44 protein-coding genes and 1 tRNA gene (1 of these 45 running past the window's edge) are annotated in these 57,671 nt (G+C 57.0%); 34 read left to right on the top strand and 11 right to left on the bottom strand.

Going from position 1 to position 57,671, the window contains the following annotated elements:
• Together VMJ32_13470 and VMJ32_13465 are read right to left on the bottom strand one after the other, a co-directional pair.
• Positions 1–252, bottom strand: the 5' end (the start) of a protein-coding gene (locus VMJ32_13470; protein HTQ40031.1) for a M56 family metallopeptidase. 2,043 nt of this gene lie to the left of the window's left edge; only the first 252 of its 2,295 coding nucleotides appear in the window; it begins with the start codon at positions 250–252; its stop codon lies off the left edge, out of view.
• Complete coding sequence (locus tag VMJ32_13465; protein HTQ40030.1) at positions 249–635, bottom strand: BlaI/MecI/CopY family transcriptional regulator; 387 nt, start codon at positions 633–635, stop codon at positions 249–251. Before VMJ32_13465 ends, VMJ32_13470 begins: the two co-directional genes overlap by 4 nt.
• Positions 636–1,103: 468 nt before the next feature.
• Between VMJ32_13465 and VMJ32_13460 the strand changes: the two genes are divergently transcribed.
• From VMJ32_13460 to VMJ32_13435, 6 genes are all read left to right on the top strand, one after another.
• Entirely contained in the window at positions 1,104–1,730 is a 627-nt protein-coding gene (locus VMJ32_13460; protein ID HTQ40029.1) for a type IV toxin-antitoxin system AbiEi family antitoxin domain-containing protein, read from the top strand.
• 736 nt (positions 1,731–2,466) lie between these two features.
• Entirely contained in the window at positions 2,467–2,811 is a 345-nt protein-coding gene (locus VMJ32_13455; protein HTQ40028.1) for a helix-turn-helix transcriptional regulator, read from the top strand.
• Positions 2,808–4,517 carry an alpha/beta hydrolase-fold protein gene (locus VMJ32_13450; GenBank protein ID HTQ40027.1) on the top strand — a complete coding sequence of 570 codons (1,710 nt, stop codon included), beginning with the start codon at positions 2,808–2,810 and terminating at the stop codon, positions 4,515–4,517. The genes VMJ32_13455 and VMJ32_13450 overlap by 4 nt, the downstream gene beginning before the upstream one ends.
• 72 nt (positions 4,518–4,589) lie before the next feature.
• Entirely contained in the window at positions 4,590–5,753 is a 1,164-nt protein-coding gene (locus VMJ32_13445) for a Clp protease N-terminal domain-containing protein (GenBank protein HTQ40026.1), read from the top strand.
• A gap of 300 nt (positions 5,754–6,053) precedes the next feature.
• Positions 6,054–6,440, top strand: coding sequence for a VOC family protein (locus VMJ32_13440; protein ID HTQ40025.1), 387 nt, complete (start codon positions 6,054–6,056; stop codon positions 6,438–6,440).
• 103 nt (positions 6,441–6,543) lie between these two features.
• Positions 6,544–6,888, top strand: a complete 345-nt coding sequence (locus VMJ32_13435) for a hypothetical protein (protein ID HTQ40024.1) — start codon at positions 6,544–6,546, stop codon at positions 6,886–6,888.
• A 249-nt stretch (positions 6,889–7,137) separates the two neighbouring features.
• Here VMJ32_13435 and VMJ32_13430 read toward each other — a convergent pair.
• Positions 7,138–7,208: transfer RNA gene (locus VMJ32_13430), tRNA-Gln, on the bottom strand.
• A 217-nt stretch (positions 7,209–7,425) separates the two neighbouring features.
• On the opposite strand from VMJ32_13430, the gene VMJ32_13425 reads away from it, so the two are divergent.
• Positions 7,426–9,126: a SpoIIE family protein phosphatase gene (locus VMJ32_13425; GenBank protein HTQ40023.1), complete on the top strand. Its 1,701-nt coding sequence runs from the start codon at positions 7,426–7,428 to the stop codon at positions 9,124–9,126.
• Positions 9,127–9,229: 103 nt separating this feature from the next.
• Here VMJ32_13425 and VMJ32_13420 read toward each other — a convergent pair whose 3' ends face one another.
• Complete coding sequence (locus tag VMJ32_13420; protein HTQ40022.1) at positions 9,230–10,243, bottom strand: alcohol dehydrogenase; 1,014 nt, start codon at positions 10,241–10,243, stop codon at positions 9,230–9,232.
• Between the two features lie 297 nt (positions 10,244–10,540).
• Here VMJ32_13420 and VMJ32_13415 point away from each other — a divergent pair, with 297 nt between their 5' ends.
• The 3 genes from VMJ32_13415 to VMJ32_13405 all read left to right on the top strand — a co-directional run bounded on the left by VMJ32_13415 (position 10,541) and on the right by VMJ32_13405 (position 15,322).
• Complete coding sequence (locus tag VMJ32_13415) at positions 10,541–13,552, top strand: VWA domain-containing protein (GenBank protein ID HTQ40021.1); 3,012 nt, start codon at positions 10,541–10,543, stop codon at positions 13,550–13,552.
• A gap of 71 nt (positions 13,553–13,623) precedes the next feature.
• On the top strand, positions 13,624–14,232 hold the full coding sequence (locus VMJ32_13410) for a hypothetical protein (GenBank protein ID HTQ40020.1): 609 nt from the start codon (positions 13,624–13,626) through the stop codon (positions 14,230–14,232).
• A 10-nt stretch (positions 14,233–14,242) separates the two neighbouring features.
• A complete protein-coding gene (locus tag VMJ32_13405) occupies positions 14,243–15,322 on the top strand; it encodes an arabinan endo-1,5-alpha-L-arabinosidase (GenBank protein HTQ40019.1) in 1,080 nt (359 codons plus the stop codon).
• Positions 15,323–15,384: 62 nt separating this feature from the next.
• Here VMJ32_13405 and VMJ32_13400 read toward each other — a convergent pair whose 3' ends face one another.
• The 3 genes from VMJ32_13400 to VMJ32_13390 all read right to left on the bottom strand — a co-directional run bounded on the left by VMJ32_13400 (position 15,385) and on the right by VMJ32_13390 (position 19,580).
• The gene (locus tag VMJ32_13400) at positions 15,385–17,703 is read right to left on the bottom strand and encodes a fused MFS/spermidine synthase (protein ID HTQ40018.1); all 2,319 of its coding nucleotides are present in this window, start codon (positions 17,701–17,703) and stop codon (positions 15,385–15,387) included.
• Positions 17,704–17,952: 249 nt separating this feature from the next.
• Complete coding sequence (locus VMJ32_13395) at positions 17,953–19,089, bottom strand: hypothetical protein (GenBank protein HTQ40017.1); 1,137 nt, start codon at positions 19,087–19,089, stop codon at positions 17,953–17,955.
• Positions 19,090–19,118: 29 nt separating this feature from the next.
• A complete protein-coding gene (locus VMJ32_13390) occupies positions 19,119–19,580 on the bottom strand; it encodes an NUDIX domain-containing protein (protein ID HTQ40016.1) in 462 nt (153 codons plus the stop codon).
• A gap of 372 nt (positions 19,581–19,952) precedes the next feature.
• Between VMJ32_13390 and VMJ32_13385 the strand changes: the two genes are divergently transcribed.
• The 10 genes from VMJ32_13385 to VMJ32_13340 all read left to right on the top strand — a co-directional run bounded on the left by VMJ32_13385 (position 19,953) and on the right by VMJ32_13340 (position 32,066).
• The gene (locus tag VMJ32_13385; protein HTQ40015.1) at positions 19,953–21,350 is read left to right on the top strand and encodes a dockerin type I domain-containing protein; all 1,398 of its coding nucleotides are present in this window, start codon (positions 19,953–19,955) and stop codon (positions 21,348–21,350) included.
• Positions 21,347–22,417 (top strand): DUF1559 domain-containing protein, encoded by a 1,071-nt coding sequence (locus VMJ32_13380; GenBank protein ID HTQ40014.1) that lies wholly within the window; start codon positions 21,347–21,349, stop codon positions 22,415–22,417. Before VMJ32_13385 ends, VMJ32_13380 begins: the two co-directional genes overlap by 4 nt.
• A gap of 150 nt (positions 22,418–22,567) precedes the next feature.
• Positions 22,568–24,244, top strand: a complete 1,677-nt coding sequence (locus VMJ32_13375; protein HTQ40013.1) for a serine/threonine-protein kinase — start codon at positions 22,568–22,570, stop codon at positions 24,242–24,244.
• Between the two features lie 11 nt (positions 24,245–24,255).
• Complete coding sequence (locus VMJ32_13370) at positions 24,256–24,429, top strand: hypothetical protein (GenBank protein HTQ40012.1); 174 nt, start codon at positions 24,256–24,258, stop codon at positions 24,427–24,429.
• 125 nt (positions 24,430–24,554) lie between these two features.
• Positions 24,555–25,880, top strand: coding sequence for a diphosphate--fructose-6-phosphate 1-phosphotransferase (locus VMJ32_13365; protein HTQ40011.1), 1,326 nt, complete (start codon positions 24,555–24,557; stop codon positions 25,878–25,880).
• 200 nt (positions 25,881–26,080) lie between these two features.
• Positions 26,081–26,989 carry an HAD hydrolase-like protein gene (locus VMJ32_13360; protein ID HTQ40010.1) on the top strand — a complete coding sequence of 303 codons (909 nt, stop codon included), beginning with the start codon at positions 26,081–26,083 and terminating at the stop codon, positions 26,987–26,989.
• 141 nt (positions 26,990–27,130) lie between these two features.
• Positions 27,131–28,564 carry an NADP-dependent phosphogluconate dehydrogenase gene (gndA, locus tag VMJ32_13355; protein HTQ40009.1) on the top strand — a complete coding sequence of 478 codons (1,434 nt, stop codon included), beginning with the start codon at positions 27,131–27,133 and terminating at the stop codon, positions 28,562–28,564.
• A 5-nt stretch (positions 28,565–28,569) separates the two neighbouring features.
• Positions 28,570–29,352 carry an SDR family oxidoreductase gene (locus VMJ32_13350; protein ID HTQ40008.1) on the top strand — a complete coding sequence of 261 codons (783 nt, stop codon included), beginning with the start codon at positions 28,570–28,572 and terminating at the stop codon, positions 29,350–29,352.
• A gap of 74 nt (positions 29,353–29,426) precedes the next feature.
• On the top strand, positions 29,427–30,881 hold the full coding sequence (gene zwf, locus VMJ32_13345; GenBank protein ID HTQ40007.1) for a glucose-6-phosphate dehydrogenase: 1,455 nt from the start codon (positions 29,427–29,429) through the stop codon (positions 30,879–30,881).
• Positions 30,882–30,935: 54 nt separating this feature from the next.
• Complete coding sequence (locus VMJ32_13340) at positions 30,936–32,066, top strand: tRNA-dihydrouridine synthase (GenBank protein ID HTQ40006.1); 1,131 nt, start codon at positions 30,936–30,938, stop codon at positions 32,064–32,066.
• A 2-nt stretch (positions 32,067–32,068) separates the two neighbouring features.
• Here the strand turns inward: VMJ32_13340 and queG are convergent, their stop codons facing one another.
• The gene (gene queG, locus VMJ32_13335; GenBank protein ID HTQ40005.1) at positions 32,069–33,187 is read right to left on the bottom strand and encodes a tRNA epoxyqueuosine(34) reductase QueG; all 1,119 of its coding nucleotides are present in this window, start codon (positions 33,185–33,187) and stop codon (positions 32,069–32,071) included.
• A gap of 186 nt (positions 33,188–33,373) precedes the next feature.
• Here queG and VMJ32_13330 point away from each other — a divergent pair, with 186 nt between their 5' ends.
• Together VMJ32_13330 and VMJ32_13325 are read left to right on the top strand one after the other, a co-directional pair.
• Positions 33,374–33,832, top strand: a complete 459-nt coding sequence (locus tag VMJ32_13330; GenBank protein ID HTQ40004.1) for a hypothetical protein — start codon at positions 33,374–33,376, stop codon at positions 33,830–33,832.
• Positions 33,833–34,067: 235 nt separating this feature from the next.
• Positions 34,068–35,177: a hypothetical protein gene (locus tag VMJ32_13325; protein HTQ40003.1), complete on the top strand. Its 1,110-nt coding sequence runs from the start codon at positions 34,068–34,070 to the stop codon at positions 35,175–35,177.
• On the opposite strand, the gene VMJ32_13320 is transcribed toward VMJ32_13325, so the two are convergent.
• Positions 35,174–36,781 (bottom strand): SBBP repeat-containing protein, encoded by a 1,608-nt coding sequence (locus tag VMJ32_13320; protein ID HTQ40002.1) that lies wholly within the window; start codon positions 36,779–36,781, stop codon positions 35,174–35,176. The genes VMJ32_13325 and VMJ32_13320 overlap by 4 nt on opposite strands.
• 277 nt (positions 36,782–37,058) lie before the next feature.
• Here VMJ32_13320 and VMJ32_13315 point away from each other — a divergent pair, with 277 nt between their 5' ends.
• From VMJ32_13315 to VMJ32_13305, 3 genes are all read left to right on the top strand, one after another.
• Positions 37,059–39,014 carry a preprotein translocase subunit SecA gene (locus VMJ32_13315; protein ID HTQ40001.1) on the top strand — a complete coding sequence of 652 codons (1,956 nt, stop codon included), beginning with the start codon at positions 37,059–37,061 and terminating at the stop codon, positions 39,012–39,014.
• A gap of 215 nt (positions 39,015–39,229) precedes the next feature.
• Positions 39,230–41,914, top strand: coding sequence for a hypothetical protein (locus VMJ32_13310; GenBank protein HTQ40000.1), 2,685 nt, complete (start codon positions 39,230–39,232; stop codon positions 41,912–41,914).
• 153 nt (positions 41,915–42,067) lie between these two features.
• Positions 42,068–44,113, top strand: a complete 2,046-nt coding sequence (locus tag VMJ32_13305) for a hypothetical protein (protein ID HTQ39999.1) — start codon at positions 42,068–42,070, stop codon at positions 44,111–44,113.
• A 78-nt stretch (positions 44,114–44,191) separates the two neighbouring features.
• Here VMJ32_13305 and VMJ32_13300 read toward each other — a convergent pair whose 3' ends face one another.
• Entirely contained in the window at positions 44,192–44,590 is a 399-nt protein-coding gene (locus tag VMJ32_13300) for a thioesterase family protein (GenBank protein ID HTQ39998.1), read from the bottom strand.
• A 128-nt stretch (positions 44,591–44,718) separates the two neighbouring features.
• Between VMJ32_13300 and VMJ32_13295 the strand changes: the two genes are divergently transcribed.
• From VMJ32_13295 to VMJ32_13255, 9 genes are all read left to right on the top strand, one after another.
• The gene (locus VMJ32_13295) at positions 44,719–45,774 is read left to right on the top strand and encodes a tRNA-dihydrouridine synthase (GenBank protein HTQ39997.1); all 1,056 of its coding nucleotides are present in this window, start codon (positions 44,719–44,721) and stop codon (positions 45,772–45,774) included.
• 289 nt (positions 45,775–46,063) lie between these two features.
• The gene (locus VMJ32_13290) at positions 46,064–48,730 is read left to right on the top strand and encodes a hypothetical protein (protein ID HTQ39996.1); all 2,667 of its coding nucleotides are present in this window, start codon (positions 46,064–46,066) and stop codon (positions 48,728–48,730) included.
• 362 nt (positions 48,731–49,092) lie between these two features.
• The gene (locus VMJ32_13285) at positions 49,093–49,722 is read left to right on the top strand and encodes a winged helix-turn-helix transcriptional regulator (GenBank protein ID HTQ39995.1); all 630 of its coding nucleotides are present in this window, start codon (positions 49,093–49,095) and stop codon (positions 49,720–49,722) included.
• Positions 49,723–49,805: 83 nt separating this feature from the next.
• On the top strand, positions 49,806–50,429 hold the full coding sequence (locus VMJ32_13280; protein HTQ39994.1) for an NADH-quinone oxidoreductase subunit B family protein: 624 nt from the start codon (positions 49,806–49,808) through the stop codon (positions 50,427–50,429).
• A gap of 142 nt (positions 50,430–50,571) precedes the next feature.
• On the top strand, positions 50,572–51,408 hold the full coding sequence (gene sufC / locus VMJ32_13275; protein HTQ39993.1) for a Fe-S cluster assembly ATPase SufC: 837 nt from the start codon (positions 50,572–50,574) through the stop codon (positions 51,406–51,408).
• A 195-nt stretch (positions 51,409–51,603) separates the two neighbouring features.
• On the top strand, positions 51,604–53,010 hold the full coding sequence (gene sufB / locus VMJ32_13270; protein ID HTQ39992.1) for a Fe-S cluster assembly protein SufB: 1,407 nt from the start codon (positions 51,604–51,606) through the stop codon (positions 53,008–53,010).
• Positions 53,011–53,012: 2 nt separating this feature from the next.
• Positions 53,013–53,576, top strand: a complete 564-nt coding sequence (locus VMJ32_13265) for a hypothetical protein (GenBank protein ID HTQ39991.1) — start codon at positions 53,013–53,015, stop codon at positions 53,574–53,576.
• A gap of 183 nt (positions 53,577–53,759) precedes the next feature.
• Positions 53,760–55,082, top strand: coding sequence for a Fe-S cluster assembly protein SufD (gene sufD, locus VMJ32_13260; protein ID HTQ39990.1), 1,323 nt, complete (start codon positions 53,760–53,762; stop codon positions 55,080–55,082).
• A gap of 87 nt (positions 55,083–55,169) precedes the next feature.
• Positions 55,170–56,384: a 2,3-bisphosphoglycerate-independent phosphoglycerate mutase gene (locus VMJ32_13255; GenBank protein HTQ39989.1), complete on the top strand. Its 1,215-nt coding sequence runs from the start codon at positions 55,170–55,172 to the stop codon at positions 56,382–56,384.
• Positions 56,385–56,647: 263 nt separating this feature from the next.
• Here the strand turns inward: VMJ32_13255 and VMJ32_13250 are convergent.
• On the bottom strand, positions 56,648–57,671 hold a 1,024-nt coding region (locus VMJ32_13250), incomplete at its 5' end, for a hypothetical protein (GenBank protein ID HTQ39988.1).

The raw sequence follows: 57,671 nt of genomic DNA, 5'->3' as shown, positions 1-57,671 counted from the left end.
AGGAGGTTTTGCGAATTTGGAGAATGTTTGGTCTGCTTGCGGCAGAGCACTGCTTGAAATTGGCCCAATGTACGGCAGGGGCAGAAATGTCAGCACGGTCACCAACAGAACGCAGCCCAAACCAACCCCGCCGACGCCTGCTCGGCTGGCGATGAAACGACTTGGAACACAGGATCGCACCAGCAGCACTCCAACGACCACTACCGAAGCGTGCAGCAGTGAAAAAACCAGGTCAATGCTCAGTGAATTCATGTTTCTGACTCCTCGTCGAGTATTTCTCGCAACAGAACACGCTCTTTGGCCGTCAGTCGCCGTCGCTTCAACACATTCAGCAATAATTGCTCGCGCGAACCTTTGAACACGCGGCGGACAAGATCATGTACCAAACTGTCCGAAACATCATCGAACGACCTTGCCGCACGATAAGTAAACGGCCGTTCCTGATTCGTCTTGATTAAGAATCCCTTGTCTTCCACGATTCGCACCAGGTTGGCGACCGTCACATAGGCTAGGTCTAGGCCTCGCTTTGCCAGTTGGTCACGAGCTTCGGATGCAGTCAACTCACCGTTTTGCCAAAACGCCTGCAAGACTTCCAATTCGCGATGAGTGAGTTCCTTTGCAGCGGGTCGGGCCATGAGGCGGTTCTCCTAAAACATTGATTTCATCGCTGAATTGACACGCTAATTTGGTTTAGCAAATTCGGATAACCAAATACCATGCAACGTTCCTCTTCGTCAAGGCGAGTTTCTCGCCATGATTTACGACAGGTCCGATTGGGCAAGCGATTTATTCTCAAAACTATTAAGCGCCGGGTGGCATTGCTGTCCCCACGGTGTGTCGTGGTAACGCGGTCGTTTTCATGGGCTTTTTCCGTTTGGTTTTCACCTGCCTTCGTCGGCATTCATCGTCGGGGCTCGCCCCGCTGAGGCCGAAGGCCCTTGGCCCCGACGAGGAAGGCCAGAGAAGGCCTGCAATGAGTCCCTCCCCTGCTCCCTCCAGTCCGAGCTGCCTTTGTTGGCCGATTTTGAGGGGTTTTGGCCCCTAATCGTTTCTCGTTCCCTCCTGCCAAATTGCGTGGTAAGATTATGTAGGTAGATATTAATATGGTACGACATAATCTAACTAACGATGCCGGGCAAAAACGGGAGCAAATTCTCACGCTCGCCCGTAAAAATGGGCTTCTGCGCCCCCGGGACCTGGAACCTCTGGGGATTGCCCCCGAGTACCTGAACAAGCTCTATGTGGAAGGCATCCTGGAACGACCCGGACGCGGACTGTATCGCCTGGCGAAGGCCAAATCAGGCCGCTTCGCGCAGCTCGCCGAAGTTGCCAAACGCACGCCGCAGGCTGTGGTCTGCCTGCTGTCAGCGCTGGCCTTTCACGGCCTGACCACAGAAAACCCGCATGAAATCTGGCTGGCGATTCCCAAAAAATCTCGTCCGCCGAAAATTGAGTATCCGCCCCTGCGCATTGTGCGATATGCTGATGCAGCGCAGCGGTTCGGCATCCAGGTCCATCCGCTTGACGGCGTGCAGGTGAAGATTTACTCTCCCGCCAAGACGGTGGCCGACTGCTTCAAATTCCGCAACCAAGTGGGACTGGATGTGGCGCTGGAAGCGCTGCGCGATTGCTGGCGTAAAAAGCTGGCCACCGGCGACGAGCTGTGGAAGGCTGCTAAAGTTTGCCGCATGACGCATGTCATCCGCCCCTACATGGAAGCTGTCATTTGAAATCCGGTCAGCCGAAAAGCAAGTTACCAGATTGTGTCCAAGCCGGATTCACACAGTAGCGATTGATAACGAGTTCGATTTTGCCAGCGCTTTGCAGTTGTTATGAGACACGGCGAATTCGGAAGCAATCCACTTATCGGACCAAGTGAATTGGTGTCCTAATGCTATGCAAAATCAATCGTGATTGCGCTAACAACCTAGTTCCCTGTGTGGCATTTGCATCGCCAAAGCGTGGGTTTTGCATGGCAAAAAGCTGGGGAACTAGGATTTGAAGCGGCCAAAAAATGAACGACTGCGCGTTGTACTTGCAGGACATTTGGGTAGCAGTTCGCGTCCCCGGAATGGTTTATATCAGGTCCGGGACCGATTTTCTATTGCGGTTGCAGGGCGACTATGGGGAGCTTGTGTAGCCCATTCTGCGTCAACTTTGCGTCAACTGTTTCGGCACCGAATCTGAACTGATCAGACACTGAATTTGAGTTCTTCACCCGCCGCATTTGGGTTGCGTGGCAACCATCAATTGTTTGTATCGCCTGCGCATCCATAATTAAGCCTAAATCGTCGTCTGATTCGATGAATTAGCACCGTTCGGGCAATAGCGACTTTAATCGCCAAGTCGTATCTAACCTGGATCAACAACTAAATTTCAAACGCTTTTGGACAACGGAAAGCGGTCTCGGCCGAACGGTGCGGCTGGCCTCTTGACTCTTAATTATAGACTGTCTAGTATTACGGCGTGACTACGATCCATGGCGACAAATTGCGCGGTCATTTGGAAGCGATGATCCTGTCGGCGCTCGAACGTGGTGACGCCCACGGACTGGAAATCCTGCACCGATTAGAGGCCGCTGGCTGTGGATTGCTGCAGCTCAAAGAGGGCTCGCTCTATCCGGCTTTATACCGGCTTGAATCCGCTGGCGACGTGCAGGCAGTTTGGGAAAAAGAGCAACACGGACGTCGCGGCGCGCGGCGCAGAATCTATCGGCTGACTACTAAGGGCAAGCGGCAATTGAGCGCGGGTCGAGCGGAGTGGCGACAATTTGTGCAGGTTTTGGGAACGATATTGGGAGGATTGACATGATCAAGATCCGCTTGTTTCGTGAGTCGATCCGTTGGATCGTGATGTTGTTATTGTTTCCGATTCAACTGCCGATTGAGGTGATCCGTGCAGAAGAACCCGTAAAAACTGCCAAAGAATCATCAAATCAGGTAGCTTCAGATCCCCAACGGCAGCATGTGATATCCATCGATCCAAAGCTGCTGGACACTTATGTCGGGCAATATGAGTTAGGCCCGAATGCGATTCTTGTGCTCGACCGCGAACGACAGCACCTTTTCGCTCAGATTACAGGCCAGCCGCGGTTGGAAGTCTTTCCCGAAAGCGAAACGAAATTTTTTTGGAAGATCGTTGAGGCGCACTTCACCATCCAGCAGGATGAGAAAGGGCAAGTTATCGGCCTGGTCCTTGGGCAAGGCGCCGACAAGCTAACCGCCAAGAAAATTTCGAAGGCGATCCTGCCTGAGGAAGATTTCAGGGAACCCAGCGAGTCGTTGAAGAGTCCTCACCTGGCGGCCTTGGCAAAGGAGTTAAAGAACGGCGATCACGTCGTGGTCGAGCAGTTTTGGAAAAATCTGCAGGAGAAAGCGCCGCTGATTGAGCCTATTCCCGACGACCCGCATGATTCTTGGGTGACGTTTGTTTGGCGCGGCAATGATAAAACACATCGTGTCGGCCTCAGCGGCGGTCTACCCACAGGCGAGAAGGACAAGCCTCTTGCCCATTTAGACGGTTCCGACATTTGGTATCGAACCGAACGGATTCCGAATGATGCTCGGTTCGCATATTCATTTCAAATTAACTGGCCTACGAATCTGCCAGAAGACCAACTAAGTCAGTTCAAACTGATGCTGCGATTGGTACCCAAACTCGATCCCTTGAATCCGCATGAGGTGACGATCCAGTCGAGCTTGAAATCGCTACTGGAAATGCCCGCAGCCCCCCACCAACCGTGGCTCGAACGAATTCCCGAAGTGCCTGAGGGGCAATTGGCGGAACGGAAGTTTCAAAGCGAAATCCTAAAACAGCAGCGCGTGTTGACGGTCTACACTCCTGCGAAACCCGACAGCGACGCAAAGAAGCCTGGGCTGCTTATTTTGTTTGATGGGCCGTCTTATGAATCAAGCGATGAGATCCCGGGACCGACAATTCTCGATAACCTGATCGACAAGGGCAAAATTCCACCGCTGGTGGCGGTATTCGTGACACACGCTTCACAAAATCGCGCAACAGAGTTGGCTTGCTCGGAACCGTTTGCCGACTTTATCGCTAAGGAATTGGTCCCCTGGTTGCAAAGCACGTATCACGTTAGTGCCGATCCAAAAAACACGATCATAGGAGGTCTGAGCCAGGGAGGGCTGATGGGGGCATTCTGTGCACTTCGTTACCCGGAGGTATTCGGTAACGTGTTATCACAATCCGGGTCCTATCAATGGTTTCCCGGTGCCCTTGGGGAATCGATTCCACCTGGCGCGGAACCGGGTTGGCTGACGCGCCAATATGCGATGGCGCCGCAGCAGCCGATTCGGTTCTATCTTGAAGCGGGGCGGTTCGAAGACAGTTTTCCTTTCAGCTTGCTCGCTGAAAACCGTCGTTTTCGGGATGTCCTAGAGGCCAAGGGATACGCCGTGCAGTATTCCGAATTCAGCGGCGGACACGATTATCAAACGTGGCGCGGGACTCTTGCCGATGGACTCATCGCGCTGACGGCTAAGCCAGCGCAAAACTGATCATCTTAATTGATTGAATAAAGACCCTATTACAGACCAATTCGCGAGACGAGTTGCTAGGAGCAAAACGAGATGGCTAACAACTTTTCAGAAGCAGCAAAGAAGGTTCTGGGCCGGGCTGAACTCGAAGCGCGTGATTTACATCACGAATACGTCGGCACGGAACACATCCTCTTAGGGCTTATTCAAATAGGCTCTGCCATTGTAATCGACGCCTTCAAGACATTGGGCATCGCTGCAGCTGAGGTTCGGCAAGAGATCGAACGGCTCGCCCAACGCGGTCCGAAACGCATCGCTACCGGCGCGCTCCCTATGACGACCCGGGCACAACGCGCCATCGAATTCGCCTGCGACGAGGCCGCTTTCATGAACGTTCCGTCCATCGACCCCGAGCATCTGCTTCTAGGGCTATATCGCGAGCGGGAAGGCGTGGCCCCTCGAGTTTTGCAAAACCTGGGTCAGCATATTGGTCAGGTCATCGAGGGAGTATTTCGCAATTTTCGGGAACGAATGCAATTGGTGGAACGCGCCGTTGGCCCCGTGCCGGCAGGCACTGCTTGGAAACAGGACGCACGTGAGGAACTGTTCGCGCATTTAACGGCAATCTATAGCGAAGAGTACGAACGACTGCACAATCCAGCGGCGGCGATGAAAGAAGCGGCCAGCCGCTTCGGTGATCCGTCAGAATTGGCCCAGGAATTGGCAGCAGTTTTGCCCGTGTCCGAGCGCCGCAGGCGCTACGTCGAAAACTGGTTCGGCTGGCGCGCGCCGGAATCAGCCGCGCAATTTATGTTTCGTCAGTCGCTACAGTCATTCATCATCCTGGCCGTCGTGTGTTTCGTCAGCATTGGGGCCACAGCATACTTCTCTGGTTGGCGAGGAGTATCGTGGGAAATTGTTCGGACCACGGCGGCAGTCCTAACATTTATGCCGACGGTTCAATTTGTGCTTGGTCTGCTTTACTATAAAACGCGTGATGCTCTGTACGGACCGATTTGGAGTTCCAAATCACTGAGCCGAGTAATTTTGTGCATTTTGTTGATCATAGCTGTCACTTTCATCGGTGGCATCAGCTTCGTCGCAACGACAACGTGGAACTGCGCCAGAGTTGCCCAGTCGCTGTTGCCGATGTGCGCAATCGCCTTAGTTGTCGCCGCAACGGAGTATGAATTGGCGCAATATCGCGGGCTGAGGGAGATTCGTGAAACTTTATGGGCGTGTTTGAACACGAAATGATTTTCTTTCTATTTCCAGCCAAATATAAATTTATGCATCGCTTAACCAACGCACTGGATAATCTGTCATTGACGGCCTCTCGTGTATGCCCGATAGGCCTTTCGGAACGGAACAGGGTGCAAAGGCACGACCATTCGTATCTTAATGGAATGGTTGCCCCCACTGCGGGCCAACTTCGTGCGCTTGTAATGCTTCAGGATATAGGAATCCATGGGCGCTTAATGTCTCCGTAATCTGGCTAGATGATTACAAGTCAGGCCGCAGAAAGCACTTTCAAACCACGCGTTATGGGAGGTCGAGATGAAGCGAGTCACTGGCATCGGCGGCATCTTCTTCAAGGCTAAAGACGCGCCTGCGTTGCAGGCCTGGTACAAGCGTCACCTCGGCATCGACGTGCAGGAATGGGGAGGTGCAGCCTTCAACTGGACCGATGCGGAGGGCAAACCCACCGCTGGGACCACTGCCTGGTTGATTGATCCTACGGAAAGCAACCACTTCGCTCCAAGCAAGGCATCCTTTATGGTCAACTATCGTGTCGAAGACCTTCACGGTCTTGTCAAGGTTCTTAAAGAAGAGGGCTGCAACGTCCTCGACAAGATTGACGAATCTGAATACGGTACGTTTGCCTGGGTCATCGATCCCGAGGAGAATAAGATCGAGTTGTGGCAACCGCCTCCCGGCCAATAAAGAAGGCGAATTGCTAAGCCGAGCCGTTTCGCGCGGCTCGCCGAGGTCGCCAAACGAACGCCGCAAGGAGTGGTCCGCCTGCTGGGCGCTGGCCTTTCACGAGATGACCACGGAAAACCCGCATCAGATCTGGCTGGCAATCCCCAAAAAAACTCGCCCGCCGAAAATCGAGTATCCGCCACTGCGGATTGTGCGATATGCTGATGCGGCGCAGCGCTTCGGCATTCAAGCCCATCGGATTGACGGTGTAGACGTGAAGATTTACTCTCCCGCCAAGACGGTGGCCGACTGTTTCAAATTCCGCAACCAAGTGGGACTGGATGTGGCACTGGAAGCGCTGCGTGACTGCTGGCGCAAAAAGCTGGCCAGCAGCGACGAACTTTGGAAGGCTGCCAAAGTGTGCCGCATGACGAACGTAATCCGTCCCTATATGGAAGCTGTGATTTGAAATCCGGAGAGTACAAAAACAATCAGCCAGATTGTGTTCTAGCCGGATTCACACAGAGTAGCGATTGATAACGAGGTCGATTTTACCAGCGTTTTGCAGTTGTTAAGAGACACTTCGGAAGCAATCCACTTATCGGACCGAGTGAATTGGTGTCCTAATGCCATGCAAACTCTATAGTGATTGCGTTGACAACCTAGTTCCCTGTGTGGCATTTGTGTCGCCAAAGCATGGGTTTTGTGTGGCAAAAAGCTGGGGAACTAGGATTTGAACCTAGACTAAATGGTCCAGAGCCATTCGTGCTACCGTTACACTATTCCCCAGAATCTCCGATTCAGGGCAGTTAAGCGTAAAGCGGCCGTCGGGGTGCGTCAATAGAATTGCCACCATTGCCTTCGCTGCCGCCGGTTGACGCTCCCGGTGAAGCCTTCGTAAAATCGAGGATCGCGCGGCAAGATGGGTTCGCGGGTGATCTTGGCTGCGGCAAACTGTTTGCACCGCGCCCTAGTCCTTACGGTGCCTGCCACCTTGTGGGCTCTTATGGCCATTTTGGAATATTTGAATGGCGATCGCACCGGTCAGCAGCTGACCCTGCCTGAGCAAAAATCTATTTTGGGCCGGCATCCAGAGTGTGATATCGTGCTCGATCAGGGAGCCGTCAGCCGACAACATGCGCAAATCTCGTACATCGACGGCGAGTATGTCATCGAAGATCTTCGCAGTCGCAACGGCACCTTGGTAAACGGCCAATTGGTGCAAGCGCCGCAGCCGCTGCACGACGGCGATGAGTTGAAAATCTGCGATCATACGCTGGCGTTCCACTCGGACAATGCGCCCGCTCGGGCGGCGGTCGGCGCCGGTGCGGCGGGGGACGGGGCGGCGCTGGAAGCCAGCCCGTTTGAAGTCACGGAAGATAATGCCCAGGTGAGCCGCAGCAGCACGGTGATGTGGAAGATCGACCTGACTTCCAGCGCCGATACCGCGCGGCTGACGGTGAACCCGGAAACCAAATTGCGGGCTTTGATCGAGATCACGCAGAATCTCAGCCAGGCGACGGCCTTGGAACAAATTTTGCCGAAGGTGCTGGACAGTTTGTTCAACATTTTTGCGCAGGCCGATCGGGGTTTTGTGGTCCTGTGCACGGCCGAAGGCCGGTTGATTCCCAAAGCGTTTAAGCAGCGCAAGGGAAAAGAAGAGGAAGGCGCCCGGATGAGCCGGACCATTATTAACGAGGTGGTCAAGCAGCGGCATGCCATTCTTTCGGCCGATGCCGCCAGCGACGCGCGCTTTGAGCTGAGCCAAAGCATTGCCGATTTCCGCATCCGCTCCATGATGTGTGCGCCGCTGGTCACCGGCGAGGGGAACGTGCTGGGGGTGATTCAAATCGACACGCTCGATCAACGGGCCCGTTTTACCAACGACGATTTGGACGTGCTGGCCAGCGTGGCTTCGCAGGCGGCGTTCGCGATTGAGAATGCTCGACTGCACGAACGGCAACTGCAACAGCAAAAAGTGCAGGCCGATTTGAACGCCGCCCGACAAGTGCAAAAAAGCCTGCTGCCCACTGCGCCGCCGATGGTGGAGGGTTATCAGTTTTTCGATTTCTATGAAGCGGCCAACGAAGTCGGCGGCGATTTTTACGATTATGTGCCGCTGCGAGACGGCCGCGTGGCGGTGGTGCTGGCCGACGTTTCCGGCAAAGGCGTGGCCGCCGCGTTGGTGATGGCCAAGCTGTCCGCCGAGGTTCGATACTCTCTCGCCAGCGAGCCCACGGCCGCCGAGGCGGTGAACCGGATCAACGAAAGTTTTTGTAGCGCCGGCTGGGAAGGCCGCTTTGCCACGTTTGTGCTGGCACTGTTGGACCCAAAAACGAATATGGTCACCCTTGTCAACGCAGGGCACATGCCGCCGTTTGTGCGACACGGCGTTGGCAAAGTTGAAGAAGTGGCTCCGGAGATTTCCGGTCTTCCTTTGGGAGTTACCGATGGCTTCACGTATGACGCCGCCGAGCTGACCTTAGCCCCCGGCGAAGTCATTACACTGTTTACTGACGGCATTAGCGAAGCTCTGAATCCCGACAACGAGCTGTACACCCTGGAGCGGCTGAAAGCGCAAGAAGAAAAGGACGCCGAAAACGCTGCCACGCTGGGTCGTACGATCTTAGACGACGTGAAGCGGCACGCCAACAATCGGGCTCAAAGTGACGACATGTGCCTAGTGGTTTTCGGCCGCGATGCGTAACATTCTCGTCTGCCGGCTGGTGTAAATTTTGTGAATGGGGTGGCTGTCCTCAGCCGCAGAGACAGCGGCCACTCTATCCGTCACGCCTTCCAGAGATGCACTGCTACCCCATGGTCAGCACGACACGGAACCGAGCCTTCCCGCTGATCATCCGGTCGTAACCTTCGGCCGCGCGATCGAACGGCAACACTTCGTTCATCGACCGCACGCCGCTACGGGCGCTAAAGGACAGAGTATCTTGCGAATCGATCGAAGTGCCGCTGTACCAGCCTTTAACCGACCGGCAGCCCGTCAACAGAAATATTGGCGACACTTCCATCGACGAGTCCGCTCCAATCACCAGGATCGTGCCGTTCATGGCCAACCCATAGGTGATGGCGCTCATTGCTTCGCCGCTGGTCACGGTAGCCAAAATCGCTTTGGCGCCGCCCAGTTTCTGCAGTTCCGCCGCGGCATCGCCGGCTGCGCTGTCAATGTAAATCGCCGCACCCAATTTTTTGGCCAGCGGTTCCTTGTCTTTTCCCCTCGCAATGGCCACGGTGCGAAAACCCATCTTCGCGGCGTATTGCACGCCTAAATGTCCCAGCCCGCCCAGGCCGAAAACGGCCACGACGTCGCCGCCCCGCGCGCCGCTGTTTCGTAGTGCGTTGAAAGTCGTCACGCCAGCGCACATCAAGGGCGCAGCCTCGACGGGCGATAAATCATTTGGCATCAGCGCGACCGAACTGGCGGGCGCGACCATGTATTCGGCGTATCCGCCGTCGTGCGAAATGCCGGTGGTTTTGAGATTGCTGCAGGCAAAAAATTCGCCGCGGCGGCAGAAATCGCAGTAGCCGCAGTTACCGCCGAACCAACCCACGCCCACGCGCTGCCCCTTCTGCCATGCGGCCACCCCCTGCCCTACGGCATCGATGACGCCCGCCACTTCATGACCGGGCACGCGTGGGTAGGGAATGTTCGGAAACGATCCTTCTTTCACAATGCTATCGCTGTGACAGATGCCGCAGGCTTGCACTTTGATCCGGACCCAGCCGGCGGCGGGTTCCGGAATGGGCCGTTCGACTAATTCGAAAGGACCCTTCGGACGCGAAACTTGCGCCACGCGCATGGTAGCCATGAAGCTCTCCTTCGCTGGTTTGCATAGGTGTAGGTGATTTTTCTGTCCGCCTCTTAAGCCGATTCCAATCAGCATCCGCCTAATTCTGCCCGTTAGCAACCCACCCCGTTATCTGAGTGCAAGAATGTGCACCCAAACCCGAACGGTTTTCTGACTTTTCTTGATTATTTGCCGCGGCTTGGTCCAACCGGGCCGGCATAGCTAGAATAGAAATTGGGAGTTCGCAATCGGCTGCTCCCGCTGCCTTTGTTCTGCCGTTGTGCTCGCGGTTTTTCAGGCCGCGAAGGTGTTTTTCACGTGTCTGTTGCGTTCGAACATCCCTGGTATCTGACGCTGCTGCTATTTGCGCCCGTCTTGTGGGCGTTGGGCTATCGCAGTTTGGCCAGTTTTGGCGGCTTGCGGCGAGCGGTCATCCTGACACTCCGCACCGCCGTATTCGTGCTAATTGTCCTGGCGCTTGCGCAAATGCAAAATGTGCGCACCAGCGACCGTTTGACGGTGTTATATTTGCTGGATCAATCGATCAGCATCCCGGAAACTCAGCGGATCGCAATGTCGGAGTATGTGAATCAATCGATCGCGCAGCATCGCAGCGCGCAGCGGCAAGATCGGGCCGGGGTGATCATGTTCGCCAAAGAGCCGGCCGTCGAAAATCCACCCGTCGACGAAAACCTCCGCCTGACTAACCACGCAGAAACGTCGCTTGACGGTAGTTACACTAATCTGGCCGGCGCTATGCGTTTGGCCATGGCCACGCTGCCGGCCGATTCCGCTGGCCGCGTCGTCATCGTCACCGATGGCAACGAAAACCTGGGCAACGCAGCCGAGGAAGCCCGGCAACTGGCCGCCCACGGCATGGGGATCGACGTGGTTCCCATTCGTTACCAGGCGCGGTCGGAAATCGCGGTCGAAAAGCTGTCGCTACCGGCTGAAATTCAAATTGGCGTGCCGTTCGAACTGCACGTGGTGTTGGCAAATCTGGCGTCCGACATGCCCGAGGCCAAATCTATCCCGGCCCACGTGCAGATTTTTCGGAAGTCCGACGGCGACGAACAGCAGTTGATCGATCAACCCATCGAACTCCCGCCTGGCAAGCGGGTGTTCAGCCTGCGCGAAAAAATCGACGTCGCCAATTCTTACACGTACACGGCCCGCTTGGTGCCCGACAATCCCGCGGACGATTACTTGAAGGAAAACAATGTTGCTACTGCCTTCACGCAGGTGCGGGGCCAGGGGCGGGTGCTGTTTATTGTGGATGCGCTGCGGCCGGACGATTTCCGCCCGCTGATCGAGCGCCTGCAGCACGAAAAGCTGGAAGTGCGGGTAATGACCACGGACGACCTGTTCGCATCGCTGGGCCAATTGCAGGCGTTCGACACCGTCATTTTGGCCGACGTGCCGCGGGAAGATTTCACTGATTCGCAAATTAAAATGCTGGTGACCAACACACAACAATTGGGAGCGGGGCTGATTATGCTGGGCGGTCCCAACAGTTTCGGCGCCGGCGGTTGGGCTCATACCGAACTGGAAGAGGCGCTGCCCGTCGATTGCCAGGTGAAAGACCCCAAGGTGCGGCCGGTGAATGCGGTGGCTTTGGTAATTGATCGATCGGGCTCGATGACCGGCGAAAAGCTGGCCATGGCAAAAGCCGCCGCCGGCGCTTCGGTCGACATGTTGTCCGACTCCGATTATGTCACCGTCATTGCGTTCGACGCGGTCGCCTTCCCGGTGGTGCCATTGGTTCGCAAAGGCGATTCGCAAACCATCAAATCGCGGATCGATGAATTGGGCGCCGACGGCGGCACCAACATGCAGCCGGCCATTATGATGGCACACGAACAGTTGCAGCACGCCGCCGATGCCACGGTTCGGCACATGGTGATTATGACCGACGGCGAGACCGAGGGCAGCGATTATCCACAACTCATCCAGCAGTTGCACCAGGAAAAAATCACCACCTCAACCGTGGCCCTGGGCGCCGATGCCGACTTTGCACTGCTGGAGCAAATGGCCCACGCCGGTGGCGGACGCTACTACAATGCAAAGGTGCCCCGTGTGCTGCCTCGCATTTTTCAACAAGAAACACGACTTGTAACCCGGCCGCTGGTTTTCGAGCGCGAGTCGGGCTTGCAGCCGCAAATCAAATTTCCGCACGAAATTCTCAAAGGCATCGCGACGCCGCCACCGCCCATCACGGGTTTTGTATTGACCACGCGGAAAGAAAACCCGTTGGTCGAAGTGCCGCTGGTTTCGCCGCTGCCGGTCGAAGACGAAAACCGCAGCCTGTTGGCGACGTGGACGTACGGCCTGGGAAAAGTGGTGGCCTTCACCACCGATGCCGGGCACCGCTGGGCCAGTCGTTGGACCGATTGGTCCGATTACGACAAACTATTTAGCCAAATGGTCCGCTGGTCGTTGCGTCCGGCGGGTAATCAGGGACAGTATGTGATCGATTCGGAAGTCCGCGATGGCAAACTGCGGCTGACGATCAACGCCTTCGATCAGAACGACAATTATCTGAATTTTCTTACGCCTAGCGGCAGTGTCATCGGGCCCGACATGCGGTCGCACGCGGTGCAGCTTCGCCAGACTGCGCCGGGCCGCTACGTGGGCGAAGTGAATGTGCCCGACGCCGGCAGTTACTTTTTCACGCTCACGCCGTCGCCGGGGTCGGCGCCGATATTGAGCGGAGTCAACGTCCCCTACTCTTCCGAATTTCTCGACCGGCAATCGAACGACCATTTCCTGGCCGAACTGGCGGGCATCACGCCCGCCGGAGGCCGGCCGGGACGAGTGATCCAGGATGAAGACCACTACGGCCTTCCCGGTTTGCTCTCGGCCGACGTGTTTCGGCACGATTTGCGTCCGGCCGTCAGCAGCCAAGATGCGTGGCCGCAGTTGCTGTTATGGGCCAGTTACGTTTTCCTGTGCGACATTATTGTGCGGCGAGTCCGATTTAATTTCGGCTGGCTCGTGCGGCTTCCCCAGCGTATTCGCAACCGTTTTCTGCGGCGCCAGACGCCGGCGGTGATAGAAACGATTGCCCGGTTGCGCAGCCGCAAGGCGGCGGTTGTAGAATCAGTGGGATCGCAGAAATCGTCCTTGCGCTGGGAACCCGTGGCTGACGGTCATGAGTTTTCAAGAGGCTCGACTACCGCCCTGCTCGAGGCGACGACGATGAATGAAGACAAGGCACTGGAGAAACCACCCATGGCTGCCGCGGCCGGTGAGGAAGCTGCTTCGGAAGAGTACACCACGCGTTTGCTCAAAGCCAAACAGCAAATCAGCCGGCAACTTGACAGGCACTGAAAGCGCCGCGAACATAAGGGCCGGCTCCGTCGATGCGGTAATGCCAACGGCTGTGTCCTTGGGGGATGCCAATGCACCATCGCAAGCTCTGGTCGATTGCGCTCGCCCTTTATGCGCTCTACAGTTGCCGAAGTGCCATTGCGCAGACCAAATCGGATTTTCCCCACGCGCATTGGGCCGGAATCAACTTTCCAACCGGCTGGTCGCTGTTGAGAGAGGGGGAAGCCGCGGGAACTATCGAGCAAGATGCGAAGCATCCGCAGCGCACCAGCCCACATCTGTTGCACATCAGCGTTACCAAAACCGCGGACTCCGGCAAAGGCCGCGCCGGCGCGACCAACAGCACGCCCATCGACGTTTACGACGACCACTGGTACGACATCAGCTTTTCCGCCGTCACGGAGGGCGGCTCGATCGGCCTGGTTTTTTCGCTCGAAACAGCGGAGGGCAAAGTTCTGGCACGAACCACGCTGCCGGAAATTGGCCACAGCGAACGAGATAACCCCGACACACCGGCTGAGGCCGCGGCCAGCCCCTGGCGGAATTACACGGTTAGTCTTCATGCCCGCGGGACCGATTCCCACGCGCATTTGGTCATTACTCCCATCGAGCCGACTTCGATTTGGCTGGACGATTTAAAGCTGACACCGCGAACCGTAACACCGTCGTCTGCCAAATAATGGAGCGCGCATGAAATTCCGGTGGCAATTGTTTGCCGTGGGTGCGGTTGGATTTATGACGGCCTATGCCGCGGTGGTCATGTTTGCGCAAAATCCGTCGGATTCGAATCCATCGGCTTCGAAACCGGCAGTTTCGAATCCGGCGGCGCCTTCCACGGATGAACAGCAAGAAATGTTGCGGCGCGATGGGAACCGCGGCATTCGGGTTCATGATCCATCCACCATCGTCAAATGCAAAGATGAATTTTGGGTCTTTGCCACGGGAACCAACACGCCGTCGTTTCATTCCAAGGATTTAGAACATTGGATCCGTGGTCCGCGAGCCAACGCCAATCCTCCGGCTTGGGTCAAGCAAGCGATTCCGCGCAACCGCGGCAACGATTTTTGGGCGCCCGACATCATTCACGTGGGCGATAAGTACCTGCTGTTCTTTGCCGCGTCGAGTTTTGGAAAAAACACTTCGGCGATCGGCGTGGCCACGAATCCAACGCTTGATCCTTCGGATCCCGCTTACCATTGGACCGACGGTGGCATCGTCGTGCAATCGAAAGAAACCGACGATTTTAATGCCCTTGATCCGGCCGCCTTTTTGGATCAAGACGGGAAGCTGTGGCTGTCATTTGGTTCTTTTTGGAGCGGCATCAAGCTCATCGAGTTGGACCCCGCCACCGGCTTGCGCATTTCGCCCGACTCGCCGATGGTTTCGTTGGCGCACTGGGATTCCATCGAGGCGCCGTACATTTATTTTCACGACGGCCGCTATTACCTGTTTGTGAACCAGGGACTGTGTTGCCGCGGAGTCAACAGCACGTATCGCATTTGCATCGGCCGGGCCGATAAAGTTACCGGGCCGTACCTCGACAAAGACGGGAAAGACATGTTGCTTACCGGTGGCACGATTCTGCTCGATCGTGACGGACCGTTCATTGGTCCCGGTCACGCGGGAATCATCGAAGATCAGGGCAAATATTGGTTCAGTTGCCACTTTTACGACGGCACCGATCGCGGCGTCAGCAAGTTGAGCGTCCGCCCACTTACTTGGGGCGCCGACGGTTGGCCAGTGGTGGGCAAGCTGGACGAGGCACAGTAACGGCAAAGCAGTCGTGCGGCAGCGGGTGAAAAGGCAAAGAGAAACAGCGCGTTGAGCTTCCGCTATTTTTTCAAAATGGTAAATAAGTTGCTGAACTTGTCGGTGAACAGAGGCACATCGTAGTCGGGCTGGAGATATTCTGCCAACAGCACGGGCGGCACGGCCGCCAAGAAATTTTGGTTGCGGGTGAGCATCATAAAATCGGTGCGGTAGAGCAGCTTTTCCGGCTCGTAGTCGGTCATGACCCGCGTCACGCCCAGGCCGTATTTTTTGGCGACGGCGTTGATGACCGGCGCCAGGTTGATGTACCGATTGGTAATGTTTACGACAATCACGCCGTCGGGATTGAGGTGTTTCAGATAGATGGCGAAAGCCTCGTCGGTGAGCAAATGCACGGGAGGAGCATCGCCGGTGAAGGCGTCCAATGCCAACACGTCGAAATGTTGCGGCTGGCCGGCGGCCAGTTCACGCTCTAATGCCAAGCGGGCGTCCGATAACACCACGTCGTATGGACAGAGGCAATCGCTTAAAAACGTAAAATAATGGTGGGCGATGTCGTTCACTTGCTCGTTGATTTCGTAAAACCGAACGTACTGCCCCGGCTTGGCATACGTGGCCACCACGCCCACGCCCATGCCTACAACGCCGAAACGAGCGCCGGGCAGATTTTGAAAGTACTTCAGGGTTTGGCCGATGCCGGTATGCTCCGCGAAATAGGAAATTGGAATGCGCCGCTTGTCCGGCGCCATGAACTGTCGTCCGTGCCGAGTCGTGCCGCTAACAAACGTGCGATGGTGCATGTCGGGATTGTCACGGTCGCTTTCCAAGACCGAAACGGTGCCGTAGAAATTCCTGGCCCGGTAAATGGCCTCGGAGCTGCCGCTGGCAGTTTCGATTAACCAATGGACACTTCCGAGTGCCGCAATTCCGACGGCCGCAAATGCCAGCCACTTTCCGAGATTGCGCGGAGGCGCGTTGCCGGCCCAGCGAAGGATGCCCTCAATCAAAACCGCTGCGGCCACGATCAGGCTGGCCCCGAGGGCTAAGGTCCATTCGAAATGGGTGCGGAAAATATGCGGCGCAATCAGGGTTACAAACACGCCTCCCAGGGCACCGCCGGCCGAAATCAGCAAATAAAATTCTGTTAAAAAGCGGGGCGCCGGGCGCAATCGGACCAACTGACCGTGACACACCAGGCAGGCGAAAAACATGGTGCTGAAATAGAGCGCCAGCTCATGCACAAACGTCATCCGAATTTGGAATAGATCGAACAGATCGTCCGCCGCGCCGGCAGATAAAATCAGTAGCGCTAGTGCCGCCACGCCCATCAGCATGGGCCGATACCAGCGTGGATGATCGAAGCAAATGATGAACGTCAACAAATACAACGATAGCGGCACGACCCATAAAAACGGAATCACGGCCACGTCTTGGCACACGTAATTGGTGGTGGCCAACAACATCAGCGATGCGCAAGCAGGCAGCGCGATCCACAGCATGCGCCGACCGACGGTGGGCCGTTGTGCAACAAGCGTTAAGCGATGGACGTCGGTCAGAGTGTCATGGGTCGCAAGGGCTGCCGCGCCAGCCGCGCCCGGTTCGGTTTGCGGCAACCGTAAAATCCACACGGCGCATGCGCCGCACAACGCCGCAAACAATCCGAAAGCCGCGGTCCACATTCCCGCCTGCGTGTCGGAGGCGAAGGCCGGTTCGAACACGAACGGAAAAGTTACCAGCGCCGCCAACGAGCCGGCGTTGGACAGCGCGTACAGCCGGTAAGGCGAGCGCCCCGGCCATGCCCGCGCAAACCAGGCTTGCACCAAGGGGCCCGTGGTCGAAAGCAAGAAATAGGGCATGCCGACTGTGGCCGCCAGAAGCCATAAAATGCGACCTGTGGGATGGCTGGGATCGAGCGGTTTCCAACTCACCGACGGCGCGATCGTGGGCAGTGCCAGTGCCAGGGCCAGTGCAATGAGCGAGAGATGCACCACGCCCTGCTTGCGTGGGGAAAAAAATCGCGTCAGTATATGGGCGTATGCGTACCCGCCGAACAGCGTCAATTGAAAAAACAACATGCAAGTTGTCCAAACCGCGGGGCTGCCGCCGAACCAGGGCAAAATGAACTTACTAATCAGCGGCTGCACCTGAAACAACAAAAAGGCGCTAACCAGAATGGTCAGCGCAAACATCAAACCCAGCCATTGAGGTCCGCCGCCGGTGACCAGCGGTTTTGTCTGCTCGTGAAAGATGGTAGGCAACCGGCGAACGGGCCCTTCCACTGGCGACGACCTCGCAGCCGAAACTGCGGTGGCCTTTGCTTCGGGTGAAGTCAATTCGGCGACATGGATGTCACTCTTAGGAGTCGCAGGAAGCGCAGGCATCGAAGGCGATGCCGGAAGAGAATCGACACTCATTGAGGTTTTATGGCGGGATAAGATGGTGGGAGGGAGCGTGAGAAAATGGCGGGGAAAGATGAGCAAATTCGATGCCGACCCTAAAAAATGCTCTAGCGGCGCTCTTCCGCCGCCCTTGTAGGCGGTATGCCAATCATCTCGCGCAGAAAATCAGCACATCTATCCGTCTCGTTTTTTCCGCACCTTTTACGACTCTCGGCCGATCCCCGGATTCGTTCAGTGCCGGAATAGCGCCAATAGAATCTCCAGGGCAATCAGCAAAATTACGGTGATCTCCAGCAGCTCTACCCGGACCGTGGACGATTGATCGCTGACCACTTGGTATGCTCCCTCGACGACATCCAGCGAGGCGCGAATGCTTTGTTCCCATTCGTTCAAATGGAAGCGAGCGGCGATCATACGATAGACCCGAGCTAAATACTGGTCGCCCACCATTTTGAGCGCATTGGTGGTGCGTTCGAATAAGTTAATGGCGTCAATTCGCAGTTCTCCCAATTGACGCAGGGGGCGGCTGTGGCTGCGCCAAAATGGCAACACGCGTTGGACGGTGCGATGAATGGTTGTGTACGCCGCCGCGAGCCGCTCGTCCAGCAAGTTGTCGATGTAGCGGTACTCCAGCAATTGCAAATTGGCGAACTCGATGGCCTGCAGCGTTTCTTCACAGTCTCGGTCGATCAATACCGAAGCTGACCAGGCGGCCAACAGCACGTCGCCGGGGGTGTAACTGATGCGCGATTGCAGGGCCGCTTCGATCTCGCTGGAGCTCAGCGGTTCCGATTCCAAACGCACCAGCCCTGCCAGCCAGCCGGCATGATTTTCCAATAGCGCCTCTGGTGGCGGAACGGCATCGCACGGCGGAATTTGGAACACGAAATATTCTTCCCCGAGCGGACTCCAGTCGGGGTCTTGGATTGCGGGCCGCAGCTTTTGGAACAGTTCCGCCGTTGCCGAGCGGGCGGTATCGACCAGCGATTGCGGATCGGCCAGTGCGCCTGCTAGCCGCGCCAATGCTGCAGCAGTTAGTGCGAAGGGAATTTGTAACGACACGCTGACGCCGCCGAAATCGAAGACAATCGCTTCGGCGGCAGTTTGAACCGCGTCTAATTCCGGCAGCGTGATGGGGGGCACGCGCAGCGGATACCGCAGCGGCGCCGGCCGATAACCAATGGAACTGGGCGTGCGCCGCCGCCGCGCCAACTCTTCGCTTTGTGTCGGCAACAACTGCCGCGCACGTTCCAAATTGATTTCGTCTCCCCAATCGAACGCCACGAATACGTGCAGCGTGCCGCGTAAGATCGATTCGTCGTTGAGCATCTTTTGAATATAGCGGGGATTAGCCGCGAATGCAGGCATTTGATTCCAACTCGGCGCAGCATTATCTTTCACGCCATTTCGCCGCCCGCCAGCAGTTTTTCCAGCCGGTCCAAAAAAAGCCGCTGATCGGGATGGATTAACCGCACTGCTTCGTCGAGCGGGAAAAACTCGGCCCGATCGACCTCCCAACTGGCCGCACGCGGCGTGGCATTGACCGGCGCTGCAATGGCAAAGGCGTGAACCCGTTTGCGGCTGCGAGTGTAATCGATGTGCCCCAGCGGTGCTAAATTTTGTGCCGACGAAGTATTCTCAACCCTGGCCGCCGCCGTTTCCGATTGGCCCACGTCCACGCCGGTTTCTTCCAGCGTTTCCCGCACCGCTGCCGCCGCCAAGGTTTCGCCTGCGTCGGGCAATCCTTTGGGAATGCTCCACGGCGCCCGCCGATTGTAATTGCCCGACGGGTGCACCAGCAGCACTTCCAACCGTTCACCCAGCCGGCGATAAACAAGCAATCCTGCCGATTCAATCATGCTGTGGCTCGCAACTCGGTTCCTTAACAACAGATTCGAAGTCAACCATAGATTGGCTTTTCGCCGCTGATTGTGGCCCTACACTCTTCTAGTGCGGTGCCGAGGCAAGCCCCTTCCCCTTTTGTTGAAATCCCAATTTACCTCTGTTAGAATCTGGGGCAATCGCCAACTGAATTTATAGCCTTGGGTCCATAAAATCTCGGTCGGTCGATTTCCCACCCTCCGTTTGCCGCGTTTCGGGGATCGCGACAGTTTCCCATTGCCCCCCGGTTGTTTGTCCCCCCGATGTCGAGTTTTTTGGCGATCTGGCAGGCTCCGGAGCAACTCGCCTCGTGCTTTCCACCCCCTACACATTCTCTGAGAAAATTTACCATGAACAAGATAAGTGTGCGGTTGGCATGCGTTACGAATTTGGCACTCATCACATTGTTGTGGAACACGATGACTTCCGCGTCGCGGGCCGACTCGTTTGATTTATTGGTCAGCAATTATTTCGGCAGCAGCGTGCAGCAAATTGGGGACTCGGGGTCGAATTTCACCACCCTTGTTCCTTCCGGAAGCGGCGGCCTGAACCTAACGACGGGAGTCACCATAGGCCCGGACGGCAATGTTTATGTCAGCAGCAACACAGTTAACGACGAGAATCCCAATGGCGTCGGCCAGGTGCTCCAATACAGCCCCAATGGCACTTTCTTGAGTGCGTTTGCCACGCTGCCCGATGATTACAGCCCAGCCGTTGGAGGGTACATTCCCGCGGCGCCCGCGCACCTGCAATTTTACAACGGCTCCTTGTACGTGGCAGATAACAACGGCGACAGCGTGGAACAGTTTGCCGTAACCAAAAATCCCACCACGGGAGCGCTCACGGCAGCCGCTTCTCCCACGGATGCCGCTTCTGGTTTGTATGGCGCTGGCTCGTTTACCATTGCTCCCAATGGCGACCTCTATGCCAGCAGTTTTGCCGGCCCGCTCTACGGCGATCCAGCAGGTTCTCCGCCTTATGTGCCCGCCGTGGTAAAGGTTAGCAATGGCGTGCAAACCAATTTTGCTTACCCGGCAACCGACGAGTCAGGCAACACGGCAAGCCCTGTATCTCCGTTAGATCCAGCGGGTTTGCTGTTCGTCCACAATACGTTGCTGGTGGTCGACCTGGAAGGGAATAACATTTTGAAGTACGACGCCAACGGGAATTACAAAGGCGTGTTCGCCACCATTCCCGGTCCGGCGGACGTGCCTAATAATTTTCCCTCCGACTTGGTCTTGAGTCCGGACGGCAAAAGCATTTACGTGGCCGTGCTGGGCGATGGCAACCCGATGAATCCGATGGATCCCAATCCAACGCCGGACGGCAAAGTGCTTCAATACAGCTTCACCATCGACTCCGATGGTCTCGTGCAGGCAAGCGGCGATCCCACGACCATTGCCTCGGGATTTGCCGCCTCGTCGGTCGCAATTGGCGTGCGGCGGGGGGATTTGAATTTAGATGGCTTGGTCGATGCCGCCGACGTCCAAGCATTGACTAGGGCCTTGGCCAATTTGAGTGATTTCGAATCGCTGAAGCAATTAACCGACCAACAATTGGATACCATCGCCGACGTCAACGGCGATGGGAAGATTACCAACGCAGATTTGCAGGCGCTATTGGTTTTGCTGCAGAACCAAGGGGGCTCGTCGACCGCGAGCGTTCCCGAACCCAACGCTGTTGCGCTGGCCGGCCTGGCGCTGGCGGCACTCGGTTTCCACACCCGTCGTCGGCGATCGCTGAAATGACCACCCCCTGCCCTATCTATTTTCAATCGCCAGCGACTTTCAAATGTCCGCTTGATGCCTGCGATGGGCGTCGGGCATTCACGCTAATCGAGTTGCTGGCCGTGATTGCCATAATTGGATTGCTGATGGCGCTCGCCTTGCCGGCGGTGCAAAGCGCTCGCGAAGCATCCCGGCGTTCCGAATGCGCCAATAATTTGCGGCAGTTGGGAATTGCGGCGCATCACTATCATGCGGCACGCGGCAGCTTGCCCAGTGGCTTCGATTCCAAGGCCGATCCCGGCGATCCGGCCAACGCCTGGACGTTTTATCGCTGGTCGGCGCTGGCGCATTTGGCCCCCTACCTCGAAGAGAAAAACGCCGCCAGCCTGTTGAATTTAGAGGCGCCGCTGTACGCGCCAAATGCCGACGGAGTGTTTGTCGCCAATGCCACGAACATCCAGGGCATCGCGCAAGTGATTTCACTGTTCCTGTGTCCCAGCGATCACGGCCAAGTGGTTTCGCCAGGCTTTGCTCCCACGAATTATGCCGTGTGCGGAGGAACCGGCCTGAACGGAGGCACCCCGTTGAACACGGATGGGCCGTTTTTTGTCAACTCGCACATTAAGTTCGCACAAATCACTGATGGCGCCAGCAAAACGGCATTGATGTCGGAAAGCACGCTGGGCGTGCTCGGCAACTCGAACGTCACGAAAGGCAACCCGCGCACAGATTATAAATTTGTTCTCAGCGCGCCTCTGACCGATAACGCTTGTGCCGCCGCGACGCAATGGAATTTCACCGATCCGCGCGGCTTCGCCTGGGTTAGCGGGGAATTTCGCTGTGCCATGTACAACCACTATTACCCGCCAAACCACGTCCTGCCTGACTGCATGGGCGCACTGCGAGGCGGCGGCCCCCAGTACGAGTTTACCCCGTTCGGTTGGCGCACCGCCCGCAGCTTGCACCAGGGTGGCGTAAACTTATTGTTAGCGGACGGCTCTACACACTTTGTGTCGGATACGATCAGCACGGCTTTATGGAAGGCCCTGGCCAGCCGCGCTGGCGGCGAGCCGACGGGTTTGCCGTAAGCAGAATATGCACCAAACGAAGCCATAACTGTGCGAATCTGCATATCAAACCATCGTGAAATCAATAAAAGCCGTGTCCCAACGAACTGACTTTTACACGCCCCGTTTCCACCGTTGTCAACCGCGCCTACCCCAGCGATACTTAAGGAAATGAGCCAGGCACATACCACCGGTGAAACGGCTCCCCTTGGCGCCGGTAGCGGCGCTGCCGGCAGCGGTGTTGACAAAGCCGGCTTCGATCTCGATCTTTCCGGCCGCCAGTTGGGTGATTATCGCCTGCTGCGCCGCCTGGGGCGCGGGGCAATGGCTGACGTTTACTTAGCCGAACAAGGTTCGCTTCGCCGGCAAGTGGCTTTCAAAGCGCTCAAGCGCGAGCTGGCTAACGACCACACCTATGTCCGCCGCTTCCACATGGAAGCCCAGGCGGCGGCTTCGCTGGTGCAAGCCAACATCGTGCAAATTTACGAAGTCGGCTGCATCGATGGTTGGCACTACATTGCCCAAGAATATGTCGAAGGTCAAAACCTGTCGCAATACATAAGCCGCAACGGCGCACCGCCGGTGAAACTGGCCGTGGCGTTAATGCGGCAGGTGGCCGCCGCCTTGTGCAAAGCCGCCGAACGCGGCATCGTCCATCGCGACATCAAACCGGAAAACATTATGCTGGCCCGCAGCGGCGAGGTGAAAGTCGCCGATTTCGGCCTGGCCCGCATCGGTACCGGCGATGAAGAGACGCTGAAGCTGACGCAAGTGGGCATCACCATGGGCACGCCGCTGTACATGAGCCCGGAGCAAGTCGAAGGCCGCCAACTTGATCCACGCAGCGATGTCTACAGCTTAGGCGTGACTTGTTACCACTTGCTGAGCGGACAACCGCCGTTTCGCGGCGACACCGCGCTGAGCGTGGCCATACAGCACGTGCGCACCCAGCCGGAACGGCTGGAGAATTTGCGGCCCGATTTGCCGCCGGCCTTATGCCGCATCATCCATAAAATGTTGGCCAAAGATCCCACCGAGCGCCAACAGGGTCCCCGCGAATTGTTGCAGGAATTGCGTGCGTTGCAATTCGAAGGCGTCGACATGCAGTGGCCCGCCGAATTGGACGAACTAAGCGGCGTGGAATCCATCGCCTTGGCCCAAGGAGGTTGGGCCGCCACGCAGCGGTTGCAAACAGTCATGCACACCCAGGCCATGCTTCAAATCCATAATCGCCGTTGGCTCTGGTACGCCGCGGCCAGCTCGCTGGCGGCGTTGTTCATTGGCGCCGGATCGGCGTGGGCACTGCACGGTTCGTTCCTGCTTGACGTGCCGGCCTCCGAATTACCCAAACTGGAGCTGATGGCCACCCCGGAGCAGCAGTTTTTATACGCACAAAGCCAGGGGACCGAAACCGCCTGGCAAAGCGTCATTACGAATTTCCACGATCGGCTGTACGTACCGATGGCCGAAGAAGAACTGGCCTTAAAGTATCTCGATACGTTTGACAAACAGGACCGCGCGAAAGCACTGCAACTGTTCGAACGCCTGGCGAAAGATTATCCCGATGACGATACCCAATGGCGCGCCGACGGCCTGGCCGGTCAAGCCATCGTCCTTTCGCTCGACAACGATTATAAAGGCAGCCTCCAAAAGATTTCGGACTTGGATAAATTCCTGCCGGCCGATCGGAATTCGCCCCGCGCCAGGCAGTATTTCAATCCGCGAATTCTGGCGATGCTCCGCAGCATCATCACGCGTGACAATAAAGCGTTGGGCGATGATGCCACGAAGGCCACCAAGGAATTCCAGCAAAAGCTCGACACATTGACCGAAGAACCCAGCAGCTAATTTTCCTGGTCATGCTTTTTCGCTTCACGATCCGCGACATCTTCTGGCTCATCTTCGTGTTGGCTCTAGGCGTCGGTTGGTGGTTGGATCATCGCCATCTTGACCGTCAGGTCAGTCATTACGAACTGCTCATGTTTCGCTCCGGCGTCCCAGACCAGCCAACGCAGGCATCCCCGCTGCGGTAATTGCATAGTTCTTGTTCAGTGTGGGCCATTTCTGCCGCCGCCGGTGCATTGCTGCCCTGCAATATAGGCGTTAAAATGTGCCGTTCCGCAGCCATTCCACGCTCTCGCTGTCTACGGCACCTTTCATGGCAAAACCTCGCAACATGGTCGTGGCCCAAAGCGGCGGGCCCAGCGCCGTTATCAATAACAGCCTGCGCGGCATCATCGAAACCGCACGGCAACTGTCGGAAATTGGCACGGTCTACGGAGCACGCCACGGCATCGAAGGGGTGCTTAAGGAAGAACTGCTTGATCTAACCGCGCAAGATGCCGAAGAGGTTTCGCTCCTGCGTTTCACTCCGGCGGCCGGCTCCATTGGCACGTGCCGCTACAAGCTGAAGCCGGCACAGACCGAAGATTTCAACCGCACCATCGACGTGCTGAAAGCTCACGACGTCGGCTATTTTTTGTACATCGGCGGCAACGATTCGATGGACACCGCCCACAAAATTGCCGCCCTCGCCCGGGAGCGTGGGCTGGATTTAATTGCCGTCGGCGTGCCGAAGACCATCGACAATGACGTGGGCGACAGCGAGTTCAAACTCGTCGATCACACGCCCGGCTACGGCAGCACCGCCAAATACTGGATGCACATGGTGCAAAACGCCAACGAAGAAAACGCCGGCAGCTCGCCGGCCGATCCGGTGCTGGTGATGCAAGCCATGGGGCGCAAAATCGGTTACATTCCGGCCGCCGCCCGGTTGGCTGATCCGGCCCGCGAAATGCCGCTGCAAATTTACCTGGCCGAAAGTCCCTCAACGCTGGCACAACTGGCCGACAACGTGAACGATGAACTGAAACAGTCCGGCCGCTGCCTCGTCGTCATCAGCGAAGGGTTCGACGTCGGCGACATCGGCGCGGTGAAAGATTCGTTTGGCCACACTTCCTTCAGCGCCAGCCAGCTTACCGTAGCGCAAATCGTGGTCAATCACTTGAACAAAGTCGGGCTGGCTGCCAAAGGAGCGGCCCGCGGTAATGTGCCCGGCACCGATCAGCGCCACGCCATGGCCTACGCTTCCACGGTCGATCTGGAAGAAGCCTACCGCAGCGGTCAAATGGCCGCGCTGCTGGCCGCCCGTGGCGAAGGCGGCTTCATGGCCACGATTTTGCGTGAGCCTGGACCGATTTACTCGGCGCGATACGACAAAGTGCCGCTGGAAAAAGTGGCTGCCGCTGACCGCACGTTCCCCAAGCACTGGATCACCAAAAACGGCTGCGACGTAACCGACGATTTTGTCCGCTACTGCCGTCCGCTGGTCGGCGACGATCTGGTCACGCTCCCCATGCTCGACGGCCGCCAACGCCTGACAAAATTCAAGCCGATTTACGCCGCACAAAAGCTGCCAAAATATATTCCCCAAGCCGAACGCAAAAAGTCGCTGATTTACGATTCATCTGCCGACGCGAAATGATTACGGTGGCCCAATTTTTCCCTTGAAACTGAGCCAGCGCTGTTGGCATAATAGCGATGGAGTTTGTACATATGATCACTTACGAACACCGACGCCGTTTTCCCGATCATCCGTGCCCAAAATCGCCCCGACCGTTTCCCACGGTTTTCTTGCCGTTTAATACCGTTTATTGAACCGTTTTCCCCCGTTTTTCCCGTTTTTTGCCGCAACACATCAAGTCGCAACTGCCTCTCGCCCCGAACATGATCGACTTCACGCCTAAGCACAAATTTCTTGTCGGCATCGACAGCGACGGCTGCGCCTTCGACACCATGGAGCTGAAGCACAAAGAATGCTTCATTCCGCAAATCATCAACCACTACGGCCTGCAAGGCGTGAGCAAATATGCCCGCGAGGCGGCGGAGTTTGTGAACTTGTATTCCAAAAGTCGCGGCATCAACCGCTTTCCCGCGCTCATCGAAACCTTGGAGTGGCTGCAAAAGCGGCCGGAAGTGCAGGCCCGAGGCGTCACAATCACCATGCCGCAGGGCTTGGTCGAGTGGATCAAGGTCGAAACCAAGCTCGCCAATCCCGCACTGGCCAAGGCGGCCGAAACGAGCGGCCATCCCGATCTGAAACAAGCCATTGCCTGGAGTAAGGAAGTGAACGAAGCGGTGGAAAAAATCGTTCGCTGGGTGCCGCCGTTTCCATTCGTCCGTGAAAGTTTTGAAAAGCTGAAGTCGCACGCCGATTTGCTCGTCGTCTCCGCCACGCCAACCGAGGCGCTGAAGCGCGAATGGGAAGAGCACGATCTGGCCAAATATGTGATCGCCATTTGCGGCCAGGAGTTGGGCACGAAAAAAGAACTGCTGGCCGCGTCCAAAAAATACGAAGCCCACCACACCCTGATGATCGGCGACGCCCCGGGCGATTATAAAGCGGCTGAGGCTAATCACGCCTTATTTTTCCCCATCAATCCCGGCGCGGAAGAAGCCAGTTGGAAGCGTTTTTACGACGAGGGCATCGACCGTTTCCTCAAAGGCACATTCGCCGGAGAATATCAGCAAAAACTGTTGGCCGAGTTCGAATCGTATTTGCCCGAACACCCGCCGTGGGAGAAGAAATCATAAAGCCGCGACCGCTGGTCGCGCTGAAGTACCGTTTGACCAAAATTCGAGGCAGCGCGACCAGCGGCGCGGCTTTATGCAGACACCAGTTACACTCTCACCACTCACTCCCTCACCACTCACCTCCTCACCCTGTTCCCCACCATGAACTGCGATTTCGGACTCGTCGGCCTGGCCGTGATGGGCGAAAACCTGGCGCTGAACGTCGAAAGCCGGGGCTATCGCGTGGCGGTGTTCAACCGCACAACCAGCGTGGTCGACGATTTCATTCAAGGCCGCGCCGCCGGCAAAAAATTCGTCGGCTGCCATTCGCTGGAAGAGCTGGTCAAAAGTCTCAGCCGGCCACGCACAGTCATGCTGATGGTCAAAGCCGGCCCCGCGGTCGATGGGCTTATCGAGCAATTGCTGCCGTTGTTGGAAAGGGGGGACATCATCATCGACGGCGGCAACACGCTGTTTTCCGATACCGAACGCCGCACGCAATATGTCGAAAGCAAGGGACTGCTTTACATTGGCAGCGGAGTGTCGGGCGGCGAAGAAGGAGCACTGAAAGGCCCCAGCCTGATGCCCGGCGGCAGCCCGGCGGCGTGGCCGATGATCAAGCCCATTTTTCAAGCCATCGCCGCCAAAGTTGGTCCGAACAACGACATTCCCTGCTGCGATTGGGTCGGTCCCCGAGGTGCCGGCCATTACGTAAAAATGGTTCACAACGGCATCGAGTACGGCGACATGCAGCTCATTTGCGAAGCCTACAACATGCTCCACTCGGGCCTGAATCTCACTAATGCCCAACTGTACGATGTCTTCGCCGAGTGGAACAAAGGGGAGCTGGACAGTTACCTCATTGAAATTACCCGCGATATTTTCAGCGTGAAAGATTCTGAGACCGGCAAGGACATGGTCGATGTCATTCTCGACGCGGCGGGCGCCAAAGGCACTGGAAAATGGATGAGCCAACTTGCCCTCGATCTGGGCGTGCCCAGCACGTTGGTCACCGAGGCCGTGTATGCCCGTTGCTTATCGGCGCTGAAAGAAGAGCGTGTTCGCGCCAGCAAAGTGTTGCCCGGTCCGACCGGCCGTTACGAGGACGACCCGAAGCAATTTATCGAATCTGTTCGCCAGGCGCTGTACGCTTCCAAAATCTGCAGCTACGCCCAGGGCTTTGTGCAGATGCAAGCGGCGGCCAAAGAACACAAATGGCCCTTGGATTTCGGCAGCATTGCCCTGTTGTGGCGCGGCGGCTGCATCATTCGGGCCGCATTTCTGGAACGCATTAAAGAAGCGTTCGACGCCGACAAAAATTTGGAGAACCTGCTGCTGGCTCCGTATTTTCGCGACGTTTTGCAAAAAGCGCAAACCGCCTGGCGACACGCCGTCACAACCGCCGTCAGTCTTGGCATTTGGACGCCCGCCTTCATGACCGCGCTGGCATATTATGATGGTATTCGCCAGGAACGATTGCCCGCCAACTTGCTGCAGGCGCAGCGCGATTATTTTGGCGCGCACACCTACCAACGCCTCGACAAACCCGGCGCGTTCCATACTGAATGGATCCATCTCCGCCGCCAACCGAAATAACCGCCATGGCTCTATCATTCGTTGAAAACTTGTTCAATCTGACCGGTCAGGTCGCCGTCGTCATCGGCGGCACGGGCGTGCTCGGCGGTGCGCTGGCCGAGGGAATTGCTCAAGCCGGCGCGCTCACCGTGGTGGCCGGCCGGGGCGAAGAACGCGGCAACGCCCGAGTGGCCTCTATCGTAAAACTCGGCGGGCAAGCAAAATTCTTGCCGGTCGACGTGACGCAGCGAAAGTCGATCGAAGAATTGCTCGCCGATACGTTGAAAGTGTGCGGCCGTGTCGATCTGCTCGTGAACTGTGCCGGCGTCAACGCCGCTACACCGTACTTGGAAGCAACTGATGAGGACTGGAACAAAGTTTTACTCACCAATCTCACTAGCACACATTGGGGCTGCCAAATATTCGGCGGGCATATGGCGAAAAATGGCGGCGGAGCAATTTTGAACATCGGCAGTGCGTCGTCAGGCGTGCCATTATCGCGCGTTTTCGCTTATTCGGCCTCGAAAGCTGCCGTAGTGAACCTCACCAAAAACGTGGCCCGCGAGTTGGCGCCGCACAAAGTGCGCGTGAACGTGCTTTGTCCCGGTTTTTTTCCGGCAGAGCAGAATCGAAAAATTCTGGATAAAACTCGCGTCGAAAATATCATGCGGCACACGCCGATGGACCGCTTCGGCGAACCCAGCGAGTTGATTGGTGCCGCGCTATTATTGCTTTCACCACGGGCTGGCAGCTTTATTACCGGAGCGGAGTTGTATGTCGACGGCGGGTTCACATCCATGACGATTTGAAAAAATCACCCAGGCTTCTACAATGGTGTGTCTTGCGCCCTGATTCCTAAGCCTTAATTCGTGGAGGCGCCGTCATGCCGAATACCATTGTTATCTTCGGCGCCTCGGGCGATTTGACCAGCCGGAAGCTGATTCCCGCGCTATTTTCATTGGCGCGGAAGGAACGGTTGCCGCCGGGGACGCGGGTGGTGGGTGTTTCGCGGTCGAAATTTTCGCACGACGAGTGGCGGAAAGATTTAGCCGCTTCGACGCAAAAATTCACCGAAAAGGAATGGAACGACGCCTTCTGGCAGCAGTTCGCGCCGTCGTTGTTTTATCAAGCCGGCGATATTAGCCAGCCGTCCGATTTTGCCGCGCTGGCTAAAACGCTCGCCGAAATTGAACAAGGTCGGCCAAGCACACGGTTGTATTATCTGTCCACCGCGCCGCAATTGTACGAACAGGCCGTGGCGAATTTGGGCTCGGCCGGTCTGGCCGACGAAAGCCAAGGCCCGCGCCGCGTGATTATCGAAAAGCCTTTCGGCACCGATTTGGCCAGCGCGCAGCACTTGAACGCCGCCGTACACAAAGTGTTCGCCGAAAAGCAGGTATATCGCATCGATCATTACCTGGGCAAGGAAACCGTGCAAAACATGTTGGTGCTGCGGTTCGCCAACAGCATTTTTGAGCCGGTCTGGAACCGCCGCTATATCGATCACGTGCAAATCACCGCCGCCGAGGATGTCACCGTCGGACACCGTGGTGGGTATTACGACAAAAGCGGCGTGCTGCGCGACATGTTTCAAAACCATTTGCTGCAATTGCTTGCCATGACGGCGATGGAATGCCCGGCCCGGTATCAGGCGGATGCTGTGCGCGATGAAAAATTGAAGGTGCTGTCCGCCATTCGCGTCATGTCGTCGGATGACGTCGTCCGCAACACGCTCCGCGGCCAATATCGGGGTTACACGACGGAGAAAGATGTGCCGGCGGACAGCCAAACCGCTACTTTTGCGGTCGCCAAACTGTGCGTGGAAAATTGGCGCTGGCAGGGCGTGCCGTTTTATTTGCGCAGCGGCAAGGCCATGTCGTGCCGCACTTCGCAAATTGTCATCCAGTTCAACGCTCCGCCACTGATGTTGTTTCCTTGCGGCCCGCGCGGCATTCAAGGGGGCAATCGGCTGGTGATTCAAGTCCAGCCGGCTGAAGGCATTCAACTTTTGTTCCAAACAAAAATTCCTGATGCCGGCATGAAGCTGCGCCAGGCCGATTTGGATTTTAGCTTTCAGCGCGAATTTCACGGCGTCATGCCCGAGGCATACGAACGCTTGCTGCTCGATGCCATGCAAGGCGACCCCGGGCTGTTTGCTCGCGCCGACGAGGTGGAAACCGCCTGGGGCGTGATCAACCCCATTCTCAAGACGTGGCAGGAGCGCCGCGAACCCAAGCTGTACATTTACGAGCCCGGGCTGTGGGGACCGGAAGAATCGAGCCAATGGATGCAATCCCAAGGCCGCGAATGGTTCGATTTCTGCCCGGTGTTACATTGAGTATTTTCTGCCCGGTGTTGCATCGAGTGACAATCGCGATGCAAAATGCCGTTCATGGCCAGCGTTCAACCACCGATTGCTGCGGAAGCAGTTACCCACTGTCTACCGCCTACTGCCAGTCGCCTGCCCGATCTTCGCATCGGCAACGTGCACATCGGCTTTCCCGTCGTGCAGGCGGCGCTGTCTGGTTACAGCGACGCAGCCATGCGGGTGATTGCCCGCCGCCTTGGCGCGCCCTACACGCTGTGTGAAGTGCTGCTCGATCAATTCGTCAACACGACCGGGCACTCTAAAAAAAGCAACCGGCGCTTGCACGTGGCCGACGAAGAACATCCCGTGGGCGGTCAATCGATGGGAGCCAATCCCGACGATTTTGCTCCCGCGGCCCAGCGATTGGTGCAGGCGGGGTTCGACATCATCGACATCAATTTCGGCTGCCCGGTAAAAAAAGTGTTGGGCCGATGCCGCGGCGGATTTCTGTTGGGGCAAGTGGAAACCGCGCTGGAAATTGTTTCCCGAGTGCGAGCGGCCGTTCCGCCGCACATTCCCGTCACGGTGAAAATGCGCCGCGGCCTGGATGATAGCGCCGCCAGCCGTGACAAGTTCTTCACCATTTTCGACGGCGCATTCCATCGTGGCGTTGCTGCCATCACCGTTCACGGCCGCACGGTGGAGCAGCGCTACGTCGGTGCCAGCTCGTGGGATTTTTTGCGCGAAGTAAAGCAGCATGCCGGCCAGCGCACCGTTTTGGGCAGCGGCGATTTATTCACACCGCAAGCATGTTTGGAGATGCTGCGTTACACGGGCGTTGATGGCGTCACCGTCGCCCGCGGCGCGATCGGCAACCCGTGGATTTTTTCGCAAGTGTGCGCCTTGGCCGCTCCCGGCGCGCCGGGACTCCCCGATCCGCCCCGCTTGCACGAGCAGCGCCGCATCATCGCGGAACACTATCGCCTCGCGGCCGAAATTTATGGCCCCGAAGCCTGCGGCCGACAAATGCGCAAATTCGGCATCAAGTATTCGCGGCTGCATCCGGAGTCGCTGAAAGTTCGAGATGCCTTCATTGCCGTCCGCCGGCCGCATGAATTGCAACAAGTACTCGAAGCGTATTACGCCGAAGATTTACCCGGCCGGCATCCAGAATTGGATGTCGACGAAACCGCCGAGTGCGAAGTCGTTGAGTGATTCTAGCGCTGTCGGCTATGTTGGATTTCTTTTCTCACGGCGTCGTCCTGTTCGACCGCCAGTCGTTTGTCTACTTCCATAGCCGCCGGACCACAATCATAACTTCCCAGCGCCCAAGCGCAGGCGGCGCGGACCAGCGGTTCGCCATCATTCAATCCACGAATCAGCGCCGGCAGCGCTGCCGCATCCGGCATGTTGCCCAGCACAATCGCTGCGTTGCGCAGCAAACCGCGGCGTTTAGCACGCCACAACGGGGTGTGCCGGAACCGCTGGCGAAAGCCGGCGTCGTCCAATTCAAACAGCGCGGCCAATTCGATCGCATTCATTCCCTCGACGGGCTGAAAGGTCGGCTCGGTGGAAATCGGCGCTCGAGTGTTCCACGGACAAACATCTTGGCACACGTCGCAGCCGAACAGCCACTGTCCCACGCCGCTGCGCAATTCAGTAGGAATGGCTTCTCGCAGCTCAATCGTCAAATAACTAATGCACCGCCGGGCATCAAGCACATAGGCATCGACAAACGCGCCGGTGGGACAGGCATCCAGGCAAGCACGACACGTGCCGCAATGATCGGTTTCATGCGGCGTGTCATATTCTAGTTCAACATCCGTCAAAAGCGCGGCCAGGAAGAACCAGCTTCCAATTTGTTTATTGAGCAGCAGCGTGTTTTTGCCGATCCAGCCCAGGCCGGCCAACTGTGCAAACTCCCGTTCCAATAAGGGCGCCGTATCGACCACGCCCCGCACATTCGCGCCCGGCGATTGCACTCTCAACCAGTCGGCCAATTCCGTCAGCCGCAAGCGGATCACATCGTGGTAATCGGCGCCCCAGGCATACCGCGAAACTCTCCCCTGCCCTGACTTGGGTTCTGCCGGTTCGGCCGTGCGGTAATTCATCGCCAGCATCACAATGCTGCGGGCACCGTCCAACACATGCCGCGGATGTGCGGCGGCTTTAGCTCTGTCTGGCAAATAATGCATTTGCCCGGCATAGCCAGCCGCCAGCCAAGTTTGCAGCCGATCCACTCCCGGCGGCTCGAAAGCCGGGCAAATCCCGCACAAATCGAACCCCAGCCGCGCCGCTTGGGCTTTAAGTTCAACCGTGATCGAAGTTTTCGCCATCAGGTTAGTCATCCATCAATGGCCGAGAATTCTCGACCCGCGCCGAAGTCAGAAAGAAGGCTGGAAATTGTCATTCCTCAACTGTTGTAACCGCACTGGCGGCTGTTTAGTGTAGAAGATGGTTTTAGCGGAACGCTGAATTCAACTTCTTAGATCGTTGTTTTACATTCTGTGAGGGACCTGGCAATGAGTCGAATCATAGCAATTACTGGGGTGGCGCTGGCGATCGTGGCCATGTGTTACAGTTCGCGCGCAACGGCGCAAAGTCCGTACTGCGGCGGATGTGGCGGCTGGGGTGGGTGCGGCGTGAACTTTCCGTATGGGCTGTACGGTTCGCGTGTAGAAGAAGTGCCGTACTTCTCCATGTTCCCGCCAGTATATTACAGCCTGCCTGTGCCGCGCAGTTACGGCTGGAGCCCGTTTGCATATCCGCCGGGAACCATGACTCCGGAAGTGACCGCCGACGTGCCGCAGGAAATCATCAATCCGTACGTGCCGCAAAATAAAGAAAGCAAGCCGGCCAAACCATCGTCGGCACATACGGCCTCCTACACACCCAAAGTGCCGCAAGTGTTGATCAATCCATTCATCAAGTCCTCGGGCCTGGTCGCTGCCACAGCTAGCACGCAAATCATTAGCCAATAGTCGCGGCGGTTCCTCTTCGCGGAGAGTTGCGGACTTGTTCCGCGCTCTCCGTTTTTATTGACAGCCAGCACCGATGAAAGCCTAAAAATCGGTCTGGACAAAACGGGCTATTTCGTTAATCTACTCGCCCCTCATCTTGCATGGCAGCATTGATTCTCGGGGCCAAAGTTTTTTCCAAGACATCTGTCTTCGAAATCGCACAGTGATAAGGCGAAGGGCGAAAAGGAGTTCCCCGATGAAGCGGATCTCGGGCCTGTTGATGGCTGTGGCCCTGTGCGCCGGTTGCCGTAGCCCGCAGCCGGTGAACGATCCGTTTTTGGGTCCGACGGTTGTTCCGCCGCCGGCTACTGCCACTCCGCCGCCGGCTACTGCCACTCCGCCGCCGGGTCAACCTTATTACGGCACGCCCGCTGGAAGCTATGCTACGCCGCCTGCAACCGCGCCGGTTACCAGCCCGCCGATGGGCAGCCCGGCTCCTGCGGGAGCCATTCCCACACTGCCGCGTGGCGGTGTGCCGATGAATTTTTCGCCAGCGCCAGCCGGCGGCATGTCTTCATTCACGCCGAACGTGTCGCCGCAACCTACGCCAGCCACACCCCCCGGGGCAAGCCCGGCGGCTTATCCGATTTCCGCCGCCACTCGACCGATTTACGGTCCGCCAGGCGGCACAACAAATCCTTATCCTGGTTATCCGCAGGTGGCAACGGGGCCTCAATATGGCACGCCCACCTTGGCGCAACCGCCGTCCACAATGCCCGGCGCGAACGTCTTGGCCGCGACAAATGGTTCGCCGCCGAATTCGACCGGCACACCAACATTAGCCAGCCCGCCGGCTGGCGTCACTCTTGCATCGGGTGGGGCAGGCGCCTCCGGAAATGCGGTGACCCCCGCTACGCATTGGGAACCGGCGGGAAAGAGTTCCGCAAACGGAACCCAAGGTTCCGGAGGCGCGGGTCAAAGCAGTGCATCGACAACGTCGTCTCAGAGTCCGATTCGCATTATTGAACTATCTAACTCCATCAATTCATCAAATTCAAATACACCGCCCAATGCGGCGGGCGGCGCAGCGCCGGGCTTGTTCCGTCCCAGTGGCACAATGTCTGCAGTTCCAGCGGGCGCAAGCAGCCAAACGAGCGGAAGCAGCTCGTCCGCCACATTGAATCAATCGCTCGCTAATTCGGCTGCGAGTGGAGCTTCGGTCGGTAATGCATCGACCGCGAGCGGACGAATTCCAGATATTTCCGAGCTGCCGGCAGCGACTCCGTATAATGCGGCGCCCTACTATCCAACTCCGCCGGTTGCCGCGGCTCCATCGCAGACGACCATTGTCGCGCCGATGCATTAACCCGATTGGTCGCGAAGAAAGTTCAATTCGGGATTCGGCCTCGCAAAAACCCCACTGCGGCGCTTTCTTTCCCACAGGCACAGCGCTCCGGCCATCGCCAGCAGCAGAAAACTTGCCGGCTCCGGGACAGGCTGATACTGCCAACTGTCGTCAATTAGGGCTTTTAACAGTCCCTGCAGATCGGCGTTGGTAATGACGCCATCGCCGTTGAAATCTCCGATGGCCAAAAGTTGGGCGGGGGACAGATCGTAGTCTGTTGTGTAATTGGACAAATTGGTCAAGGCGGCCATCATCGCGTTGATGTCGGCGCTGTCGACGACTCCATCTCGATTGAAATCGCCCAGCATTGGCACGGGCGAAAACCGCGCCAGCCAGGCGTCATACGATCCCGCATTTGTCCCGCCCAGCGAGCCGGTTGTGTCGCCAGCGACAAACACATGACCAAAACCGTCGACCGAAACGGACGTGGCAAAATCGTTTCCAGGGCTGCCCAGTTGTTGGGTCCACTGCAGATTTCCGGCAGCATTGAATTCGCTCAAAAAAGCGTCATAACCGCCGACGTTGGTTCCGCCGAGCGCCCCCTGGGTATAGCCCACCACAAAAACATTGCCATTAGCATCGGCGGCCACACCGTCGGCGTAATCGTTGCCGCTGGTGCCAAATTGCTTGGTCCATTGCAGCACTCCGGCCGAGCTGAATTTGCTGATGAAAGCGTCGGCCAAGCCGGCGTTGGTTCCACCCAATGACCCAGAAGTATTGCCCACGATGTACAAGCAACCCGATTTGGCGGCCACCGCTTCAGCGATGTCATTGCCAGCCGAGCCCAGCTGTTGAGTCCATTGCAAATTGCCCGCCGCATCGTATTTTCTGACGAAAGCGTCGTACCCGCCGGCATTGGTTCCGCCCAGCGAGCCTTGCGTCGATCCCGTTACGTACACGCTGTTCGCACCGTCGGCGGCGACTCCAAGGGCTTGATCTTGTGCACTCGTTCCAAACTGATGTGTCCACAGCGCGTTGCCTGTCGAATCATACTTAGCGACGTAGGCGTCGTATCCGCCGGCGTTCGGTTGATTCAACGAACCCGTGGTATAACCGGCGATATAAGCGTTCCCCTGGCCATCGGCGGAAACGCCATAGGCGTAAGTTTGCACCGGACCTATATATTGCGACCATTGCAGCGTTCCAGCCGGAGTGTAATTGCTTAACTGCGCTTGAAAGCCGCCATTATTTGGTCCGTTGAGCGGGCCTTGCGAGTAACCGGCCACGAAGACGTTTCCCAAGCTGTCCGCAGAAATGCCGGTGCCGACGTCACTGCCGGTGTCGCCATACTGGGTGGTTTGCTGGGCGACGCCTTGAATGTTGTATTTCGCATCGAACGCGTCATAAAAACCAGCGTTGGTCCCGCCCAGCGAGCCGGCGGTTTCGCCTGTCACATAAACGTTGCCTGTACCATCCGCCGAAACGCCGTACGCCTGGTCCCAAGCGCTGGTGCCGAATTGCTCAAGCCAATCCATCGAGTACGGCGTCGCCGCCTGGGCAATTCCGCTCACCGCCGACAGGCAGCAGAGGAAGACTAAAGCGGCGTTGAGTCGCACAATCTGCATGGACTGAACTCTCCAACGGCACGCCATCGCCGCAAATTATACGTGCTTTGCCTCCGTCAAGACTCGGCAAGATTCAAATTCCAGTCTAAATAGGTGGAAAATGCCGGTCAAATGATTTTTGCGATGCCTGCTGCGCATTCAATGCGAATGGAAGCGGACAAGCGGCGTAAGTTGGCGTAGAATAGGCAGAAGGATAATGATTCATTGCGATCTTTTGCCGCCGGACCACGCAGTTCCTCTTTCACCACTTACTACTGGCCATATTTTTTCGCCGCCCGTGCCCGCTGCCTCTCAAGAACTGCTCGATCGCGTCACTTCGTGGCCCACGGCTCCGACGAAGTGGAAACTTTCGCATTGGGCACAATTAGTGCCCGCCATCGGCGCGCTGGAAGAAGAACTGATGCAGCAAACCGACGAAGAGATCCGCAAGCGGAGCTTGGCGCTGCGCTATCGGGCCAAGAGTCAGGAGTCGTTGAATCAACTCCTGCCGGAAGCTTACGCCTTGGTCCGCGAAGCGGGTCGCCGCAAGCTGAACATGCGGCACTTCGACGTGCAACTGCTGGGGGGCATTGCGTTGCACCATCGGGCGATTGCCGAAATGCAAACCGGCGAAGGCAAAACGCTCACCGCCACGTTGCCATTATACTTGGCGGCCCTTACCGGCGAGGGCGTGCATTTGGCCACAGTGAACGATTACCTGGCCATGCGCGACGCCAACTGGATGCGCCCCATTTACGAAACGCTGGGGATGACGGTCGGCGTCATTCAATCGCAAATGCCTTCCGACCAGCGCCGCCAGGCCTACGCCTGCGACATTACCTACGGTACAGCCAACGAATTCGGTTTCGATTTTCTCCGCGATCGTTTGCTGCTGCGCCGCACGCGGGAAGGCGAAACCGATATTGTGGCCCAAATGATCGGTCAGGGTTCCAGTGCCGAAAGCGAAAAGCCGGTGCAACGCGCGGCCAGTTTTGTGATTGTCGACGAAGCCGACAGCATTCTGATCGACGAAGCTCGCACGCCGCTCATTATCAGCGCCCTGCCCAACGAAGCCCAAAAGGCCGAAGCAGAATTATACAAGTGGAGCGCCGCCGCCGCCCCGCAGTTGGTAGAAGACGAACATTACGAGTTCGATTACGAAAAACGCACTGCCGAACTCACCGGCGAGGGTCGCCGCTTTGTTCGCAGCCTGCCGCGGAGCGGCTGGGTGGAACAGGTGGGCATGCTCTCGTTGTACGATGCCATAGAGCGCGCCGTACGAGCTGAAAAATCGTTCATTCTCGATCGCCACTATGTTGTCCGCGAAGGGGAAATCGTCATTGTCGACGAGTTTACCGGCCGTCTGTCCGAAGGCCGCAAATGGCGTGACGGTTTGCATCAGGCCATCGAAGCCAAGGAAAACGTGCCGGTCACCATCGCTACCGGCCATGCCGCCCGCGTCACCATTCAAGATTATTTTCTACGTTACCCGCGCTTGGCGGGCATGACCGGAACGGCCGCCACCAGCGCCCGTGAGCTGCGGAAAATTTACAAAGTCGGCGTCGTGCTGATTCCCACCCACCGGCCACCGATCCGTACTAAGCTGCCAGACCGCATCTTCGGCACCGAAGACGATAAATTTGCGGCCCTCGTGCAAGAAGTGCTGGAAGTGCGCGCAACAGGCAGGCCCGTTCTCATCGGCACGCGCTCCATCGATAAATCGGAAAAGCTTTCGGCCCTGCTGACCGCCGCCGATGTGCCCCATCAAGTGCTCAACGCCCGGCAAATTGCCACCGAAGCAAAAATTATCGCCGAGGCCGGGCAACCGGGCCGCGTCACGGTTTCCACCAATATGGCCGGCCGCGGCACTGACATTCGCCTGGGTGAAGGCGTGGCCGAATTGGGCGGACTGCACATCATTTGCACCGAACTGCACGATGCCGCGCGCATCGATCGGCAGCTAGTGGGCCGCTGTGGTCGGCAAGGCGATCCGGGTTCGTTCCGACAGTATTTAGCGCTGGACGATGACATATTGCTGTACGGCCTCGGCCCCAAAAAGGCGAATAGACTCAGCGAACTGGGAAAGCAATCTCCAGGTCCGTTTGACGAGATGGCTCCACGGTTCCACAAAGCGCAGCGGCGCATCGAGCGCCGTTATTTCAGCGACCGCAAATCGCTGATGTACCACGAAAAGGAGCGCAAAAAAGTGCTGGTCCAAATGGGGCAGGATCCCTATCTCGATTCGCCGGCTTAAAGCTCAATCAAGACTCTGCACGGCTTAGCGCCTCCTCTCACGGTGGGATGGCAGAGCCATTTTGCCCGGCCTTATGTATGGCCTGTCAAATTGCGTTAACTCTCGGTTCTGACACCATTTGCTTGTAATCTGGATTGTGTCCAGTTACCATACTTCTTAATCTGGATCGATCGGGGGCATTTCGTCTTTTGATGTGCTGCATTGAGGAACACGCCATGGCTCGTCGCAAACCGTTCCATTTTCCAACGAGGGAAAAACGTCGTGCGGCAGTTCGTCCCCGTCGTGTGAGTTTTGAGCCGCTAGAAGATCGCTGGGTGTTAACGTGGACGGCAGCCCCCCCCGCGACCATTCCCGTTCCAAAAGTCTTCACAGCTGTGAAGCTCAACGCGCTCAGCAGCGCCTCTGGAAATGCGTCCATTGTCAACAGCGAGGTGGATTACTATTCGTTCACGGCCGGCTTCAGCGGCAACTACATCATTTCCGCCACCACTCCTAACAGCAACTTAGACACAGTGCTGGGAATTTTCTCGGCCACCGGAACCCGGTTGAAATACATCAATGACATCTCGTCCAGCAATTCCGACAGTCGGTTGAATGTTTCTTTGACTGCGGGCACCCATTATTACATGGGAATTACCAACAACATAGGGTCACCGCAGGGAAGCTACACGTGGGCTATCGCTGGTCCCAACACCACTTATATCGACGATCCTTACGAAAAGGTCAGTGCCACTCAAACCAACAATAATACACTGGCGACAGCCTACAATTTGGGAGCGCTTAATACTTTGAAAACGCTCACCAATTTGGCGCTGCTCGACGGCGACGATTGGTACAAGTTCACGACCACGTCGGCGGGCACGGCTTCCGAATCGGTATCGATTGCCTTCCAGCAATCGCAAGGCGATTTGGAGCTGGAGTTGTGGAACCCTGCTATCTCTTCGACAAAGCCCATCGCCACCTCCACGGGAATTGGCAATAGCGAATCGGTCTCGCTCTTTGGGTTTCCGGCCGGAACGTATTACATCCACGTCTACGGTTACATGGGCACTATTAACCCCAACTATAGCCTGACCATCACGCTTCCGGTGATTCCAACATGGCAAAAAGTGGCGGCCACAAACGCCAAATCCGGTCCCACGAGTACTCAAGCCCTGGTGCTGTTGTCAGACGGTTCTGTAATGGTGCAAGGAGGCAATGGTGTGGCCAGCACTGCGTGGTACAAGCTCACTCCCGACGCGGCCGGGAATTATGCCGACGGAACCTGGACCGTGCTTACGCCAGATCCTGTGGCGCGCCTCGGCGCCACCACCGACGTGCTGCAAAATGGCGACCTGCTGATTTATGGCGGGGCCGATACCGATATGACCGACCCGGCCGCCACAGAAATCTATGATCCTGTGGCGGACACTTGGACCCAGGTGGGCGATTTTCCAGAAACTTTCATCGGGCAAAATCCTTCGGAAGTACTACCCGATGGAACCGTACTCGCCGGCTCCGCAACGACCAACACTACCTATTTGTTCGATCCGGCCACAGGCACGTGGAGCCCTACAACCGGCAGCATGGAGTTTGAAGCTGCTCCCAGCGCCGGCGGCTCGACCACTTCGCCGGTTTATCCCTTCGTGCAAAGCGGCGATACTTGGGTGAAATTGGCCAACGGCAATGTGCTCTCGTACGATGCGCTGGTTGGTGGCTCCGACAACGTCTTAGCCGCCGAAATTTACGATCCAACGACGGGCATGTGGACCGACGCCAGCACCCAGAGCACAACCAAGCCGGCCGCCGCGCTGGCCACCTTCGAACAACTTGGCTTTGTCGGGCCCGCCTTCCTGCTTCCCAATGGGCAAGCCTTTGTGTTCGGGGCTGATGGAGCCACCGCCTATTTCGATCCCACGGCCAATAGTGGCGCCGGTGCATGGACTGCCGGTCCGGCTGAGCCCGAACGGCTTATCAACACAGTTACTACTCCGCTGGTCGCTACCGGCAATCCAGGCGTGGTCCTGCCCAATGGCGATATTTTGATCACATTGTCCCCCGAAGGCATTGTCAATTACACGTACGATCCGATGACGTTCGATCTCACGGGAGCCAGTTACACGTTTCCCTCCCCCACCTTCCTATATGAACTTAATCCCACAACTAAAGTCTTCACGGACGTCACTCCCACGTCCCTGGCCATTGCCAATGCCGACCGTTTCAGCATGCTCGATTTACCGACCGGCCAGGTACTAATTGGAGGGCCAAGCACATTACAAATTTATACGCCGACTGTAAGCACCATTCAAAACAGTTTGCGCCCGATCGTCCAAAGTGTTGTCGATAATATGGATGGCACCTTTACGGTAACCGGCCTGCAATTGACGGGTATGTCAGATGGTTCTTCATCGGGCGATATTACCGCCAACGCCAGCAATTATCCGATCGTCCGGCTTACCAACACCGTTACCGGTTTGGTTTACTATGCTCGCACCTTCAATTGGAGCAGCTCGGGCGTACAAACCGGCGCCACGTCGGAGACAACTCAATTCACTTTGCCCTCGGGCATGCCCGCCGGTTCGTATAGTTTGGTCGTGATTGCCAACGGAATATCTTCCAACCCGGTGGCCTTCAATCAAGCAGTGAATGTGGCGGTGGTGGTCAATGCGCTCTCACACAGCATTTCGAGCCCGGCGATTTCCTCCAGCGTCACAACAAATGCAACCTCAACGTCGACTTATCCGCCATCCAGCTCAACGCAGGTCAGCGTGGCCAGCACTTCGACGGCAAGCGGCGCTTTGGCGAGCAGCTTGATTCACTCCACGAACACCTCGACCAGTTCGTCCGTTGCGCATTTGAGTGCTACATCGTTGAAACCAAAATTGATTGATTCACTAATTTCCGATTGGGACGAGAATTAAACAAAATCTGGTTCCTCTCCCTTCGATCCTGGCCCGGCGTCATGCTAGCACGCCGACTGCAATTGACCCCACAAGCCGGGTGTGTCAAGTTGATGGGCCGCGAAATGGATTTCCCGCCTGCGGGCGGTTCTTCGACCATATGAGGTGGTCCCGATGAAACTTTCATCGCTGATTTGTGTGGCATGGATGCTGTTTGCTCAACTCAGCGCGGCCGACGATGCAGGCAGCGTCATGAACGGCAGCGCCGTCACGGGCGGCGCTAACCCGTTGCCGCCTATCTATCGCATTCCCGACTCGGCGCAAAATGCCGGCGAGGCTCCGCTCTGGAATCCAGCGACGGCTCAAGCAGCCCCGCTGAACCTTCCTGGTCCTCCAGCACAAGCGCCGGCCAGCATCGCCATAGCACCGCCGACGGATGCCAACACTTCGAATCCGCCGCCCCGACCGCTGGTATCGGTGATGAAGCGCCGCAACCCGCCGGCGACGGCGGCCGCGCCGCCAGCGGCTTCTGTCATGATTCCGCCTTCGACACTTGCAGGTCCCCAAAGCGCCGCGCCGGGGGTCACGCCAACCACCGCGTCTGGACTCAGCCCAACGGCGACCACCGCGGTCTCCCCGACCGAGGCGCCTGCCCCATTGACGGACGTTGCGCCTGCAACACTTACCCCATCGCAAGTCGCGGGAGCAGTTCCTCTTAATCCCGCTTCCCCGCCGCCGGCGGCGACCACCACGGTAGTTCCATCCGGCGTGCTGCCGGCCCAGTACGACCAGCCGATCGCGCCAATTGGCCCGGCCCCTAACACCAACGGTAATTCCGAAATTCCAGGCGACCGGCCAGAAGGATTGCAACCGCTGAACGCTCCCGTCCAACTAGCCGCGCCCCCCAGCGATTCAATTCCCACCAACAAAGTTGCAGACGAACGGCCTGAAAATCAAAGCCAATCCGCCCCTTCTGGCACGCTCATTCGAACCATGCCCGCAGGCAATCGGCCTGCGATTAGCGACGCGGAAGTGGTCCCGTCTAATACGCAAACTTCAGAAAGCACAATCGACTTGGGTCAGCAGGCTGCCGCCCGCGCCGCCGCCGAATTGCTGTCCACCGCGCTAGATTCATCGGCCGGCCATTCCGATTCGCTGTCGATTAGCCAACTGCTTGCTCGTTGTCCGGAATCGCAGCGCGTGGCCGCCGTGCAAGCTTATTGGCGGTTTAGCGTGGCTTCTGCCAGCATTAATTGGGCCCAGGATGAGGAAAAACGCCTGGAAGAAATTGCCGTGGCCCGCAAGCTGGGCGCCGTGGAAGGTCCCATCCTCAGCACGGCTCGCGCCGCCGCGGCCGCGCGCGTGACCGACGCCGAACTGGATTTGGCCAAAGCCTGGGCAGCCATCGGCATCGCCACGCACAACTTTGCCGTTACCGCCACGTACAGTCCCACGGATGTGCCACTCGTCGCCCCCTACAACACCTTCTACAGCCAGATTTTTGCCGGCCGCGAAAACGAGCGGGCTTGGGAAATTGACCGCACGTTGCCCGCCTGCTGCCGGACCATCAGCGACCGCGCCGCCGCTGTCCAATCTGCCGCCAGTGCCATTCACTATGCCGAGCAAGCGCATGCCAAAAGCGAAGTGGATTTGGGCACGGTGCTCAGTTGTATTAACGATTTGCACAACCAGCGTCGCGAATTCTTGAACGCTGTATTGAAGTACAATCTTGACGTTGCCGAGTATGCCGCCGCCGCGGCGCCCCCCGGCACGTCGCCGGAAAAATTCGTCGCCATGCTGATCCATTCCAAACCTACGGAGCGGTTATCGGCCGTGCCCGATAAAGCAGCAATCAGCACTTTCGGCAGCAACCTATCGGCGGAGCCGGAAAACTTGCGCGGAGCAAAAGCGCGCCAGTTGCCCCCGCCGCCGACACCTGGCAACGACGGTTGGATTCCCAGCACCTTACGGCCCATCGAGCCCGAGCCGCTGCAATCGGTGCAATCGTCGCCGGGCGCTGGTTCTTCCATCCCGCCGTCAACTGGCTTTTCGCAGCGGGCCGCTTCGCCGAAATCCGCTGAGGCACCACAGCAAACTCGCGAAATCGAAACGCCCATCCGCGCAGGCCAGCAGCCCGATCCTTTCGCCATGCCTCCGGCGGACAATCGTTACAATAATCAATACGACAACCGCTACGATTATCGCTCCGAAGGCCGCTGACGCATTCCATCACGAGCGCTGGTCGCGCTTGAGCTAAGTGCCATGCCTATTTCTTGGCCTGGGCATACGTCGCATTTTTCACCCCGGCGATTTCCGTTTCACGCGCTTAAGAAAGCGCTCCATGTCGATGACTGCGCGAACATGGGTGCCGCGGCTGATCAGATCGACCTCGTCACGGGCTTCAATGGCAAAGGTGACCATGTTCTTGTCTACCGCCGTCACTTCGGCGGTGGCCACTACTGTTGCGCCCACAGGCGTAGGCGCTAAATGATGAAAATTGAAACCGTAGCCGACTGAGGCTTCACCCGAATCTAAATGCGGATGCACTGCGCGGGCCGCCGCATGCTCCATCAGCCCCAACATAAATGGCGTGGCAAACACAGGCGGACCACCAGGATAAACGGTGCTCAGCAGCTCCTGGGTTACCACATGATGCTGTAGCTCTGCTTTCAGTCCGGGAACGAGAGTTGATTTCATTGCTGTGATGCTCGCAAATAAATGACTAGAGACAATTGGGCAAATGTTTCGTGAAAACAGCGATAGGGCAAAGGTCTTCCTTGCGCCAACCGCCGCAATGTAGGATAGCACCCATGCGCATTCCGCCCATGACCTTGCCGCCGCCCAATCATACAGAATCGGCGTTCGGGGTGCTGCCGGAAATTCGCCCGTTGCGCATCGGCTCGCTGGTGGTCGATCCGCCGTTGTTGCAGGCCCCCATGGCGGGTTTCACGAACTACGCTTATCGGCAGGTCGTGCGTGAATTTGGCGGCGTCGGCCTGCAAGCCACCGAAATGGTTTCCGCCCGCGCGTTCTCCTGGATGAATCAGAAAGAGCAGCCCGAAGCGCCTGATCGGCTGTGGGGCGTGGCGGAAGAAGCGCGTCCGCTGGCCGTGCAAATGTGGGATAACGATCCGGAAACCCTGGCTGCCGTGGGTCATCGCTTGGCGACGGAATACAAAGTCAGCGTAGTCGACATCAACTTCGGTTGCCCGGTGAAAGACGTCGCCCAGCGCGCTCACAGTGGTTCGTATTTACTGCGAGATCCTCAGCGCGTGGGCCGCATTGTGGAGCGGGTGGTGCAGGCATGCCGTCCAACGCCAGTCACGGCCAAAATTCGCCTGGGCTGCACACGCGACAACATTACTGCCGTCGAAATTGCCACGACGATTGAATCGGCCGGCGCGGCGGCACTTACCGTGCATGGCCGCACGGCCCAAGATTTTTTCAAAGGGCAAGCCGATTGGCAGCGGATTGCATCGATCAAACCGCATTTGAAACGCATGCCGCTGATTGGCAACGGCGATTTAGATTCGCCCCAAGCGGTGCTCCACGCCTTTCAAAATTACGGCGTCGATGGGGTGATGATTGCCCGGGCTGCGCTGGGTAAGCCGTGGCTGTTCCGCCAATGTGCGGCGGCGCTTGGCGGCGAATCAATTCCGCCCGATCCTACCCCGGACGAAGAGCGTGACCTGCTTGATCATCATTACCGATTAGTCTGCCAGCGATTCGGTGCTGAGCGGGGCACGGTTTTGATGCGCAAGTTCGCATGTTGCTACGCTCAAGGCCGCCGCGGTGCGCGCGACTTTCGCGCCAGCGTGGCGCGGGTATCTACTCCGGCGGAGTTCAACGACGCTGTGGAACGCTTCTTCCCGACATCTTAGCGGCCCCTCGGTCGCAAATTTTGCGGCAATTTCGTTGACAAAGGCATCGCAGCTTGCCAGACTGCGAGCATACCGCTGGCGGTCTCAGCAATCAGCAATCGATCGGGCACGCTGCGAACGGCAACTTTGCGAAAGGCAAACTATGTTTTCCACTTTCTGGAATTCTTTCGACAGACTATTTCCTCGCCAAAAAATAACGCCGCGGAAAAACACGCGATGCTCCCATTTGCCATTTGCTCGTTCGCGGCGATGCTTTGAAACGCTCGAAGGCCGGCGCCTCCTTGCAACCGTGACTACCCAGGCCGGTTTGATTGCCGCCATCAACGCCGCCAACGCCGCTGGCGGGAACAACACTATCACTCTCGGCAAGAACATTACGCTGTTCGAGTCGACGGCCGACAACACCAGCGACGGCTTCAACGGCTTGCCAGCCATTACCACCGGCGACAATCTTACCATCAACGGCGTCGGCCATATTCTGGCCCGCAGCACCAGCAGCGGTAATTCCGATTTCCGCTTCTTCGACGTCGAATCGGGCGCCACCCTGTCGTTGAAAACGATCACGTTGAAAAACGGCTTGGAATCCGGCGCCGTGCCTGGTTCGTACCAAGGAGGCGCGATCTTTGTCGAGCAGAACGCCACGCTCAAGCTCAATGCCGCCATCCTCACCGGCAACTCGGCAAGTTTGACGGCCAATTCTTTTTTCAGCACAGACTTTTCACTGACCGGAGGCGCCATTTTTACCGCGGGCGTTACCACGGTGAACAATAGCATCCTCAAGGGCAACTCGGTAGCGTTTACCCTCATCAACGGAGTTGACCAGGGGAACAACCAAGGAAGTGGCGCGACGACCAACGACAATGGCGACGACAACGGGAACGGGGGGATTGCCAAGCCGTTCATCGCCGGCGGCGCAATTTACAACGCTTCGGGCGCCTTAACGATCACTGCCAGCGTAGTGTCGAATAATTCCGCCACCTGCACCATCACCAATGGCAACAAGAACGCGAGCATCGGCAACGGAAATTTCAACGGCAACGGCGACGATCCCGGCACCACTGACAACGGCAACCTTAACGGCAACGGCGACTGGGACAGTATCCTCATCGAGGGAGGCGGAATTTACAATTTTGGCAACACCGCCACCTTGACCAACGACGTGATCTCCGGAAACCGCGCCGGATGCACGGTGGTCAACGGCAGCGAAAACGGCAACAGCAACGGCGATAGCAGCGACGGCACCAGCAGTGGCAACCAAAACGGCAACGGCATCGTCAGCGTTGTCGATGGTATTACGGTTTACGGCGGAGGCATTTACAACGCCGCCGGCACGCTTAACGCCAGCGGAACCAGCATCGTTGCCAATTCGATTTTCCTCTCCGTAACCAACAGCGGCGGTAACGGCAATGGCAACGGCGGAATGTCCGACGACGACACCGGCAACCACGGCGGCAACGAAAACGGCAACGGCGTCGACGGTAACAGCGTGCTATTCGGCGGCGGTTTGATGAACGACGTGAACTCAACCGCAGTCCTCAATCGCTGTACGCTCTCGGCCAATTCCATCACCTGCAGCATTACCAATGGCTCCGGTAATGGCAACAATAACGGGGACGACGACATCGACGTCGCCGCTACCGACAACGGCAGCGACAACGGCAACGGTGTATACGGCAACATCACCATTGCCGGCGGCGGACTGTACAACGACGGTACTTTCACCACTGCCAACAGCAGCTATGTCGCCAATTCCATCGTCTGCTCGGTCACCAACGGCAACAACAACGGCAACAACAATGGCGTCCACACCCAAGACGATAACGGCAACACTAACGGCAATGGCGTGGCCGGCAATATCACGCTGTTTGGCGGCGCAATAGCCACCGATACCGACGGCTCGGCGACCATCACACATTGCGTCATTTCAGCCAACTCGATCATCTCGAAGATCACCAACGGCAACAACGACGGCGACGGCAACGGCGAAAACAACGCCGGCCTAGGCAACAGCGAAGGCAAAAACAACGGCAACGGTGTGGCCGGATACGTGTACATCTCTGGCGGCGGCATCGACTACGAATCTTCCACCAATACCGACACGATCAGCCATTGCGTCGTGGCGGCTAATTCCATCAAAAGTACCGTCACTAACGGCAACAACAACGGCAACATGGATGGCAACAACGACGGCGATGGCGACGCCCTGGCCAGCGTCAACACCGACGCCGTACTCGTGCTCCAAGGGGCGGGCATCTGCAACAATGGCGATTTAACCGTTCGCGCAAGCACGATTTCCGACAACTCCATCACCAGCATTATCAAAAACGGCAACCAGGACGGCAACAACTGCGGCAATAACAACCAGGAAGATAAAGACGGCCGCGCCAACGGAAACGCCGTTTCCGGCTTCGTCGGAATGGAAGGCGGCGGCATTGCGAATTTCGACATTCTTGATGTCGATCAATGCGTGCTCGTGGCGAATTTGATCACCAGCAACATTGCCAACGGAAACAACGATGGCGACAGCGACGGCCAAAGCGACGGCGCCCACAACGATTGCGGCATCAACTGTGGCGACGCCGTGTTTGGCGACATCGAAATCTATGGCGGTGGCATCGGCAATTCGGGAACTGCCACCGTCCATTCCTCGACCATTGCCGGCAATTTGCTGAGCAGTACCGTTAGCAACGGTAAAAACGACGGCCAAAACGATGGCGGCGGAACACCCGCCAGCACCGGCACCGACGGCCAAGGCGATGGCAACGGCATCGACGGCACTCTCGAAATGTTCGGCGGCGGCACCGCCAACGCTGTGGGCGCTACGCTAACTCTGAATTCGAACACCGTGGTTGCCAACTCCATTCACAGCAGCCCGGCCACCGGCAGCGGCGACACCACGCTTGACGGGAAAGTAATCAACGGCACTGTTAGCGTCAGCGGTGCAAATAGTTTTTAAGTTTGGCACGTGCCACGTCGTGGCCATCGAAGCTGCTGGCCTTAAAAACAAACCCAGCGGTTCCTCAAATTTCTGGATTCTACTCGGGCATGTCTCTTCCTTCGTCCCGAGCCCCTTTTCCCTCGCTGACGGGCCATTTCTGCGTTATTCTTTGACGGAAAATTGGTGGTGGGACAATTTGAAATTCCGACAGCCGCTTTTCCCGACTGACACAGTCGGGCTATGTTCAAATTGGCCCACCACCGGAAAATCAAGGCGTTTGCAGACGGGATATATTTTTGACATAATGAGTTGTCAAAAATCACCCAGCGGATAGAATTGAGTAGATTCCGGCGGCATTTCCGTAGGTCGCATCGATGGCCATGCACACTGAAACCTCCGACACCGGCTTAATCGAGTTGCTCCAGCAGCACGGCGCGCTGGGCATTGGCGATCTCACCACGGCCATGCACGTTACGGCCACGGCTGTGCGGCAACGGCTTAACCGCTTGATGAATCAGGGAATCATTAAACGAGAAACCGCCAAGCCACTTCGGGGCCGGCCCAGTCACCGTTATTCGCTCACCGAAAAGGGCCGTCGACAAACCGCCTCCAATTTCGCCGACTTAACGTTGGCACTGTGGCAGGAAGTTCGTTCGATCAAGAATCCGGAAGTTCGCGGCGGCGTATTGCAGCGGATCGCCAAAAAGATGGCCGGTTTGTATGGCGATCGCATGAAAGGTCAAAACACTGCCGAACGAATGCAAAATGTGTCTGATCTCATGGCGGAGCGCAATTTGCCCTTCGTCGTAGAGCATCGTCAAACCGCCGATCGCAAAGATCCACTACCCGTGCTCACAGCCTACGCTTGCCCGTACCCTGAATTGGCCGAGCAAGACCGGGGCATTTGCGCCGTCGAAAAAATGTTATTTACCGAACTCCTTGGAGAAAAAGTGCGGCTCAGCGATTGCCGCCTGGATGGCGCCACCTGCTGCCGCTTTGAAAAGAATTAGCCGGTTTCAAATGAATTGATGAATAGTTATAGTAACGGGCTTATAGATTTCCTGTTCCCAGCAAGCAAGGGATTGAAACAACTATGACCCAACCTTGGATCGAAGGTCGGTTTGAAGAAAACGTCATCACTACTACAGTGGAGCAGGCCATCAACTGGGCCCGCCAATCGAGCATTTGGCCGCTGACGTTCGGCCTGGCCTGTTGCGCGATCGAAATGATGGCCACCGGCGCCAGCCGCTTCGATATGGACCGTTTCGGCGCCGGCGCCTTCCGCGCCACGCCTCGCCAGGCTGATTTGATGATTGTCGCCGGCACGGTCACGTACAAAATGGCCAGCCGTGTGCGCCGCTTGTACAACATGATGCCCGATCCGAAGTTCGTCATCGCCATGGGAGCGTGCACGACCGGCGGTGGACCGTACTTCAAATGGGGTTACCACGTCGTGAAAGGCGTGGACTTGGTCGTGCCGGTCGACGTGTACGTCCCCGGTTGCCCGCCTCGGCCCGAAGCGCTGCTGGAAGGCCTGATGCGAATTCAAGACAAAATCAAGGGACACAAACTTACAAGGAAACCCTCACCGGAATTGAGCTTTGCCGCCCTGGGCGAAAAAAGCGAAGACGAATTGCCCGTGCCGCACCACAGCGGTTACGTGCAAGCTCCCGAAGATCTTCCGCCCGTTTACGATCACCAAAAAATCACAGGCTAGCCGGAATGACCAATGACCAAGCACGAATGACCAAGTCAGCAGCGCACCCATTGGTCATTGGGATTTGGTCATTGGACATTTAATCGTCATTAGGCATTAGACATTTCCACAAACTATGGTCGCCATCACCAAACCCACCGCCATGCCCGTAGCACTCCGCATTACCGATTTGCACGTCTCCGTAGGCGGTAAGCCGATTCTCAAAGGGGTCAATTTGGAAATTCGCCGCGGCGAAGTTCACGCCCTGATGGGCCCTAACGGTTCCGGAAAAAGCACGCTAGGTTACGCCATCGCCGGTCATCCCGGTTACGAAGTAACCAGTGGCAAAGTCGAACTGATCGACGCCGAAGGCAAAGTTCACGACGTCCTGTCAATGGAGCCGAATGAACGCGCCCGCCACGGAATTTTCCTGGCCTTCCAGCGGCCGATGGCGATTCCCGGCGTGAAAATGGCCGACTTTTTGCGTCACGCCGCCACCAATGTGCGCCGGCCCGATCGCAAAGAAGGGGAAGAGCTGATTCCCATGAAGGAGTTTCGCACCGAACTCCGCTCCAAGATGGAACAACTTAAAATCAACGCCGAGTTCGCCCGCCGCTATGTGAACGAGGGTTTTTCTGGCGGCGAAATGAAACGGGCCGAAATCCTGCAACTGGCTATGTTGCAGCCCAAGTTCGCCATTTTGGACGAAACCGACAGCGGGCTTGACGCCGACGCTGTCCGCCTGGCCAGCCAAAGCATCGCCGAAATCGGCGGCGCGGCTATGGGCATTTTAATTATCACCCATCACGAGCAACTGCTGGAACACAACACACCGCTGAAAACTCATGTGATGCTCGGCGGCCGGATTGTGGAAACGGGCGGCCCAGAACTTGCAGCAGAATTACACAAGAAAGGTTACGAACGCATCCGCCAAGCCTACCCCGACGCCGCCGCGGAAGAAAAAGCGATGACCGCCAAGGAGCCGGCCGGAATTACATGAACGGAACATTTAACCGCAGAGTCGCAGAGACGCAGAGAAGAAAGAACTTTGGCCACAATGAATGCGAATGAATTAAATTGGCAAAGTGGCAAAAGGCAATTGCTATCGTTCCCATTTTTGTTGCTCCGTGCCTCTGCGTCTCTGCGGTTCAATTTATATTTAAAACCCATGTCTCCTTTTTAAGGAGAACCAAATATGTCTACTGAAGTGCTTGATACCTCCGTTCCGGCTGAAATCAACAAGTACGATTTCCGTACGGAGTCCAAGGCCGTGTTCAAAGCCCGCAAGGGGCTGGATGCCGCCGTCGTCAATCAAATTTCCGACATCAAGGGGGAGCCGGATTGGATGCGGCAGTTCCGCCTGAATGCGCTGGAGATTTTCAACTCCAAGCCCATGCCGCGCTGGGGCGGCAACATCAGTCTCGATTTCCAGGACATCTACTACTACCTGAAGCCCACCAACGAGCAGGGCAAAACTTGGGACGAAGTTCCCGAGGAAATCAAAAAGACCTTCGACCGCCTGGGCATTCCCGAGGCCGAGAAAAAATATCTCGCCGGCGTCAAAGCTCAGTTTGAAAGCGAAGTGATTTACGGTTCGCTCAAGGAAGACCTGGCCCGGCAAGGCGTGATTTTCACCGATACCGATTCGGCGGTCCGCGAACATCCCGAATTGGTCCGCAAGTATTTCGCCACCATCATCCCGCCGGCGGACAACAAATTCGCCGCACTCAATTCGGCGGTGTGGTCGGGTGGGTCATTCATTTACGTGCCCAAGGGAGTGAAAATCGAATTCCCGCTGCAAGCTTATTTCCGCATCAACGCCGAAAGCATGGGCCAGTTCGAACGCACGCTGATCATTGTCGACGAAGGGGCCCAAGTGCATTATGTGGAAGGCTGCACCGCTCCCATGTATACCACCGAGAGCCTGCACTCGGCCGTGGTGGAAATTGTGGTGAACAAGCACGCCCGCTGCCGTTACACCACCATCCAAAATTGGGCCAACAACATTTACAACCTCGTCACCAAGCGGGCCCTAGCTTATGAAGGCGCGCTGATGGAATGGATCGACGGCAACCTGGGCAGCCGCCTGACGATGAAATATCCGGCCGTGTACATGATGGAGCCGGGCGCGCGGGGTGAAATTTTGTCGATCGCCTTCGCCTCGCACGGCCAGCATCAAGATGCCGGCGCGAAGTTGGTTCACTGTGCTCCCGACACATCCGGACGCATCATCAGCAAAAGCATTTCCAAAAACGGCGGCCGCGCCAGTTATCGCGGCCTGGTCAAAGTGGAGCGCGGCGCGAAACGAGCCAAATCGAACGTGGTGTGCGACGCCCTGATTCTCGACTCCAAAAGCCGCAGCGACACGTATCCGTATATCGAAGTCGACGAGCAAAACGTCCAGCTTGGCCACGAGGCCAGCGTGTCCCGCATCAGCGAGGAGCAATTGTTCTACCTGCAAAGCCGCGGCCTGTCAGAAGCCGAGGCCAGCACGATGATCGTCTCCGGTTTCATCGAGCCGTTGGTGAAAGAGCTGCCGATGGAATACGCCGTGGAAATGAACCGCCTGATCGAGCTGCAAATGGAAGGCTCGGTGGGGTAATTGTGACAATCGCGCAAAACGTCATTGGCTTTCATGCTTGTGAACGTTCATTTGCCGAAGAGCTACGCGATGGGATGCTTATAATCGACGATTGGGTTCCGAGTGAAAATCAATACGACTGGTTGGGGCCGGGCATATATTTTTGGGAAGGTAGTTTACGAAGAGCGAGGGAATTTGCTGTCGATCCTTTACGCAACATTGCGGATCCGATGATTATCGAAGCCGACATCTCTCTTGGAAGATGTTTCGACTTAACAGATACTGAATACCTGGATGTATTGCGCGATACTTACGAAAGTTTGGCAGAATTGTTCCAAGAACAGGCGTTGCCGTTGCCTAGAAATCGAGGCAAGCTACGAGACCTTGATTGTCTGGTTATAAAACAGTTCCTCAATTTGATGGAAAATGGTTTAGGAGACGAGGTTATTGAGTATCAAACGGTGCGTTGTCCGTTTGAAGAAGGAGAACCAGTGTTCCCTGGATCGTTTATTCGTCGCCAAACCCATATTCAAATTGCAGTCCGCGACCCAACATGTATTCAACTGCGGGATTTCCATAACATATAGGTGACCTATGTCGTCGAATCTTGACAGAGAATTGATCGATAAATCCAAGCGCATTGTCGCAAAGGCGCACCAGAAACCACGTAGCGAGCAGTTCAAATCGCTGTTGGACAGTGGACTGATTAATAGCAAAGGCCAAGTCCAGCGTAATGGCAAAGTTATCCAACGAAAGCGGCGCCGTCCTGCATGAGTACTATTTCCTCTACAGGTTTCAGCGGCGAAACCTTTGAAGAATTTCTCGCCGCTCGCCAGGAACCCGATTGGCTTCTCAAGGCCCGCCGCACAGCTTGGCAGATATTTCAAGATTTACCGCTTCCCAGTCGAGCCGACGAAGAATGGATGCGCACCGACATCCGCCTGTTCCGGCTAGAAAACTTTGGGCTCGACCGGACGGGCTTGCCACATTTCGACTCCTTAAGTCACGTTCCGAACCAAGGGCTGCTAAGCCATGGTGTGTCACTTGGTGGTCAGCATATTACTACGAATAATCACTTGTATTTCTCAAGTCTTAATCCGAAATGGGATGCCCGAGGCGTAGTGTTTGGAAGCCTCGACTCGTTGGTGCATGACCCAAAATACGAAGGCATTATCAAGAGATATTTATTTCACGCTGTTAATTTTCGAGCTGACAAATTTACGGCTCTTCATGCAGCTTGCTGGTCCGGCGCAATACTTGTAATCGTCCCAAAGGGCGTGGTTGTAAATGAACCTCTCCACATGGTTACCGAAATCGTTGGTGGCGGCGTGGATTTTGGGCATGCCTTAATCATTCTCGAAGACGGCGCAGAAGCCACCATATTAGCGGAAAATGTTAGCGATGCGCATCCGGGTCTCCACTGCGGCGCGATCGAGCTGATCGTCGGTCCCGGCGCGAAGCTCCGCTACGTGAATCTGCAAAATTGGGGCACCGGCGTGTGGCATTTCGCCCATCAAAAAGCGATCGTCGAAGCCGGCGGGCAACTGCAATGGACCATTGGCGCGCTGGGCGCGCGGCTGGCCAAAGTCAATCAGCATGTGGCGCTGGCCGGTTCCGATGCCCACGCCCAGGTGAACGGTGTCATGTTCACCGAAGGCAAGCAGCATTTGTCGTATCACACGTTGCAGCATCATCAGGCCCCGTATTGCAAAAGCGATTTGTTGTACAAAGGCGCACTGCAAGATCAATCGCGGCTGGTATGGCGCGGGATGATCAAAGTCGACCACGGCGCTCAAAAAACTGACGGCTACCAGCGCAACGACAACCTGATGCTTTCCGACCATGCCCGGGCCGATTCCATTCCCGGCTTGGAAATTCAGGCCGACGATGTCCGCTGCACGCACGGTTCCACTACCGGCCGGGTGGACGACGAAATGATTTTTTACGCACAGTGCCGGGGTCTGACTCGTAAGGAAGCCACGCGGATGGTCGTGGCCGGCTTCTTCCAGCAAGTGTTCGACCGCATCACCATCGACAGCGTGCGTGAAGCATTGGGCGAAGCCATCGGCCGCCGCATCCGCGAATACGCATGAAATTCGCGGCCTCTTGCCCGATTGCTGCCCGCAGTGTCCAATAGCGGCGTTGTCTAAGCTGATTTTTCACCGCGCGCTGGATTTGCGATGAACACCGATTTCGACATGCACGAGCTGACGCGCTCGCTGCACTGTAAAAACGATTCCAAAATTGTGCTCCTCGTCGCCGATGGTTTAGGCGGCTTACCGATGGATCCGGGCGGGCCGACGGAACTGGAAGCGGCCAAGACGCCGCATCTCGATGAGCTGGCCCAGCGCGGCGTCTGCGGCGGCAGCATTCCGGTGAAGCTGGGCATCGCGCCGGGCAGCGGCCCTGGCCACTTGGCGCTGTTCGGTTACGATCCGCTCAAGTACGTCATTGGCCGCGGCGCGCTGGAAGCCACGGGTATTGGTTTCGAGCTGGGCCCGCACGACGTGGCGGTGCGCGGCAATTATTGCACGCTCGATGCGGCCGGAAAAATCAGCGACCGCCGGGCCGGCCGCTTCGCCAGCGAAGAAAGCGCACCGCTGGCCGACAAACTGGGCGCCGTCAAAATTCCCGGCGTGGAAGTATTTGTGCGACCGGTGAAGGAACATCGCTTTGTCGTCGTTTTCCGCGGACAGGGCCTGGGCGGCGACGTGGCAGATACCGATCCCCAAGCCACCGGCGTGCCGCCGCTCGATCCCGTCGCCAAACCGGGCAGCGAAAAAACGGCGCAGGTGGCCAAAGAGTTCATCTCGCAGGCACGCAAAATTCTCGCTGGTGAAACCAAAGCCAACGGTCTCACGCTGCGGGGCTTTGCCGAAAAACCGAAGCTTCCCACGTACGAAGAAGTGTACGGGCTGAAAGCTGCCGCCATCGCGGTGTATCCCATGTATAAAGGCCTGGCTCGCCTGGTGGGCATGGACATTGTCGGCAACGCCCAAACGCTCGGCGAGCAAACCGACGTGCTCAAACGGTATTGGACCGAGTACGATTTCTTCTTCATGCACTTCAAATACACCGACAGCACCGGCGAAGATGGCAACTTCGCAGCAAAAGTGAAGCGGATTGAAGAACTCGATAATGCCCTGCCCTGCATCACGGCGCTGAAACCCACGGTGCTCATTGTCACGGGCGATCACAGCACGCCAGCCAAGCTGAAAAGTCACAGTTGGCATCCGGTTCCGACGGTGCTGGTTTCAGACGTGTGCCGCACCGACGGCTGCCAAAAATTCGGCGAGAGCGAAGCCCTGCGAGGCGGCCTGGGTCTATTCGAAGCCAAATATCTCATGCCGCTGGCCCTATCCAATGCCGGCCGCATGGGCAAATACGGCGCATAGTCGCAAGAAGCAGATTGAACCGCAAAGGCGCAGAGACGCAGAGAGGACACGGACAGGATAAGGAAACCAGGAAGAAATGAACCCAGGAATCCGAGAGTGGGCTAATCTCCCTCTGCTTTTGTATTCACAGGCAAGCCTGTGAGTTTGATCAATCAAAATTCAAAGCAGCATATTTTCATTTGTCTTTCGTGTCTTCGTGGTTTCCTGCCTTCCTTATAAATTGCTTCTCCGTGCCTCTGCGTCTCTGCGGTTCATTCAACACGCTATACCCCCGCCGCGGCCCGGGCTAATTTCCGGCGGCCGTGTTCGGAGAGCACAGTTTTGCGCAGCCGGATGGCATCTGGCGTGACTTCCACCAATTCATCTTCTTCGATGTACTCCAGCGCGCTTTCCAGCGTCATTTCTCGCGGCGGCCGCAGCAAAATGTTTTCATCTTTTCCTGCCGCGCGCATGTTGCTTAGCTTTTTCTCTTTCGTCGGGTTCACAATCATGTCTTCATTGCGGGCATTTTCGCCTACGATCATTCCTTCGTACACTTCGTCGCCGGGCTTGATGAACAAATCTGACCGCTCCTGCAACGTGTTCAGGCCGTAGGCGAATACTTTTCCTGCGGCCATCGACACCAGCACGCCGTTCAGGCGGCAGGGAATTTCGCCTTCCATCGGCCGGTAACTTTCAAACCGATGGTGCATAATCGCCGTGCCTTGCGTGGCGTTCAGCAAGCGTGTTCGCAGGCCGATGAGTCCGCGGGCCGGAATCGAAAACGTCAAATGGGCATATTCGCTGCGGCCGTGCATTTCGACCATTTTTCCACGCCGCGCACCAACCAGTTCCATCACCGGCCCCAGCTTCTCGTGCGGCACTTCAATGACCAGCGATTCAAACGGTTCTTCGGTCACGCCATGATGCTCCCGCAAAATGACGTGCGGTTTGCCGATCGACAACTCGTAACCTTCGCGCCGCATGATTTCAATCAGCACCGAAAGATGCAACAGCCCTCGGCCGGAAACCACAAATTGCTCCGTGCCTTCCAGCGGTTCCACACGCAGGGCTACGTTCTTTTCCAGCTCGCGATCCAGCCGCTCCCGCAAGTGCCGCGTGGTTAAAAACTTGCCGCTGCGGCCGACAAACGGCGAAGTATTCACGCCGAAAACCATTTGCAGCGTCGGCGGATCGACCGTCAACCGCGGCAGTGCGACTGGCTGCTGCAGGTCGGCAATCGTGTCGCCAATTTCCACGTTTTCCAGGCCGACCACGGCCGCAATATCGCCCGCCGTGGCTTCGTTC

This window comes from Pirellulales bacterium (assembly GCA_035499655.1).
GTDB lineage: Bacteria > Planctomycetota > Planctomycetia > Pirellulales > JADZDJ01 > DATJYL01.
The sequence above is the reverse complement of the archived record's forward strand: the minus strand, read 5'-3'. Positions and strand labels throughout refer to the sequence as shown.

Excerpts from the sequence above, each read along its gene's own strand:
- VMJ32_13465 (HTQ40030.1), bottom strand. The coding sequence starts at position 635 with ATGGCCCGACCCGCTGCAAAGGAACTCACTCATCGCGAATTGGAAGTC.
- VMJ32_13460 (HTQ40029.1), top strand. The coding sequence starts at position 1,104 with ATGGTACGACATAATCTAACTAACGATGCCGGGCAAAAACGGGAGCAA.
- VMJ32_13450 (HTQ40027.1), top strand. The coding sequence starts at position 2,808 with ATGATCAAGATCCGCTTGTTTCGTGAGTCGATCCGTTGGATCGTGATG.
- VMJ32_13445 (HTQ40026.1), top strand. The coding sequence starts at position 4,590 with ATGGCTAACAACTTTTCAGAAGCAGCAAAGAAGGTTCTGGGCCGGGCT.
- VMJ32_13440 (HTQ40025.1), top strand. The coding sequence starts at position 6,054 with ATGAAGCGAGTCACTGGCATCGGCGGCATCTTCTTCAAGGCTAAAGAC.
- VMJ32_13435 (HTQ40024.1), top strand. The coding sequence starts at position 6,544 with ATGACCACGGAAAACCCGCATCAGATCTGGCTGGCAATCCCCAAAAAA.
- VMJ32_13425 (HTQ40023.1), top strand. The coding sequence starts at position 7,426 with ATGGCCATTTTGGAATATTTGAATGGCGATCGCACCGGTCAGCAGCTG.
- VMJ32_13420 (HTQ40022.1), bottom strand. The coding sequence starts at position 10,243 with ATGGCTACCATGCGCGTGGCGCAAGTTTCGCGTCCGAAGGGTCCTTTC.
- VMJ32_13410 (HTQ40020.1), top strand. The coding sequence starts at position 13,624 with ATGCACCATCGCAAGCTCTGGTCGATTGCGCTCGCCCTTTATGCGCTC.
- VMJ32_13405 (HTQ40019.1), top strand. The coding sequence starts at position 14,243 with ATGAAATTCCGGTGGCAATTGTTTGCCGTGGGTGCGGTTGGATTTATG.
- VMJ32_13400 (HTQ40018.1), bottom strand. The coding sequence starts at position 17,703 with ATGCCTGCGCTTCCTGCGACTCCTAAGAGTGACATCCATGTCGCCGAA.
- VMJ32_13395 (HTQ40017.1), bottom strand. The coding sequence starts at position 19,089 with ATGCCTGCATTCGCGGCTAATCCCCGCTATATTCAAAAGATGCTCAAC.
- VMJ32_13390 (HTQ40016.1), bottom strand. The coding sequence starts at position 19,580 with ATGATTGAATCGGCAGGATTGCTTGTTTATCGCCGGCTGGGTGAACGG.
- VMJ32_13385 (HTQ40015.1), top strand. The coding sequence starts at position 19,953 with ATGAACAAGATAAGTGTGCGGTTGGCATGCGTTACGAATTTGGCACTC.
- VMJ32_13380 (HTQ40014.1), top strand. The coding sequence starts at position 21,347 with ATGACCACCCCCTGCCCTATCTATTTTCAATCGCCAGCGACTTTCAAA.
- VMJ32_13375 (HTQ40013.1), top strand. The coding sequence starts at position 22,568 with ATGAGCCAGGCACATACCACCGGTGAAACGGCTCCCCTTGGCGCCGGT.
- VMJ32_13370 (HTQ40012.1), top strand. The coding sequence starts at position 24,256 with ATGCTTTTTCGCTTCACGATCCGCGACATCTTCTGGCTCATCTTCGTG.
- VMJ32_13365 (HTQ40011.1), top strand. The coding sequence starts at position 24,555 with ATGGCAAAACCTCGCAACATGGTCGTGGCCCAAAGCGGCGGGCCCAGC.
- gndA (HTQ40009.1), top strand. The coding sequence starts at position 27,131 with ATGAACTGCGATTTCGGACTCGTCGGCCTGGCCGTGATGGGCGAAAAC.
- VMJ32_13350 (HTQ40008.1), top strand. The coding sequence starts at position 28,570 with ATGGCTCTATCATTCGTTGAAAACTTGTTCAATCTGACCGGTCAGGTC.
- zwf (HTQ40007.1), top strand. The coding sequence starts at position 29,427 with ATGCCGAATACCATTGTTATCTTCGGCGCCTCGGGCGATTTGACCAGC.
- VMJ32_13340 (HTQ40006.1), top strand. The coding sequence starts at position 30,936 with ATGGCCAGCGTTCAACCACCGATTGCTGCGGAAGCAGTTACCCACTGT.
- queG (HTQ40005.1), bottom strand. The coding sequence starts at position 33,187 with ATGGCGAAAACTTCGATCACGGTTGAACTTAAAGCCCAAGCGGCGCGG.
- VMJ32_13330 (HTQ40004.1), top strand. The coding sequence starts at position 33,374 with ATGAGTCGAATCATAGCAATTACTGGGGTGGCGCTGGCGATCGTGGCC.
- VMJ32_13325 (HTQ40003.1), top strand. The coding sequence starts at position 34,068 with ATGAAGCGGATCTCGGGCCTGTTGATGGCTGTGGCCCTGTGCGCCGGT.
- VMJ32_13320 (HTQ40002.1), bottom strand. The coding sequence starts at position 36,781 with ATGCAGATTGTGCGACTCAACGCCGCTTTAGTCTTCCTCTGCTGCCTG.
- VMJ32_13310 (HTQ40000.1), top strand. The coding sequence starts at position 39,230 with ATGGCTCGTCGCAAACCGTTCCATTTTCCAACGAGGGAAAAACGTCGT.
- VMJ32_13305 (HTQ39999.1), top strand. The coding sequence starts at position 42,068 with ATGAAACTTTCATCGCTGATTTGTGTGGCATGGATGCTGTTTGCTCAA.
- VMJ32_13300 (HTQ39998.1), bottom strand. The coding sequence starts at position 44,590 with ATGAAATCAACTCTCGTTCCCGGACTGAAAGCAGAGCTACAGCATCAT.
- VMJ32_13295 (HTQ39997.1), top strand. The coding sequence starts at position 44,719 with ATGACCTTGCCGCCGCCCAATCATACAGAATCGGCGTTCGGGGTGCTG.
- VMJ32_13285 (HTQ39995.1), top strand. The coding sequence starts at position 49,093 with ATGCACACTGAAACCTCCGACACCGGCTTAATCGAGTTGCTCCAGCAG.
- VMJ32_13280 (HTQ39994.1), top strand. The coding sequence starts at position 49,806 with ATGACCCAACCTTGGATCGAAGGTCGGTTTGAAGAAAACGTCATCACT.
- sufC (HTQ39993.1), top strand. The coding sequence starts at position 50,572 with ATGCCCGTAGCACTCCGCATTACCGATTTGCACGTCTCCGTAGGCGGT.
- sufB (HTQ39992.1), top strand. The coding sequence starts at position 51,604 with ATGTCTACTGAAGTGCTTGATACCTCCGTTCCGGCTGAAATCAACAAG.
- sufD (HTQ39990.1), top strand. The coding sequence starts at position 53,760 with ATGAGTACTATTTCCTCTACAGGTTTCAGCGGCGAAACCTTTGAAGAA.
- VMJ32_13255 (HTQ39989.1), top strand. The coding sequence starts at position 55,170 with ATGAACACCGATTTCGACATGCACGAGCTGACGCGCTCGCTGCACTGT.